General features: G+C 57.4%; 56 protein-coding genes, 1 tRNA gene and 1 pseudogene (1 of these 58 only partly in view). 36 read left to right on the forward strand and 22 right to left on the reverse strand.

The features are described 5' to 3' along the window. Both WG915_RS10290 and WG915_RS10295 read left to right on the forward strand, forming a co-directional pair. Positions 1-120: pseudogene (locus WG915_RS10290) on the forward strand (IS30 family transposase); the annotation flags it as partial. 109 nt (positions 121-229) lie between these two features. Beyond that, the gene (locus WG915_RS10295) at positions 230-400 is read left to right on the forward strand and encodes a DUF4236 domain-containing protein (protein ID WP_339565296.1); all 171 of its coding nucleotides are present in this window, start codon (positions 230-232) and stop codon (positions 398-400) included. Here WG915_RS10295 and WG915_RS10300 read toward each other — a convergent pair. Next, the gene (locus WG915_RS10300; RefSeq protein ID WP_339565297.1) at positions 379-1,245 is read right to left on the reverse strand and encodes an A/G-specific adenine glycosylase; all 867 of its coding nucleotides are present in this window, start codon (positions 1,243-1,245) and stop codon (positions 379-381) included. The two genes, WG915_RS10295 and WG915_RS10300, sit on opposite strands and share 22 nt — an antisense overlap. A gap of 56 nt (positions 1,246-1,301) precedes the next feature. Here WG915_RS10300 and WG915_RS10305 point away from each other — a divergent pair, with 56 nt between their 5' ends. Then, positions 1,302-1,919, forward strand: a complete 618-nt coding sequence (locus tag WG915_RS10305) for a carbonic anhydrase (RefSeq protein WP_339565298.1) — start codon at positions 1,302-1,304, stop codon at positions 1,917-1,919. A gap of 58 nt (positions 1,920-1,977) precedes the next feature. Further along, a complete protein-coding gene (locus tag WG915_RS10310) occupies positions 1,978-2,640 on the forward strand; it encodes a hypothetical protein (RefSeq protein ID WP_339565299.1) in 663 nt (220 codons plus the stop codon). A gap of 39 nt (positions 2,641-2,679) precedes the next feature. Here WG915_RS10310 and disA read toward each other — a convergent pair whose 3' ends face one another. The 3 genes from disA to WG915_RS10325 form a co-directional block, all read right to left on the reverse strand. Continuing rightward, complete coding sequence (disA, locus tag WG915_RS10315; RefSeq protein ID WP_339565300.1) at positions 2,680-3,747, reverse strand: DNA integrity scanning diadenylate cyclase DisA; 1,068 nt, start codon at positions 3,745-3,747, stop codon at positions 2,680-2,682. Positions 3,748-3,753: 6 nt separating this feature from the next. Further along, positions 3,754-5,115 (reverse strand): DNA repair protein RadA, encoded by a 1,362-nt coding sequence (gene radA, locus WG915_RS10320; RefSeq protein ID WP_339565301.1) that lies wholly within the window; start codon positions 5,113-5,115, stop codon positions 3,754-3,756. Between the two features lie 106 nt (positions 5,116-5,221). Continuing rightward, on the reverse strand, positions 5,222-5,770 hold the full coding sequence (locus WG915_RS10325; protein WP_339565302.1) for a hypothetical protein: 549 nt from the start codon (positions 5,768-5,770) through the stop codon (positions 5,222-5,224). Between the two features lie 229 nt (positions 5,771-5,999). On the opposite strand from WG915_RS10325, the gene WG915_RS10330 reads away from it, so the two are divergent. The 7 genes from WG915_RS10330 to WG915_RS10360 all read left to right on the forward strand — a co-directional run bounded on the left by WG915_RS10330 (position 6,000) and on the right by WG915_RS10360 (position 13,335). Next, positions 6,000-6,581: a CarD family transcriptional regulator gene (locus WG915_RS10330; RefSeq protein ID WP_339565303.1), complete on the forward strand. Its 582-nt coding sequence runs from the start codon at positions 6,000-6,002 to the stop codon at positions 6,579-6,581. Between the two features lie 16 nt (positions 6,582-6,597). Continuing rightward, the gene (gene ispD / locus WG915_RS10335; protein WP_339565304.1) at positions 6,598-7,329 is read left to right on the forward strand and encodes a 2-C-methyl-D-erythritol 4-phosphate cytidylyltransferase; all 732 of its coding nucleotides are present in this window, start codon (positions 6,598-6,600) and stop codon (positions 7,327-7,329) included. Then, positions 7,322-7,801, forward strand: coding sequence for a 2-C-methyl-D-erythritol 2,4-cyclodiphosphate synthase (gene ispF, locus WG915_RS10340; RefSeq protein ID WP_339565305.1), 480 nt, complete (start codon positions 7,322-7,324; stop codon positions 7,799-7,801). Before ispD ends, ispF begins: the two co-directional genes overlap by 8 nt. A gap of 10 nt (positions 7,802-7,811) precedes the next feature. Next, a complete protein-coding gene (cysS, locus tag WG915_RS10345) occupies positions 7,812-9,164 on the forward strand; it encodes a cysteine--tRNA ligase (RefSeq protein ID WP_339565306.1) in 1,353 nt (450 codons plus the stop codon). Positions 9,165-9,174: 10 nt separating this feature from the next. Further along, positions 9,175-10,113, forward strand: a complete 939-nt coding sequence (gene rlmB / locus WG915_RS10350; RefSeq protein ID WP_339565307.1) for a 23S rRNA (guanosine(2251)-2'-O)-methyltransferase RlmB — start codon at positions 9,175-9,177, stop codon at positions 10,111-10,113. A gap of 315 nt (positions 10,114-10,428) precedes the next feature. After that, complete coding sequence (locus tag WG915_RS10355; protein WP_339565308.1) at positions 10,429-12,474, forward strand: glucose PTS transporter subunit IIA; 2,046 nt, start codon at positions 10,429-10,431, stop codon at positions 12,472-12,474. Between the two features lie 21 nt (positions 12,475-12,495). Further along, complete coding sequence (locus tag WG915_RS10360) at positions 12,496-13,335, forward strand: PRD domain-containing protein (protein WP_339565309.1); 840 nt, start codon at positions 12,496-12,498, stop codon at positions 13,333-13,335. Between the two features lie 6 nt (positions 13,336-13,341). On the opposite strand, the gene WG915_RS10365 is transcribed toward WG915_RS10360, so the two are convergent. Genes WG915_RS10365 through WG915_RS10375 form a run of 3 tightly spaced genes read right to left on the reverse strand, consistent with a single transcriptional unit; the run spans position 13,342 to position 15,900 of the window. After that, positions 13,342-14,208, reverse strand: coding sequence for a metal ABC transporter permease (locus WG915_RS10365; protein ID WP_339565310.1), 867 nt, complete (start codon positions 14,206-14,208; stop codon positions 13,342-13,344). A 3-nt stretch (positions 14,209-14,211) separates the two neighbouring features. Beyond that, complete coding sequence (locus WG915_RS10370) at positions 14,212-14,913, reverse strand: metal ABC transporter ATP-binding protein (protein WP_339565311.1); 702 nt, start codon at positions 14,911-14,913, stop codon at positions 14,212-14,214. A gap of 18 nt (positions 14,914-14,931) precedes the next feature. Next, complete coding sequence (locus WG915_RS10375; RefSeq protein WP_339565312.1) at positions 14,932-15,900, reverse strand: metal ABC transporter solute-binding protein, Zn/Mn family; 969 nt, start codon at positions 15,898-15,900, stop codon at positions 14,932-14,934. Positions 15,901-15,980: 80 nt separating this feature from the next. Here WG915_RS10375 and WG915_RS10380 point away from each other — a divergent pair, with 80 nt between their 5' ends. Further along, positions 15,981-17,045, forward strand: coding sequence for a LacI family DNA-binding transcriptional regulator (locus WG915_RS10380; RefSeq protein ID WP_339565313.1), 1,065 nt, complete (start codon positions 15,981-15,983; stop codon positions 17,043-17,045). On the opposite strand, the gene otsB is transcribed toward WG915_RS10380, so the two are convergent. The 5 genes from otsB to thrE are packed head-to-tail and all read right to left on the reverse strand — an operon-like array spanning position 17,015 to position 21,458. After that, positions 17,015-17,770 (reverse strand): trehalose-phosphatase, encoded by a 756-nt coding sequence (gene otsB, locus WG915_RS10385; RefSeq protein WP_339565314.1) that lies wholly within the window; start codon positions 17,768-17,770, stop codon positions 17,015-17,017. The genes WG915_RS10380 and otsB overlap by 31 nt on opposite strands. Before the next feature lie 10 nt (positions 17,771-17,780). Then, on the reverse strand, positions 17,781-18,209 hold the full coding sequence (locus WG915_RS10390) for an META domain-containing protein (RefSeq protein ID WP_339565315.1): 429 nt from the start codon (positions 18,207-18,209) through the stop codon (positions 17,781-17,783). Then, positions 18,206-19,630, reverse strand: coding sequence for an alpha,alpha-trehalose-phosphate synthase (UDP-forming) (locus WG915_RS10395; RefSeq protein WP_339565316.1), 1,425 nt, complete (start codon positions 19,628-19,630; stop codon positions 18,206-18,208). The genes WG915_RS10390 and WG915_RS10395 overlap by 4 nt, the downstream gene beginning before the upstream one ends. 11 nt (positions 19,631-19,641) lie before the next feature. Further along, positions 19,642-19,980 (reverse strand): hypothetical protein, encoded by a 339-nt coding sequence (locus WG915_RS10400; protein WP_339565317.1) that lies wholly within the window; start codon positions 19,978-19,980, stop codon positions 19,642-19,644. Positions 19,981-20,039: 59 nt separating this feature from the next. Continuing rightward, positions 20,040-21,458 (reverse strand): threonine/serine exporter ThrE, encoded by a 1,419-nt coding sequence (gene thrE / locus WG915_RS10405; protein WP_339565318.1) that lies wholly within the window; start codon positions 21,456-21,458, stop codon positions 20,040-20,042. A 132-nt stretch (positions 21,459-21,590) separates the two neighbouring features. Between thrE and WG915_RS10410 the strand changes: the two genes are divergently transcribed. From WG915_RS10410 to WG915_RS10420, 3 genes are all read left to right on the forward strand, one after another. Beyond that, positions 21,591-21,663, forward strand: a tRNA-Thr gene (locus tag WG915_RS10410). 372 nt (positions 21,664-22,035) lie between these two features. Next, positions 22,036-23,775, forward strand: a complete 1,740-nt coding sequence (locus WG915_RS10415) for a pyruvate dehydrogenase (RefSeq protein WP_339565369.1) — start codon at positions 22,036-22,038, stop codon at positions 23,773-23,775. 111 nt (positions 23,776-23,886) lie between these two features. Continuing rightward, positions 23,887-24,852, forward strand: a complete 966-nt coding sequence (locus WG915_RS10420; RefSeq protein WP_339565319.1) for a diaminopimelate dehydrogenase — start codon at positions 23,887-23,889, stop codon at positions 24,850-24,852. On the opposite strand, the gene WG915_RS10425 is transcribed toward WG915_RS10420, so the two are convergent. After that, complete coding sequence (locus WG915_RS10425; RefSeq protein WP_339565320.1) at positions 24,833-26,158, reverse strand: MFS transporter; 1,326 nt, start codon at positions 26,156-26,158, stop codon at positions 24,833-24,835. The genes WG915_RS10420 and WG915_RS10425 overlap by 20 nt on opposite strands. A 97-nt stretch (positions 26,159-26,255) precedes the next feature. Between WG915_RS10425 and WG915_RS10430 the strand changes: the two genes are divergently transcribed. The 3 genes from WG915_RS10430 to WG915_RS10440 all read left to right on the forward strand — a co-directional run bounded on the left by WG915_RS10430 (position 26,256) and on the right by WG915_RS10440 (position 29,201). Then, entirely contained in the window at positions 26,256-27,008 is a 753-nt protein-coding gene (locus WG915_RS10430; RefSeq protein ID WP_339565321.1) for a MerR family transcriptional regulator, read from the forward strand. 102 nt (positions 27,009-27,110) lie between these two features. Continuing rightward, a complete protein-coding gene (locus WG915_RS10435; RefSeq protein WP_339565322.1) occupies positions 27,111-27,821 on the forward strand; it encodes a response regulator transcription factor in 711 nt (236 codons plus the stop codon). 9 nt (positions 27,822-27,830) lie between these two features. After that, positions 27,831-29,201 carry a sensor histidine kinase gene (locus WG915_RS10440; RefSeq protein ID WP_339565323.1) on the forward strand — a complete coding sequence of 457 codons (1,371 nt, stop codon included), beginning with the start codon at positions 27,831-27,833 and terminating at the stop codon, positions 29,199-29,201. Here the strand turns inward: WG915_RS10440 and WG915_RS10445 are convergent. Together WG915_RS10445 and WG915_RS10450 are read right to left on the reverse strand one after the other, a co-directional pair. Further along, complete coding sequence (locus WG915_RS10445) at positions 29,164-29,787, reverse strand: esterase/lipase family protein (protein ID WP_339565324.1); 624 nt, start codon at positions 29,785-29,787, stop codon at positions 29,164-29,166. The two genes, WG915_RS10440 and WG915_RS10445, sit on opposite strands and share 38 nt — an antisense overlap. Then, positions 29,747-30,154 carry an HIT family protein gene (locus WG915_RS10450; protein ID WP_339565325.1) on the reverse strand — a complete coding sequence of 136 codons (408 nt, stop codon included), beginning with the start codon at positions 30,152-30,154 and terminating at the stop codon, positions 29,747-29,749. The genes WG915_RS10445 and WG915_RS10450 overlap by 41 nt, the downstream gene beginning before the upstream one ends. 62 nt (positions 30,155-30,216) lie before the next feature. Between WG915_RS10450 and purD the strand changes: the two genes are divergently transcribed. The 13 genes from purD (at position 30,217) to trhA (ending at position 45,203) form a co-directional block, all read left to right on the forward strand. Continuing rightward, positions 30,217-31,479, forward strand: a complete 1,263-nt coding sequence (purD, locus tag WG915_RS10455; protein WP_339565326.1) for a phosphoribosylamine--glycine ligase — start codon at positions 30,217-30,219, stop codon at positions 31,477-31,479. A 28-nt stretch (positions 31,480-31,507) separates the two neighbouring features. After that, positions 31,508-32,863 carry a TrkH family potassium uptake protein gene (locus tag WG915_RS10460; RefSeq protein WP_339565327.1) on the forward strand — a complete coding sequence of 452 codons (1,356 nt, stop codon included), beginning with the start codon at positions 31,508-31,510 and terminating at the stop codon, positions 32,861-32,863. Then, positions 32,856-33,515, forward strand: coding sequence for a potassium channel family protein (locus WG915_RS10465; protein ID WP_445227829.1), 660 nt, complete (start codon positions 32,856-32,858; stop codon positions 33,513-33,515). Before WG915_RS10460 ends, WG915_RS10465 begins: the two co-directional genes overlap by 8 nt. Before the next feature lie 48 nt (positions 33,516-33,563). After that, positions 33,564-34,994, forward strand: a complete 1,431-nt coding sequence (gene purB / locus WG915_RS10470) for an adenylosuccinate lyase (protein ID WP_339565329.1) — start codon at positions 33,564-33,566, stop codon at positions 34,992-34,994. A gap of 82 nt (positions 34,995-35,076) precedes the next feature. After that, entirely contained in the window at positions 35,077-35,970 is an 894-nt protein-coding gene (locus WG915_RS10475) for a phosphoribosylaminoimidazolesuccinocarboxamide synthase (RefSeq protein ID WP_339565330.1), read from the forward strand. 243 nt (positions 35,971-36,213) lie between these two features. Then, a complete protein-coding gene (locus WG915_RS10480) occupies positions 36,214-37,371 on the forward strand; it encodes an ABC transporter substrate-binding protein (protein WP_339565331.1) in 1,158 nt (385 codons plus the stop codon). Further along, on the forward strand, positions 37,368-38,420 hold the full coding sequence (locus WG915_RS10485) for a FecCD family ABC transporter permease (protein WP_339565332.1): 1,053 nt from the start codon (positions 37,368-37,370) through the stop codon (positions 38,418-38,420). The genes WG915_RS10480 and WG915_RS10485 overlap by 4 nt, the downstream gene beginning before the upstream one ends. After that, a complete protein-coding gene (locus WG915_RS10490; protein ID WP_339565333.1) occupies positions 38,417-39,169 on the forward strand; it encodes an ABC transporter ATP-binding protein in 753 nt (250 codons plus the stop codon). Before WG915_RS10485 ends, WG915_RS10490 begins: the two co-directional genes overlap by 4 nt. Before the next feature lie 19 nt (positions 39,170-39,188). Further along, complete coding sequence (locus WG915_RS10495) at positions 39,189-41,285, forward strand: S9 family peptidase (protein WP_339565334.1); 2,097 nt, start codon at positions 39,189-39,191, stop codon at positions 41,283-41,285. A gap of 358 nt (positions 41,286-41,643) precedes the next feature. Beyond that, complete coding sequence (locus WG915_RS10500) at positions 41,644-43,092, forward strand: cation:dicarboxylate symporter family transporter (protein WP_339565335.1); 1,449 nt, start codon at positions 41,644-41,646, stop codon at positions 43,090-43,092. A 94-nt stretch (positions 43,093-43,186) separates the two neighbouring features. Beyond that, positions 43,187-43,864 carry a DUF2334 domain-containing protein gene (locus tag WG915_RS10505; RefSeq protein WP_339565336.1) on the forward strand — a complete coding sequence of 226 codons (678 nt, stop codon included), beginning with the start codon at positions 43,187-43,189 and terminating at the stop codon, positions 43,862-43,864. A 9-nt stretch (positions 43,865-43,873) separates the two neighbouring features. Next, the gene (locus WG915_RS10510; RefSeq protein WP_339565337.1) at positions 43,874-44,365 is read left to right on the forward strand and encodes a glutathione peroxidase; all 492 of its coding nucleotides are present in this window, start codon (positions 43,874-43,876) and stop codon (positions 44,363-44,365) included. A 151-nt stretch (positions 44,366-44,516) separates the two neighbouring features. After that, on the forward strand, positions 44,517-45,203 hold the full coding sequence (gene trhA, locus WG915_RS10515) for a PAQR family membrane homeostasis protein TrhA (RefSeq protein ID WP_339565338.1): 687 nt from the start codon (positions 44,517-44,519) through the stop codon (positions 45,201-45,203). A 32-nt stretch (positions 45,204-45,235) separates the two neighbouring features. Here the strand turns inward: trhA and WG915_RS10520 are convergent, their stop codons facing one another. The 4 genes from WG915_RS10520 to WG915_RS10535 all read right to left on the reverse strand — a co-directional run bounded on the left by WG915_RS10520 (position 45,236) and on the right by WG915_RS10535 (position 49,803). Beyond that, positions 45,236-45,913: an ATP-binding cassette domain-containing protein gene (locus WG915_RS10520; protein ID WP_339565339.1), complete on the reverse strand. Its 678-nt coding sequence runs from the start codon at positions 45,911-45,913 to the stop codon at positions 45,236-45,238. A gap of 28 nt (positions 45,914-45,941) precedes the next feature. Next, the gene (locus tag WG915_RS10525) at positions 45,942-47,924 is read right to left on the reverse strand and encodes a hypothetical protein (protein ID WP_339565340.1); all 1,983 of its coding nucleotides are present in this window, start codon (positions 47,922-47,924) and stop codon (positions 45,942-45,944) included. 102 nt (positions 47,925-48,026) lie between these two features. Then, positions 48,027-48,449, reverse strand: coding sequence for a lactococcin 972 family bacteriocin (locus WG915_RS10530; protein ID WP_339565341.1), 423 nt, complete (start codon positions 48,447-48,449; stop codon positions 48,027-48,029). Between the two features lie 403 nt (positions 48,450-48,852). Continuing rightward, complete coding sequence (locus WG915_RS10535; RefSeq protein ID WP_339565342.1) at positions 48,853-49,803, reverse strand: acyl-CoA thioesterase; 951 nt, start codon at positions 49,801-49,803, stop codon at positions 48,853-48,855. 149 nt (positions 49,804-49,952) lie between these two features. On the opposite strand from WG915_RS10535, the gene WG915_RS10540 reads away from it, so the two are divergent. From WG915_RS10540 to purM, 4 genes are all read left to right on the forward strand, one after another. Beyond that, a complete protein-coding gene (locus WG915_RS10540; RefSeq protein WP_445227830.1) occupies positions 49,953-50,336 on the forward strand; it encodes a sterol carrier family protein in 384 nt (127 codons plus the stop codon). An 83-nt stretch (positions 50,337-50,419) separates the two neighbouring features. Next, a complete protein-coding gene (locus WG915_RS10545; RefSeq protein ID WP_339565343.1) occupies positions 50,420-51,136 on the forward strand; it encodes a VIT1/CCC1 transporter family protein in 717 nt (238 codons plus the stop codon). A gap of 72 nt (positions 51,137-51,208) precedes the next feature. Further along, positions 51,209-52,708: an amidophosphoribosyltransferase gene (purF, locus tag WG915_RS10550; RefSeq protein WP_339565344.1), complete on the forward strand. Its 1,500-nt coding sequence runs from the start codon at positions 51,209-51,211 to the stop codon at positions 52,706-52,708. Positions 52,709-52,748: 40 nt separating this feature from the next. Further along, the gene (gene purM / locus WG915_RS10555; protein WP_339565345.1) at positions 52,749-53,819 is read left to right on the forward strand and encodes a phosphoribosylformylglycinamidine cyclo-ligase; all 1,071 of its coding nucleotides are present in this window, start codon (positions 52,749-52,751) and stop codon (positions 53,817-53,819) included. Between the two features lie 307 nt (positions 53,820-54,126). On the opposite strand, the gene WG915_RS10560 is transcribed toward purM, so the two are convergent. Both WG915_RS10560 and ygfZ read right to left on the reverse strand, forming a co-directional pair. Next, a complete protein-coding gene (locus WG915_RS10560; protein WP_339565346.1) occupies positions 54,127-54,339 on the reverse strand; it encodes a DUF3073 domain-containing protein in 213 nt (70 codons plus the stop codon). A 229-nt stretch (positions 54,340-54,568) separates the two neighbouring features. Then, positions 54,569-55,630: a CAF17-like 4Fe-4S cluster assembly/insertion protein YgfZ gene (gene ygfZ / locus WG915_RS10565; protein ID WP_445227831.1), complete on the reverse strand. Its 1,062-nt coding sequence runs from the start codon at positions 55,628-55,630 to the stop codon at positions 54,569-54,571. 44 nt (positions 55,631-55,674) lie between these two features. Here ygfZ and WG915_RS10570 point away from each other — a divergent pair, with 44 nt between their 5' ends. After that, on the forward strand, positions 55,675-56,556 hold the full coding sequence (locus tag WG915_RS10570) for an aminodeoxychorismate lyase (RefSeq protein WP_339565347.1): 882 nt from the start codon (positions 55,675-55,677) through the stop codon (positions 56,554-56,556). Here the strand turns inward: WG915_RS10570 and WG915_RS10575 are convergent, their stop codons facing one another. Further along, a protein-coding gene (locus WG915_RS10575; RefSeq protein ID WP_339565348.1) for an FABP family protein crosses the window boundary here: on the reverse strand, positions 56,557-56,910 show its 3' portion. Its footprint extends 279 nt past the window's final position; the window shows 354 of its 633 coding nt (coding positions 280-633); the start codon falls outside the window, past its right edge — the gene reads right to left on this strand; it ends in the stop codon at positions 56,557-56,559.

A 56,910-nucleotide genomic window follows, 5' to 3' on the forward strand; every position in this document is an offset into this window, starting at 1 on the left:
ACTGCCGAGCATGTCCAGTTTGTGCAAGATGAGCTCAATGACACTCCGCGAATCGTGCTGGGTGGGTGCACTCCTCGTGAGATACTGATGAAAACACTCAATGGTGCATTCACAGCTTGACACCGCCAAGGAATTACGTAGCACTTCTGAAGCGCTTTCCTGGGTTTTTCGAGTTCTTGAAGTAGTTGCCGCGGATTCGAAGGGCGGGAAACAGTTAGACTGTGGAGCTATGGGAATTCTGTTTCGCGAAAAGAAGAAGGTCGGTAAGAACAGCTGGATTAACGTTTCCGGCTCCGGCGCCTCCGCTTCTACCAAGATCGGCCCCGTCACCGTGAACAGTCGCGGTGGCGTGTGGGTGAAACTACCTGGTGGGATGACTTACCGCGGTAGGTGGAAATAACCCTGCTCATCCTGCTCGGCAAGGCCGTCTTCGACGAGGGAGAATAAGGCCCTTGAGCGCTGGTCGGCATCTGGCCATACGACGTCGATAGTCGTCATCGGCACTGGGAGGACGGCTTCTCGCAGCACTGCCATTATTAGCCCGCGCACTTGGCGGTCTGTGCCAGTGAACTTTTGGACGCGACGCTTTGCTTTAGCCAGCTCTGCTGCGGAGGGCTCAGGGCAGCCGGCTTGCTGCCAAGCGCAGAGGTCGCGCACGGGACAAATGTCGCATTTCGGGGTGGAAGTGCATATCAGAGCGCCGAGTTCCATGAGCGCCACGGAAAACTCGGGCGCATCCGTTGTTGGGAGGAGTGTAGCCACCTCAGCGAGTTCGGATTTCCGGGCAGTGCCGGGGAGGTACTGGGCGTCGATAAGCCGGCGGTACACGCGACGCACATTTGTGTCGACGACGGGCACGGACTGACCGTAGGCGAAGGCCGCAACCGCCCGGGCGGTGTAGTCCCCGATGCCAGGTAGCGCCAGCAGCTCAGGTACCGATTGGGGCACTTCGCCACGGTGCTTTTCGACGATCACCTGTGCGCACTCGAGTAGCCGTAGCGCGCGCCGCGGGTAGCCCAGCTTGCCCCAACCGCGCAATACCTCCGCAGGGGTAGCCTGTGCGAAAGCCGCGGGGGTAGGCCACCGGGAAATCCACTCTTGCCAAATCGGCTCGACGCGAGCCACTGGAGTTTGCTGACTCATCACCTCGGAAAGCAGAATTCCCCAGGCAGAGGTACGTGGATTGCGCCAGACGATTTCCCGACCATTGGCCCGGAACCACGCAATTAAGCGGTGTTGCAACATAATTTAAACACTCTAAGGACTTTCAAAATTTTCCTCAAAAGAGCACAATTATAACTATGCGTGATGTCACAGAAGTTAACCCGAAAAATATTTGGAATGCCCTAAAGAAGGGCAATGTACGATTCATGAACTTTGCGATGACGCATCAGAACTTGGATGCGACGCGTCGAGAAGAGCTGGTAACAGGGCAAAAGCCAATGGCTGCCGTTTTGGCTTGTTCTGACTCGCGGGTCCCGGTGGAACACATCTTTGACCAAGGTGCGGGCGATATTTTTGTTATCCGTACCGCCGGCGAAGTTCTGGACATGGGCGTATTTGCTTCGCTGGAATTCGCCGTCGAAGGGCTTGGGGTGAAGAACCTCATCATCATGGGGCACGAGTCTTGTGGTGCGGTGAAGGCCACTGAGGCGGCGCTGGAAGGCGGCGAAATTCCGCCGGGATTCCAGCGTGTCCTGATTGAGAAGGTTGCCCCGTCGATCCTGAACGCAAAGCGCAAGGGAATGGACACGACTGATGACTTCGAAATTGAGCACGTCCGGGAGACCGTTGAGATCGTCCTGGATCGTTGCCCAGTGATCAAGCAGGCCCTCGACGAAGGCGAGCTGGGCGTGGTCGGTGCGCGCTACCGACTCGGTGATGGTTCGGTTGAGTCCATCGTGGAGCACGGCGTCTGATAAAGACACACCCCAAGGGCTAGCAGCATTCCGGCTGCTAGCCCTTTAAGCTGGGTATGTGACCCAGAAGCAGCTACCAGAGATTATCTACATCCGACGCCGCATTGCGGCTGTCGTAGCTTTGCTGATTATCGTTGCCCTAGCAATCTGGCTGATGGTCAGTTGCGGTGGTGGCAACGAGCAGGATCCGGAGCCAACGACCTCTGCGTCCGCTTTTGATAAAACGACGTCGCCAACCGCATCTACTTCGGCATCGGCCACTGCTTCACCTTCGGCTTCTGCTACGGCAACTGCGTCGCCGTCCGCAACCCCGACTCCTGAGCCGAAGAAATCCTGCTCACTCGAGGACCTCGTGGTCACCGCTTCCGCTGACAAGCCGAACTATGGCCCGGACGAGCGTCCGAAGTTCTACCTAACGGTCAAGAATCCCACCGCAGCGGATTGTAAGATTGACCTGCGTAAAGACGGGCTCAAGTTCGAAGTTTATAATCTGGGTACCAACGAGCGACTCTGGGCTGATACGGATTGCAACCCGAGCGAAGACACCTCCGAGCGTACTTTCCCGGCTGGGGAAGAACGGCACTACGAGGCGGTCTGGTCTCGCACTACGTCGGCCCCCAACCAGTGCGATGCGCGCCAGCCGGCCCCTGCAGGCAGCTACTTCCTCCACACTTTGGTTGGTGCGAACAATTCTGAGGCGTTCACCTTCAACCTGGGTTAGTGCTGGCTACAGCTGCCGGCTGAAAGCCAGTGGTTTTTCCTAGGCTCGCAGTCGCACCAAACCGTCGCGAATATGCCGTGCCCACAAAGCTCCCACACTTTCGACGGTGGCGATGTCCTCGACGCTTGCCTCCATCAGTTTGTTGGAGTCTCCGAATGCAAGGATCAGTTTGTCCATGAGGAAGGGCTGTACGCGCGGCACACGGCCCAAGATTCGATAGCCACGTGGGACGATCCACTGGTGGAGGGCTTCCTCTGCAGTGGGGAAGCCGAGAATTCGGGCAATGTGCGAGGACTTGACGATGTCCTGGTCACTGAGCTGCTCTAACTCTTCGAGTGCCGTTTTCACGTCTGCGTCGCTAGGCACTCCGGCGGTGACCAAATAGTCCCGCAGGATGAGCTCGCGGTCTTTTTCATTGTCGCCGAAGAGTTCTTCCAACTGGACCGCCAGTTGCTTGCCGTCGGTGCCGAGCTCGATGACATCGCGATCGATGGTCTCCGCTGCTCTGCGCAGCATGTCCAGCCGCTGGATAACGGTGATGACGTCGGAAAGCGAGGCATAGTTATGTAGTTCGGCCACAAAGAGGCGCTCGTTGACTTGGTCGAGACGCGTGCGGTACCGCTCCATGGTGGCGATAGCCTGATTCGCGCGGGAAAGAATGTCCGAGGATCCTTCGAGGATGTGGCGCTTTTTATCCACGTACACGGTGATGATGTTCATGGACTGGCTGACGGATATCACCGGGTATCCGGTCTGCAAGGCGGTGCGTTCAGCAGAGCGGTGTCTGGTGCCGGACTCTTCGGTCGGGAACATTGGGTCTGGCATGAGCTGCACATTCGCGCGTCGAATGCGGGATCCATCGGTAGACAACACCACGGCACCGTCCATCTTGCACAGTTCCCGCAGACGGGTAGGGGCAAACGGGACATCGATTTCGAAGCCCCCGTCGCTGATCGCTTCCACGTGTTCGTCATAACCCAGCACAATCAGGGCTCCGGTACGTCCACGGAGAATGCGCTCCAATCCGTCTCGCAAGCCCGTGCCGGGAGCTAGGCGTTCGAGGGTGTCGCGGAGCGAATATGGTGTTGTGGTGGCGAACTCGGTCATGAGATCCTACTTTACTTGCGCGATTGCAGAGGCGATGTCGATAGCGTACGTGATGTGCATGCCCGGAATTTTCATCCGCTCGCCATCTGGCACGATAGCGCGGGTATAGCCGAGCCGCGCCGCCTCTTGGAGCCGGCGACGCACATTTGGCACGCGACGGATTTCACCAGCTAATCCTACTTCGCCGATGACAACGAGCTTCGGTGGCAGTGGGCGTTGTGACATAGCAGAAACCGTAGCGAGGGCGACCGCCAGATCAGAGGCCGGTTCCCCGATACGCATCCCGCCGACTGTTGCCACATAGGCATCTCTATCTGCAGTCTTGATGCCGGCCCGAGCCGCCAGCACCGCCAGCACCATAGGTACCCGTGTGGCATCGAGTCCAGTAACCGCTCGGCGGGGGTTCTTCGCGGAGGTTTCCACCAAGAGTGTCTGCACCTCTGCGAGGATAGGGCGGACGCCGTCCATAGCAACCATTACTGCGGTGCCGTCTGGTGTGGACTCGCGATGAGAGAGGAACAACCCCGAGGGGTCGGAGACCTCATGAATGCCGTCGGATTGCTGCTCAAAACACCCGACCTCATCCGTAGCGCCGAATCGGTTCTTAATGCCTCGCAACATCCGTAAGGAGGAGTGTCGGTCTCCCTCGAAGTTTAGGACCACGTCCACTAAGTGCTCGAGCGTGCGCGGGCCGGCTACGTTGCCGTCTTTGGTTACATGTCCTACCAACAGCACCGCTATGCCAGTTGTTTTGGCAAGCGAAGTCAGGGCTGCAGTGACAGCCTTAGATTGGGCGACTCCGCCTGCTACGCCTTCTACCCCCTGTGCATTCATCGTCTGTACGGAATCAACGATCAGAAGGGAAGGCTTGAGTTGTTCGACGTGCCCGAACACTACGTCTAGATTGGATTCGGCAGCCAGGTAAAGGGTGTCTATCAAAGCACCCGTCCGCTCTGCACGAAGACGGACCTGCCCAGCCGATTCTTCTGCGGTCACGTAGAGCGCGGTGCGACCTTGCTTGGCCCATTGTGCCGCCACTTCCAGCAACAAGGTGGACTTGCCTACGCCAGGTTCGCCCGCGAGGAGGACAACGGAACCTGGGACAATTCCTTGGCCCAGCACCCTGTCTAACTCGCCGATTCCCGTAGTCTTCGACGTGCTGTCGCTCGGGCTAATGTCCTTGATGGAGACAGCAGGTGAAGCCGGGGTGAGGGCGGTATTTGGGGAAAAGCTAGCAGTGCTAGAGGCAACACGCCTGCTCAGTTCTAGAGTTCCCCATGCGCCGCATTCAGGGCAGCGTCCGAGCCATTTTGGGCTGGAGTAACCACACTCGCTGCAGGTGTGAATGCTTCTTTCCTTTTTTGCCATGTCTGAAGATACTAGCCTATGGCCAGGACAATGCTAGAACAGTTGTTCTAAAATGGTGTTAAAGAAAACGAGCCAAGGAATCTTGGCTCGCATCTCCAGATAACGCCTAGTGGGCGTGGGTAGGCTCTACCCGGTTATCGGCACCCTCTTCGTGGTGGTTGGCGGCGATGGTCGCTTTCATCTCAACCTTGCCGGAATCGAACTCGAAGGTTACCGGCTTCTGGCCGCCGACCGCGAAGCCGTCGTTGGCCAACGTGGTGGTCAGGTAAGTGATGCAAGCATCTTCACTCTTTTTGATCTTCTCAATATTGGTCGCGGAGTCGGCGACTGCGCTGCAGTTGCGCTCGAGCTTAGGGCTCTCGGAGAGATGAACGTCCTTGCCATCAACTTTCACGGACTTCAGCTCGTGAGGCTTCATGGTGGTGTCCTGGTTGATCACTGTGAACTTCAGGGCAGCGGAGTTGTCCTCGCTGACGATGACGGTTACGTCACGAAGCGCCACGGACTTATCCTCGGTGGTTGCGCTTGCGCCGTCCACTGCTGCGACCTGGTCCGAGGTCTGGGAAATCTGGCCGGCGCTGCATGCGGAAAGCATGGCGACAGTTACGCCTGCTACGGCAAGGAGTGCGCCACGGCGGGCAGTCTTCAGGATCATCACTTGGTTTTGTCCTCCATCTGAGGCTTTTGGGCAAGACATTTGTCGAGTAGTCAGTCTAGCCGGGCTTTTCTCAGAACACCTAGTTGTTAGGCAGTCCCTTGACAGTTTTCTTTCCTTTTCACGCAAAATCACACCTGTATTGGGTGGGATTGGCTATGCAAAGGCGCAGGTAATTGGCGTGGTAGAATGATCGCCGTTGTTGCAATTACACCTGTCAGGAGTGGGTATGGAATTCAAGGTCGGGGACACTGTCGTTTATCCGCACCACGGGGCTGCGCAAATTGAGGCGATCGAGCAACGTGAACTTGGCGGACAAATGATGGAGTATCTGGTGCTCCAGATTCGTCAGTCTGACCTCGTGGTACGCGTGCCCGCTAAAAATGCTGAACTCGTTGGCGTTCGCGATGTAGTCGGTGAAGACGGCCTGCAAAAGGTGTTCTCCGTGCTTCGTGAAACCGACGTGGAGGAAGCTGGCAACTGGTCTCGACGCTACAAGGCTAACCAGGAGCGATTGGCTTCCGGCGACGTGAATAAGGTTGCAGAAGTCGTTCGTGATTTGTGGCGACGCGATCAGGATCGTGGGCTTTCCGCAGGTGAAAAGCGGATGCTTGTGAAGGCGCGGCAGGTTTTGGTTGGCGAGCTCGCCTTGGCGGAGACCGTCGACGAAGCGAAGGCTGACGATATTCTTGCGCAGATGGATGCCGCCGTCGAGAGGCACCGCGTAAGTGCTTCCGTACCGGAGACGCCGGCACTTGAGGAAGATGAAGACATCAACCTCGATGACCTCAACTTCGACGACGAAGACTAGTAAGTCCGGTCCCGCCATGGCTCGTCGTGTAACCGCCCTGATCGCCGCCGCGGGCAAGGGGACTCGACTCGGTGCCCCCGTCCCGAAGGCATTCGTTTCTCTCCGGGGAAAGACTCTGCTGGAACGTAGCATCCAAGCGATGATCCACTCGGCAGTTGTCGATGACATCATCGTCCTAGTTAGCCCGGACATGGAAGAATACTGTCGCACGCTGCTCAGCAAACGCGGGCTATTTGAGGCGGAAGTACCCATCCGCATCGTGCATGGCGGCGGCGAGCGGGCGGACAGTATTTGGTGTGGACTGCAGGCGCTTGACGACGCCGGTGTGGTCCTCATTCACGACGCCGCGCGCGCCCTAACCCCTCCCGGCATGATCGCCCGGGTTGCCCGGGAAGTCTTGGCCGGAAAGAACGCAGTGATTCCGGTGGTTGCGGTGGCAGATACGATCAAAAAGGTGGTCGAAGGTGCTGTCATCGACACGCCTGATCGCTCCTTGCTTCGGGCCGTCCAAACGCCTCAGGGATTTGACCTTTCTACCCTCAAGCGTGTGAACACGGAGTTCTTCGGCGGGGAACAGGACTTTGTGCCTACCGACGATGCCAGCCTGATGGAATGGGCGGGGGAGCCGGTGCATACCGTGCAGGGCGACCCGATGGCGTTTAAAGTGACCACGCCAATGGATATGGTCCTTGCCCAAGTGATTACCGATGATGCCGAACCAACGATCTTTGAGGTGCCCAGTGACTAACCTGATTCCACGCGTCGGTATCGCTACCGATGCCCACCAAATTGAAGCCGGAAAACCTTGTTGGATCGCATGCCTGCTGTTTGAAGACCAGGATGGATGCGAAGGCCATTCCGACGGCGATGTGGTGGCCCATGCCGTGGTGGATGCGCTGCTCTCAGCTTCGGGGCTGGGGGATTTAGGCAGCTTTGTTGGCGTCGGTCGCAAAGAATATGACGGCGTTTCCGGTGCGCAATTGTTGCGAGAAGTACGGGAGCTGTTGTCCGACAAGGGCTTTGTTATTGGAAACGCAGCCGTACAGCTGGTCGGCCAAACTCCGAAGATAGGGCCGCGCAGGGTGGAAGCAGAACAGGTGATGTCTGAGCTGATCGGTGCTCCCGTTTCTGTGTCCGCTACAACTACCGATCACATGGGCTTTACCGGCCGCGGTGAAGGTCGGGCAGCAGTGGCCACCGCCGTGGTGTGGAACGGCTAGACTAAAACGCGTGACTCTACGCATTTTTGACACCAACACCAGAACTCTCCGCGACTTCGTTCCTGTAAGAGAAGGGCACGCCTCGGTTTACTTGTGTGGTGCCACAGTGCAGTCAATCCCGCACATCGGGCACGTTCGCTCCGGTGTAGCCTTTGACGTCTTGCGTAACTGGCTGGAGGCGAAGGGCCTCGATGTCGCTTTCGTGCGGAACGTGACGGACATCGATGACAAGATTTTGCGAAAAGCCGAAGAGAACGGTCGCCCCTGGTGGGAGTGGGCAGCCACCCACGAACGTCACTTCCAGTGGGCGTACGATCAGCTCGGCGTAACACCACCCAGCATCGAACCACGTGCTACCGGCCACGTGACAGAGATGGTGGAGTACATGCAGCGCATCATCGATAACGGTCACGGCTATGCCTCCGACGGCAATGTCTACGCCACCCCAACCACCATCGATGGCTATGGGCAGCTCTCCGGTCAAAAGCTCGAGGAAATGGATCAGGGCGAATCGGCAGGCACCGGAAAGCGTGATCCGCGCGACTTCACCATGTGGAAGGCAGCTAAACCCGGGGAACCTGCATGGCCCACCCCATGGGGACGAGGACGCCCAGGATGGCACATCGAGTGCACCGCTATGGCGACTAAGTACCTGGGGGGCACTTTTGATATTCACTGCGGTGGGCTCGATCTGCAATTCCCACATCACGAGAATGAGATCGCCCAGGCGCATGCCGCCGGCGATGGCTTTGCTAACTACTGGATGCACAACGGCTGGGTCACCATGTCGGGTGAGAAGATGTCTAAGTCCCTCGGTAACGTGCTGTCGGTGCCGAACATCTTGGAGATCGTGCGGCCAGTGGAGCTGCGATACTACCTCGGGTCTGCGCACTACCGCAGCATGCTGGAGTATTCCGAGGAAGCGCTGAAGGAAGCCGCCGCAGGCTACCGCCGGATTGAGTCCTTCCTCGAGCGCCTCGGCCCGGTAGAAAAGACCACGTGGACTCCAGCTTTCGCAGCAGCAATGGACGACGATATCTCCGTGCCGAAAGCATTGGCAGAGATCCACAACACCGTCCGGGCGGCCAACTCTACGAAGGATAAAGCGGAGCAGATTAGGCTTGGCGGCCAAGTGCGTGCGATGATGGCGGTTCTTGGGGTTGACCCGCAGTCGGAAAAATGGGCGTCGAAACGCGATGGCGACCATGCACTTTCTGTGCTCGTCGAAGCCGAGCTGGCGCGACGCACTCAAGCTCGTGCTGAAAAGGACTGGCAGGCTGCGGACGAGGTGCGAGATCGTCTCGTCGAAGCCGGCATCGAGGTCACCGATACCCCCGACGGCCCGCAGTGGTCGCTAGTTTAAGGAATACATCATGGCTGGAAATGATCAGCGACGCGGCGCCGTCCGCAAGACCAACAAAAAGGGCGCAGTGAAGGGCTCAGGCGGCCAGATTCGCCGCGGTCTGAAAGGTAAAGGCCCGACGCCAAAGGCCGAGGACCGCGAATACCACGCTAAGTACCGCGCCAAGAAAACTGCGGAGCGCCGCAACCAAGGCCGGCACGAGAAGGAACAAGATGAGTTCGTCGTCGGCCGTAACCCGGTCGTCGAGTGCCTGCATGCCAAGGTTCCTGCTATCGCACTGTATGTGGCAGAAGGCACCGCTAACGACGACCGTCTGTCCGAAGCCGTATTGATTGCGCACAACCGAGGCATTCCGGTTATTGAAAAGGCGCGCTATGAGATGGATCGCCTGACCGGCAATGCCATGCACCAGGGAATTGGCCTGGTAGTGGAACCGTACAAGTACAAGGACGTGGAAGATCTACTGCAGTCCGTCCGCGATTCCGGTGAACCGGGCATGCTGGTGGTACTGGACAACATCACCGACCCTCGTAACCTCGGTGCGGTGATCCGCAGCGTTGCTGCTTTCGGTGGACACGGAGTGATCATTCCGGAGCGCCGTAGTGCCTCCGTCACTGCAGTGACCTGGCGAACTTCAGCTGGTACCGCGGCGCGCCTGCCAGTGGCTCGTGAAGTCAACCTTGTGCGAACCCTCAAGCGCCTGCAGCAGGCCGGTTACCAGGTTGTCGGTCTTGATGCTGGTGGCGACCACACCTTGGATACCTATGATGGCACTGATCCAGTAGTCATCGTGGTCGGCTCCGAGGGTAAAGGAATCTCCCGACTTGTGGGCGAAACCTGCGACACTATCATGTCTATCCCGATGTCAGGCTGGGTGGAATCCCTCAACGCCTCCGTGGCTGCGGGCGTGGTGCTCAGTGAGTTTGCGCGCCAGCGACGCCTGAAGTAACGCGGCAGGAACGGGTCGGTCTTTCGGTCGGCCCGTCTTTTTTGCTCTCGCAGGCAGTGGTGCCCGGCTGTTTTTGTAGCTGCGACTTTTGCCACATGGATATGGCTTTGTCGTTCCACATTCGTGTAGTAAAATTTTGGTTATTCCAACCAACAGGGTTGTTACTCACGAATTTCGGTGAGGCAAGACCTGGGACATGAGATACTGAGCGGTTTTCCGTTCGGTGTTTGATGTCCCAGGTCTTTTGTCATTTCTGCTGATCTTCGAAGGACAGCCCCGCGTTTACGCAAGTTCAATCTAAAAGGAGATCTGAACGTGTCATCACAACGAGAGCAAACCGCGCAAGCGATTCTCGACGCCATCGGTGGTGCCGAGAACATCGCTTCGTTTTCTCACTGTGCAACCCGCTTGCGCTTCGAGCTTAACGACGCATCAATGGCTGACAAGAAGGCTTTAGATGCGATTCCAAAGGTAATGGGAGCAGTACCTCAGGGTGGCAACCACTACCAAGTGGTAATCGGTGGCGACGTAGCCACCGTGTACGACGACATGAACTCCCTCCCGGCCATGAAGGGTGCCGGTTCGCGAGTGAAGTCTGATGCTGACGTCAAGGCTGAAGCACGCGCAAAGACCAAGGGCAAGCTTCCGTGGATGGATGCTTTCTTCGAGTACCTGTCCGATTCCTTCCGCCCAATTCTCGGCGTGCTGCTCGGTGCCTCCCTCATCATTGCATTCACTGCAGTTCTCGACGCACTGGAGATCGTCGATTTCCGTGCCACTGACAAGGCAATCAGTTGGATCTTCGTCGACGCTATGTGGCGCTCTGTTTTCTACTTCCTCCCAGTAATGGTTGCCTACAATGCTGGCAAGAAGCTGCGCATCGATCCATGGGTAACGGGCTCCATCATGTTCGCTCTGCTCACCCCAGAATTCCTCTCCCTGGCTGAGAACGCAGCCACCACCTGCGTGACCAACGACGCTCTGGGCACTGAAACCTGCAAGGCCACCATCTTCGGCCTGCCGATGCTGCTGCAGGGCTACGGCGGAAACGTATTCGTACCGCTGATCATGGCTGCGATTGCTGCGCTGTGTTACAAGTTCTTCCAGAAGATTATTCCTTCCGCAGTCCACATGGTCTTCGTGCCATTCCTGACCCTGGTGGTCATGATCCCACTCACCGCATTCCTCATCGGCCCATTTGGTGTCTGGCTCGGCAACGAAATTGGCATCGGCCTGTCCTGGATGAACTCCAATGCACCGTTCGTTTTCGCCATCCTGATCCCAATGCTGTACCCATTCCTCGTCCCACTGGGTCTGCACTGGCCACTCAACGCTCTGATGCTGGTGAACATTCAGACCCTCGGCTACGACTTCATCCAAGGCCCAATGGGTGCCTGGAACTTTGCTTGCTTCGGTGCTACTGCTGCCGTGCTCGTCCTTTCCCTCAAAGACCACGATCCGGAAATGCGCCAGACTTCGGCTTCCGCACTGGCTGCCGGCCTCCTTGGCGGCATCTCCGAGCCATCTCTGTACGGTATCCACCTCCGCTTCAAGCGCATCTACCCACGCATGCTCGTTGGTTGTTTCACCGGTGGTCTGACCATCGCCATCCTTGGTATGGCATCCGATGGTGTCAAGACCGGGGCATTCGTCTTCACCTCGCTGCTGACCATTCCAGTGTTTAGCCCAATGCTCACCTACGTCATCGCGATCGCAGTGGCCTTCTTCACCGCGTTCATCCTGATCCTTATCACGGACTACCGCACTCCTGAAGAAAAGGCAGAGGCTTTGGCCCGAGCCGCTGCAGCTCGCGACGCTGATGGTGAAAGCGAGCAGTTTGGTGAGGAAGCTCCAGTAGCAGCAGCTACCGCTGCAGGCGCCGCAGGCGGAGTCGCAACCCTGACCAAGACCCGCACCCTGGCCGCTCCAGTAGCTGGCGACATGGTCGCTGTAGCCGAAGTTTCTGATGCAGTGTTTGCCTCCGGCGCACTAGGTGAGGGCGTTGGTATCAAGCCAGCCGAATCAACCGTGGTATCTCCAATCGAAGGAACCGTAGTAACCGCCATGAAGACGGGGCATGCCTATGGCCTCAAGACCGAAGATGGCGTGGAAGTACTCGTCCACATCGGTATCGACACCGTAAAAATGAAGGGTGAAGGCTTCAAGCAGCTGGTACAAAAGGGTGATCGCGTCACCGTCGGACAGCCGCTCGCTGAGGTCGACTTCACGGCCGTCGATAAGGCTGGCTATGACCCAACCGTCATCATGACCGTCACCAACACCAAAAAGCTCGGTGCTGTGCAGCCCGCAGCCGCTGGCAAGGTGGCCGCTGGTGACACGGTAGTCACAGTGGAAAGCTAGTCAGTTAGTAGACTGCACAGTATGCAGATTCTGCGAATCTTTAACAACAACGTCGTCCTCGCCGCAACGGCCGAGGGCGGCGAAGTTGTTGTTACTGGGCGCGGCGTTGGTTTCCAAACCAAGCGCGGTGACGAAGTGGATGAGGAAAAGATCGCAAAGGTCTTTTATCCTGCAGACGGTAGGGATCCGGATCATCTCGGGGAGATGCTGTCCTTCATCCCCGCCGAGCACATCAAAATCGTGATCGAAGCGATGGTGGACGCGGGTTTCAACATGGACCTGCAAGACAAGCTCACCCTGGTCATCGCCCTTGCTGACCACGTCAGCGGTGCAATCAGCCGCGCAATGGGAGGCCAGCAACTGGCCTACCCACTGCAGGCCGAAGTGCAACAGCTCTACGCCGAGGAGTACGCACTAGCCCGACAGCTCGTGGCTGCAATTAACTCGCGGTTGCGCGTGGAAATCTCCCAGCAAGAAGCCGTGGCATTCACGATGCACATTGTGAATGCCAGCTTTACCAGCGGAGATCTGTCTTATACCTACAAGATGACCGGTTTGATCGAGCAGATGATCGAGGTCATTTCTCAAGACCCGAACAAGTCCTACGACGCCGAGCTGGACCAGATCAGCATCGCTCGCTTCATCACCCACCTGCGATACCTCTTTGTGCGCATTGCGCAGCACAAACAGCTTTCGGGCGAACCTTCGGCTGTCGCTGAAGCTGTGGCGCAGTCCTACCCGGATGCGAAGGACCGCGCCGAACAGCTCGCCGAACTCGTCGAACTGCGAATGGGTGAGGCCCTGACAGAGGACGAAGTGTCCTACCTAGCGTTGCATGTGGCCAGGCTCTGGCGGAAGTAGTTGCTGCTAGTCTGTGTGCGCGTGGCCGCAGCAATGCGCGTTGCGATTTTCCCGCGCCACCACGACCTTGCCGCGTCGCCAGCCGATTAGTCGGCAGATGAGGTAGATGGCGAAGGAGATCGTGGTTACAAAGACGCTCACGGGAAGTCCAGGGGCTAGGGACAGGAGTAGGCCACCTACCGCCGCGACTTCCGCGAACAGGATGGACCACGCTACGGCTGTGATTGGGCTTGAGGTAATCTGCACTGCCGCTGCGCCCGGAGTGATGAGCAACGCCATGACGAGCAAGGCGCCGACGATCTGAACTGACTGCGCGGTGGTCAGGCCCACGAGCACCGCAAACAGGATAGCTATCAAGCGGACGTTGATTCCGGCGGCGGCTGCCATGGCAGGGTCTGCGGAGGCAAACAGCAGCGGACGCCACAGCAAAGCGACTGCTCCGACAACCACTGCGACAATCACGGCCAGCAGTCCCAGTGAAGCCCCAGAGACGCCGACGATTTGCCCAGTTAACAGGGAAAAGGCCGTCGAGGACTTTCCGGGGTAGAGGTGGATAAACAGCACCGATAGGCCCATGCCAAAGCTCATCACTACGCCGACGGCACTGTCTTGCTGGCTCATTCCCAGCAGCGCCAGGATAATCGCTGCAACTATGGAACCTACTACGGCGCCCAGTCCCACGTTGAGGCCAAGAAGTAGTGCGGCGGAGGCACCCATCAACGCGAGCTCAGAAGTGCCGTGCACCGAAAAACTCATTTGACGCAGCACAATGAGTGGGGCCATAACTCCAGAAACAATGCCGAGCAGCGCGGCCGCCATTAGCGCGGTGCGGACGAAGTCTACGTCCAGTAGATACAGGGTTTGTTCAAGCACGGATTACACCACAATCATTCGGCCGTTGACATGCACCACATCGATGTGGGTGCGGTACAACTCGGACAGGACTTCGGAGCGCATGACCTCGCTGACATCGCCGAGCGTGTGACCGTAGGGGCCGATGTAGAGGACGCGATCCACCACGTTCAGGATGGGGTTGATGCCATGGGTGACAAAGACGACGGAGGTGCCGTGTGTGCGGCGACGGGCGTCGAGTTGCGCGACGGTGCGCTGTTGGACTCCGGGATCCAGGGAGAGCAGCGGCTCGTCGCATAGCAAGAGTTCCGGGTCGCGGGCATAGGCCTGGGCTTGACGCACGAGTTGCTGCTGACCGCCGGAGAGCTTGCCGACACGCCGGTCAGCCAGCTCCGCGGCGCCAACTTGGTGGAGCAGGTCGAGCACAGTGCTTTTCGACGGCCGTCGCCCGGCGAACACCCCGTGGGCTAGCGACAGAGAAACTAAGTCCTTGGCGCGCAGCGGCAGGTCCATTGGGAACATGCGTTGTTGCGGGATGAAACCGATCTTGGACGTGGCCGCAACGCTGCCGCGGCTGAGCTCGCGGGTCCCCAGAATTGTGTGGAGCATGGTGGATTTTCCGGCACCATTGGGACCTAGAACCGCGATGAATTCGCCGGGGCCGACCTCGAGGTTGAGGTTTTCCCAGAGCGGATCCACCGCGGCTTCAGTAAATTTCAAGAGCACGTTTTGAGAATATCCTAATTAGTGGTCATGTCCGATATTGCTGGCTGCTGATTCAAAGCTTTGCAGCGTGCGGTCGAAGAAGTCGAAGAAGTTGATGCCAGTGGCGGGGGTTTCCGCGACATCGATGATAGGGATGTGCTTGGCTTCGGCCGCCTCGCGAATCCGGGTCGAGTAAGGCGTTTGAGTCTGCGGGGAATCTATCAACAGTTCCACTTCGCCCGCGTCGATGAGTTGGAGCAATTCGTTGAGATCTGCGGCAGTTGGCTCAGATTCGCTTAGGGTAGTGGCCCGATATCCGGCAGGGGTCACATCCTTCATATGTGAGTGCGCGATGATGTGATCGGCGATTGGGTGGGTTTGGGCGATGCGGGCCTGGGGGAGTGCATGGATGCGCTGATCTAATGCTGCGATCGTCTGTTCGGCGCGCGCGGCATCTACCTGGATCTGGGGGTCGATTTTTCTGATGGCATCAGCAGTATCGGTTGCAACCTGGGATAGCGCTCCCGGGTTGTACCAGACGTGTTCGTTTTCTTCCGCACCGGCCGCGCCGCCTGCATGATCATGCCCGGCATGATCGTGTTCGGCATGGGGATCCTCGGCCTCATGGGCATGGTTATGGCCCTCGGTGAGCTCTAACGCGTGGATGACTTTGTCTTGGTCAACCGACTGGTAGAGCCAGGAGTCATAGCCGCCGCCACCTGCGATGATGAGATCGGCTTTCTCGGCGCGGGCCATGTCCATGGCAGAGGGTTCGAAGGAGTGTGGGTCGGCATCGTTGCCAGTGACGATTGCTGTGATCTCAACGCGCTCATCGTCCGTGATGCTATCGACGACGTCGGCCCAGATCTGTGTCGAGGCGACGATGTTGACTTTAGCGTCGGTTTCCGCTGGTCCTGCGTTGGAGCAGGAGGTTAAGCCTGCGCATCCTACGAGGAAAGCGAACGTTAGGGAGATGGGGCGACGATTGCTAGTGAAATCAATTTTCATATAACTCAGGAAACCCTTATTGAATAAGTTTGTCAAATGCACGGGGGTGGGTGGGGAAGATGAAGTGATAAGCTGCTGACATGGCGAAACGCACAAATGGCCGTGGGACGCTCGCCTCCTTAGCGGCCGAACTAGGGGTGTCTCGGACAACCGTCTCTAACGCTTACAATAGGCCCGACCAGCTCTCACCAGAGCTGCGGGACCGCATCATGTCCACTGCTGATCGTCTAGGTTACCCCGGTCCAGACCCAACGGCGCGTTCGCTGCGGACTCGGCGTACTGGAAATATCGGTGTGTTATTTACTGACCACCTGTCTTATGCCTTTGAAGACCTAGCGTCGGTTGACTTCTTGGCGGGAATGGCTGAAGCCTCCTCGGGGGCGCATACTTCAGTAACACTCATTCCTGCTGGCCCTAGTGAGGACATCAACCCGCAGGCACTGGTTGGGCAAACCGTGGTCGATGGTTTCGTGGTGTACTCTGTTTCGGCCGGAGACCCCTATCTGGCAGCGGCTGTCGCCCGCCGCGTGCCGGTAGTGGTGGTAGACCAGCCGACACACACTGATCTCCCCTTCGTCGGCATCGATGACTTTCTCGCTATCAGACCCGCGGCCACCGCTTTGCTCGAGGCTGGGCATCGGAAGATCGGTATTTTGTGCATTCGCCTGGATAGGGAGCGAAACGATGGTCCAGTCTCGCCAGAGCGATTGACAGCTGCAAGCTTGCATGTGCAGCGTTCCCGTGTGCAAGGGGCGCTGGCAGTGTTCGCAGAGGCCGGGATTGACCCGCGTTCGGTCCCTATCGTGGAGCGGCACATCAATGACCGCGAAAACAATATCGATGCCGCGCGCGAACTGATCGAGTCCAATCCAGATATCACCGCAGTACTGTGTACCACCGATTCTATGGCGCTCGGCGTGATGGATTACCAGCCCGGAATGTCCGTCACCGGTTTTGACGGCATCGCTACCGCACAGGCTCGGAACCTCACGACAGTTGTTCAGCCGAACAAACTCAAGGGGGCAACCGCGCGGCAGATGTTGTCGCTGCTTATCGACGCCCACATCAGCGACACCCCAATCGAGCCGCCACGCACGATCCTGCCCACCAGCTTCTACGCTGGTAGCACCGTCGCCCGCATCTGATGCAGCTCGGTTAATAGCTCCTCTACCGCTTGGAGATCGGGCACACGAATATGAGCCTGCGTCTCCCCGTCTCCCACCCGGACCCCGAGATCGCTTGGCTCGAGGGCGCGCATGCCGTTTTCGTCGGTGACATCATCGCCGAGGAACACCACGGCATCGGCTTCGAAGTCCTTGCGAGCCTGCGCGATCCAGGTACCCTTCGTCACTTCTAAGACAGAAAACTCTTCAATGCACTTACCTGGGGTGTGGTGAATCCCCTCGAAGGCACAGGCCCGTGCCGCCGCCACCAGTGGCCCCTGGGAGGCCTGGTCAACAGCGCGATAGTGCAGTACGCGGTGGAAGGGTTTGTGCTCTACGAAGGCCCCCGGCACGCCGTCGACAATCGCGGCAAGTTCAAGCGTGAAATCATCGAGGCGTTTTTGCTGCTCCGGGGTGAGGACGATACCGTCCGCACCATGGCTGCCTACCAGCGTGATTCCCCTCGTATCGCCAGCGACGTTTTCTAGTCCTTCGCGGTGACGACCAGACAAGATGACGGATGTGGTTGCTGGCAGAGCCCCTAGCTGTTGGAGCGCGGTGATTGAGCGTCGATTGACGGGGACTCGGTAGGCATCTGGGGCGAAGCCAGCCAAGGTGCCATCGAAATCTGAGACCACTAGCAACCGCGGGGCCGAAGCAACTCGAGAGAGGGCAGTGGTGATGTCTTGAGGCGAGGCGAAATCCATACACACCAATCTAGCGCGAGACCAGCAGACGCACCCCTTGGCGATCCACGTCACCCGGCTTGGAAAGCAGCAAATTATCCTTCTCCCGCTTGGCCTCGAACTCGCCGTCGAGTAGCGTCACCAGCTCATCATGGAAGTAGCGCTGCGTCCCGTCACAGGTAACATCCTGGAAATTCATGTCCCTAAAGGTCATCTTCTCTGGCTCTTCAGCGGAAGGCTCAAAGTGAACCCGTCCTTGGAATGAACCGCAGCCGGTGTATCCAGTAACCGTAGAGGAACCGAAGGCCATCTTTGCTTGTCCAGGTAGCTCAGACGGCATATTCGGATTGGAATACACGTTGACGATCTGCCACGTGGTGTCCCTAAACGATGCTTCGTTGGCACACGCAGTAGGCAGCAAGGCCACAACCCCAAGTAGAGCGCATAGCCGTTTTTTCATCGATGCACCTCCAGCGAGTTCAGGAAACTCTGGGCCCACAGATCCACATCGTGCTCCATCACCTGTGCGTGCAGACGTCGCATGCGTGCTTCGCATTCCTCCGGGTTGTGCTTCAGATCGGTATAGGCGGCCAGTAGTTGGCGCTTAATGGACTCAATGTCATGCGGATTGGTGAGATAAGCATCGCCGAGTTCGATGGCCGCCCCTGCGAACTCGCTCAGTACCAGGGCACCATCGTCTTCATGGCAAGCCACAAACTCCTTGGCCACCAAATTCATACCGTCCTTAAACGGTGTGACCAGCATGATGTCTGCGGCAGCGTAGTAACCCATGAGGATGTCTTTGGATACGCTTCGATGCACATAATGAACCACGGGCGCGCCCACTTCGCCGTAGAGGCCGTTGATCCGCCCGACTGCGGCTTCGACCTCGGTGCGCGTCTTTTGGTAATGCTCGATGCGCTCACGAGATGGCGTAGCGATTTGGACAAACACCACTTCGTGCGGCTCGATAGCGCCGCTAGCAAGTAGCTCTTCGAAGGCGAGCAAGCGCTGCAAAATGCCCTTGGTGTAGTCCAGGCGATCCACGCCCAAGATCAAGGTGCGATCGCCCAACTTTTCCCGCAAGTCTGAGGGCGACTTGGCAAGCTCAGCCACCCCCTGCGAGTCGATCGAGATGGGGTAGGCAGCCACACCTACCGAGCGCCCGTCAGGTGCCGTCACCGTTGCAGTGACGGTGCGTATCGACGGCGTTCCAGACGTCTCCAGAACATCAGGCTGGCCAATATGAGAACCAGCCGCGCCGGATACCTGCTGCGCGAGGGAGAGGAAGTTCTTTGCATTTTCTACGCTGTGGAACCCAATGAGATCCGCGCCTAGCAGCCCGCGCATAAGCTCTTCCCGCCACGGCAACTGCCGGAAAAGCTCCGCTCCCGGGAAAGGAATGTGGAGGAAGAAACCGACCTTCAGATCGGGGCGAATCTGGCGCAGGATTCCGGGGACCAGCTGCAGCTGATAATCCTGTACCCACACGGTGGCATTTTGATCTGCTACAGAGGAGACCGCCTGAGCAAACTTGAGGTTTACCTCGCGGTAAGTTTCCCACCAAGCCCGGTGAAAGACCGGGGGGACGATGAGATCGTGATACAGCGGCCACAGCGTGGCGTTGGAAAACCCCTCATAGAATTGTTCGTAGTCAGCCGCAGTGAGTGGGACTGGATGCAGCAGAATGCCGTCCTCGGTGCGAAAGGGCCGCGGGGCTTCATCGGGCACACCAGGCCAACCGACCCAGCATCCTTGGTGCTTCTTCAACACTGGGCTTAGGGCAGTGACGAGGCCCCCGGGGCTTGGCTGCCAGTTTCCCGCAGCATCCAGGTCAACTGGGAGGCGGTTGGCTACGACAACGAAGCTATTCCCACTCATGGTTCCTCAAGCTACGCCTTCTTTGTAGTCTTCTTGGTTGCTTTCTTAGTGGTCTTTTTGGTCGCCTTGGTGGCTGCCTTTTTAGTAGTCTTCTTTGTTGCCTTAGTAGCGGCCTTCTTGCGGGTGCGCTTGGCGGCTTTCTTCGGCGCAGCATCCTCGAACTCGGCGGCGACCTTGCGATGGATTAGGCCTTCCGGCTCAACACCCAACATGCAGGAAAGGGTGACAGCATCCAGAAAGTCGGTCGAATACGTGGCAACGATTCGACGGGCAGCTACTGCAGTTTCCTCTTCGAGGGCGAGCATAGACTCGTTGGCTGCGGCACGGGTGTCGGTGACCTTGGGTGGCAAGGATCCTCCTGGGAGTTAAAGCAGACTGGACACGTAGGTACACCATCTTACGCCACGACCTATTTCGCGGGTGGTGCAGCCTTGTGGAAGAAGCGACGACGACTGATGAAGGAACGGTATGGGTTGAACTTTGGCGGTCGACGCAGTTTGCGGGCAATCCACTCACCCAGGACCACGCCTGCACCCAACGAGGTGGCGATGGCCAACGCCAGCGCCATGTTGGCAAAGCCCACTAGGAGCTGCTCATTCAAAATCGCGTACATACCGCGATAGATGGAAAGACCAGGCAACAGTGGGGTAATGCCGGATACTGAAACGATCAGTGGCGGGATCAAATAGCGGCGGGCCAACAGGCCACCGGCTAAGCCGATGATGGTTGCCGATATGCCGATACCAACCACCGGCCCCACACCGTAGGGAATGAGCACCAAGTAATACACCCCTGAGCCCGCCAAAGCGGTGAGCCCGGCGATCCACATGGTCTTCCATTCCACGTAGCAAGCCACTGCAAAGGCGGCGGACGCAATTGCACCTGAGAACACCTTTGCAGTATCAGAAGCGAAGTTGGGGGCTGGCAGGGTCTGAATCGGGGGCAGGCTGATTCCTAGCGCTGCTGAGACCTGGATGCCGATGGCCACCCCAGCGACAATGGCGCCGGTCATCAACATTGTTTCAAAAAAGCGCGCACTCGCTGTCACGGGAGCACCAGTAATGCCGTCCTGAATGGCCTGCACCAAGGTTAAACCTGCCAGCAAGACCACCAGTCCGGAAGCAATGATCTGACTTGGGGTCAGCTCGACGCCATGCTGGCTTGCCCAGACGTAGGCTCCGGCGGCCGGCAAAGTGGCCACAAAACCGCCATAGATATTTTGGAAGAACGGTGGCACCAGTTTTGTATCCATCCACCACGTGCCAGCCATGATCACAGCTGCACTGAGAGAAGAGATAGCGGCGACGAGGAAACCACCCCCAAGTAGCACCGCAACTGCAGCGGCCATAATTGACCATCCAAAGAGGAAGCGAGCGAACTGGGCGCTGGGCTTCTTGGCGATGATGTCATCAAGGATTGTTTCGGCAACATCAGGGGAGGTAGCGCCAGCTTGGATAGAACGAATGAGACGGTCTACTTCCGAAAGCTGACCGAAGTTCGTGCCCAAGCGGTTGGCCACCCGAAACACGCTCACGGGGGTCTTATAGGTGCCCATGTGTGTGAACAAAGTGATGGTGTTCATCGTGATGTCCACGTGGGCGTAGTGCAGACCGTACGCAGAAGTCACTGCCCTGATCTGGGCCTTGGTGTCGTTATTGCCAGTGCCGGAAGACAACAAGATGTCGCCGACGCGGGCGGCAATATGCATGACGCCCGCAACTTGACCAGGATCTGTGAGATCAATCGGTGCGAGAGGCGAAGGTGGGGGTGCGGCTTTCGCCGCGTCAATGGTGGCGATTCGGCCTCTGCCTAACCACTTCTCCAGCATCCCGCTCACCCTTTCCAGTCAGTTAGCAGTCAGACAACGAACATTACCGATTTGAGAGTGGGGCTGCATCTCTCTTTCTTGGATTAGAAATCAGCTTTCGGGTAGCATGACTTTTCGTGTCCAAAGACACGTGCTGGAGTGGCGCAATCGGTAGCGCAACGCACTTGTAATGCGTAGGTTGCGAGTTCAAGTCTCGTCTCCAGCTCAACTGATGCAGGCAGGGAGCTTTTCTCTCGGCCTGCATTTTGTATTAGCAGGTCAGGACAGGCTGTGGCGCTCGAATTTCTCCAGGCCTCGCTAGCCCGGTCGCCGTCCGCCTAGATTCGGAGTCAGCGAAGAGATGCTCGGACGCGCCTCAAAACCGTAGCGGGTAGCGTAGCCAAACCTCGATTCTATGAAGTGACATCATTATCCGGGCCTTGATGTGTTTTGAGGCGAGAGAAATAACGAATGATCAAAGGTGTTGCTGCAGCTCAAGGGTAGCTAATTCTTCATTTTTAGTGCTTGCGCTGTGGCGAAGTGTTCTGCGAGCTATCACACTGGTGGGCACAACTAGTGCTAACAGGAGATGAGTGAATTGGCTAAGACTTTTGCAGAACAGATCGTCGAAGCGCTAGAAGGCTACGGCGTGGAAAGAATATTCGGGTTGGTTGGCGATAGCCTGAATCCGATTTCGGATGCGGTCCGCAACTCTTCGATTGAGTGGGTGCATGTGCGCAATGAGGAGGCAGCAGCCTTTGCTGCCGGCGCAGAATCCTTGGTGACCGGCAAACTGGCGGTGTGCGCCGCCTCCTGCGGCCCCGGCAATACCCACCTGATTCAGGGGCTATATGATGCGCACCGTAACGGTGCCAAGGTGCTTGCCCTCGCCAGCCACATTCCGAGTCCGCAGATTGGCTCGCATTTCTTCCAAGAAACCCATCCCGAGCAGGTGTTCGCCGAGTGTTCCGGCTACTGCGAAATGGTGAATTCTCCGAGCCAGGGTGCGCGCATTTTGCATCATGCGGTGCAGTCGACCATGGGCGGAAACGGAGTCTCGGTTCTCGTGTTGCCTGGCAACATCTCGATGGAGGATGCGGGCGATGCTACGTATTTGGACTCGGCAATTGCCGTCGATAAGCCGGTGAGCTATCCGCACCCCACTCAGGCGGCCGCGCTTGTCGACGCCATCAATAAAGCAGACACGGTGGCACTGTTTTGTGGCGCGGGATGTAAGGACGCCCGTGATCAGGTGCTTGCCCTGGCTGAGAAGATCAAATCCCCGGTCGGGCATGCTTTGGGCGGGAAGATGTACATCCAGCACGACAACCCTTTTGATGTTGGTATGTCAGGCTTGCTTGGCTATGGTGCCTGCCATGACGCCACGAATGATGCTGACCTGCTGATTTTGCTCGGCACTGACTTTCCTTACTCCGAGTTCTTGCCAAAGGACAATGTCGCTCAGGTGGATATCAATGCCGCCGCGATTGGCCGGCGCACCACTGTGAAGTATCCGGTAGTGGGTGATGTCGCGGCGACGATCGAGAATATTCTCCCGCATGTAGCGGAAAAGCAGGAGAGAAAGTTCCTCGATTCCATGCTGCATGAGCATCACCGCAAATTGGAGAAAGTGGTGGAAGCCTACACCGCCAAGAACCAAACGCTCACCCCGATTCACCCCGAGCTGGTGGCTGATGTTTTGGACGAGATCGCGGCTGATGATGCTGTGTTTACCGTGGATACCGGCATGTGCAATGTGTGGGCTGCGCGCTATATCAACAACTTCTCTGGCCAGCGCGAACTGCTGGGTTCTTTCCGTCATGGCACGATGGCAAATGCCTTGCCGCAGGCTATCGGCGCGCAAGCGGCGGATCCGAAACGTCAGGTGATTTCCATGTCGGGCGATGGCGGCCTCGGGATGCTCCTCGGGGAGCTGCTCACTGTTAGTTTGCATCAGTTGCCGGTGAAGATCATTGCCTTTAATAATTCTTCGCTGGGCATGGTGAAACTCGAGATGTTGGTGCAGGGCTACCCAGAGTTTGAAACCGACCATTCGGCAGTGAACTATGCGGCTATCGCTCAAGCCGCTGGGATCACTTCCTTCCGTGTGGAAGATCCGGGTCAGCTGCGAGAAACCTTGGAGAAGGCTCTGAACCATGACGGGCCGGTGCTGGTTGATGTTGTCACGGACCCGAATGCCTTGTCCATCCCGCCGAACATCACTTTCGAGCAGATCCTTGGGTTTTCCAAGGCAGCGAGCCGAACTGTGTTTGGTGGCGGTGTCGGAAGGATGTACCAACTGGCAACCTCCAACATTAGGAATATTCCGCGGCCTTAAGGAACTTTTAAGGCCGAGTGGGTGGGGCATGAATTTAATCCGGTGTCCTGCGGGAAGCTCGGTAGGATGAGAACTCTAAAACGCAGGGCTCGAACGTGGAAAGGAACACACATGAGCAACATTCGTGCCGCTATCATTGGCTACGGAAACCTGGGCAAGAGCGTAGAAAAGGTCATCGCTGCGCAGCCTGATATCGACCTTGTTGGCGTGTTCTCTCGCCGCGAGAACTTGGACACCAACGCGAAGGTGATTCCAGTAGTGGAAGCGGACAAGCATGTCGCCGACATCGACGTCCTCTACATGTGTCTCGGTTCCGCTACCGATATGCCAGAGCAAGCAGCAAGCCTGGCAAAGTTGTACAACACCGTGGACACCTACGATAACCACAACGAAGTCCCACGCCACCGCGCGGAGATGGACGCCGCAGCCAAGGAATCTGGCCATGTTGCCGTCATCTCCACCGGCTGGGATCCGGGCATGTTCTCTCTCAACCGCACCTACGCCTCCGCTGTAGTGCCTGAGTATGATCAGCACACCTTCTGGGGCCCAGGCCTGTCGCAGGGGCACTCCGACGCACTGCGCCGTATCGACGGCGTGAAGAAGGCCGTCCAGTACACCATCCCCGCAGATGACGCACTGGAAAAGGCTCGCAACGGCGCAGGCGAAGACATCACCGGTAAGAATGCTCACCTGCGTCAATGCTGGATTGTTGTCGAAGAGGGTGCGGATACCGCAGCCATCGAAAACACCATTCGCACCATGCCGGACTACTTCGTCGGTTATGAAGTTGAAGTCAATTTCATTGATGAGGCCACCTTCGACGCAGAACACACCGGCATGCCACATGGTGGACACGTTGTCACCGCCGGCAAGATTGGTGAGACCAAGCACCTGATCGAATACACCCTCAAGCTGGATAAGAACCCAGACTTCACCGCCGGCGTCATGGTGGCCTATGGGCGAGCGGCGCACCGACTGGCACAGCAGGGCCAGACCGGTGCCTTCACCGTGCTAGAGGTTGCCCCTTACCTGATTTCTCCACTGGAACTAGAGGAACTTATTTCTCGCGACGTCTAGGACTTTGCTGCGGTGCCTTAACCGGCACGAGCAATAGAAAACCGACCGCCAGGATCACGGCAATGCCGATGATTCCTGCGCGGTCGGTTCCCATTTGCGAGACAAAAATGCCGAATGCTGCCGGCGCAAGCCAGCTAACCGCCCGTCCCGTGGTGGCATACAGTCCGAACATTTGGCCCTCCCGGCCGAGCGGGGAAACGCGGGAGAGAAAAGTTCGCGCAGCAGACTGGGCTGGGCCGACAAACAGGCAGAGGATAAGTCCGAAGATCCAGAAATTTCGGGGACCCGACACAAAGTACAGGATCACGGCATCGAGGATCATACAAGCGAGTGAGACCAAAATGACCGGCTTGGGGCCAATTGCGTCATCAAGAAAGCCCGCCGCCAAGGCGCCGAGTGCGCTCACCACGTTCGCGGCCACCCCGAAGAGCAGTACCGCGCCGGGACTGATTTCGTAAACCTTCACCGCCAAGATCGCGCCGAAGGTAAACACTCCCGCCAGGCCATCGCGGAAAACGGCTGCGGCAATGAGAAAACGGACCGCGCGTCGATCCGCATGCCAGAGTTCCTTGACCTCCGCGAACAGTTGCCGATAAGCGCCCAACAACCCCGCGGGCGCCGTGGAAAGATCAGGCTGGATCTCAGGTACGCGAAACATTACCGGCAATCCGAAGGTGAGGAACCATACGGCTGCCAGCACTGCAACCAGCCGGATATTGAGCCCACCTGCAGTAGCTATGCCGAGGGCACCACGAGTCTCGCCTTCTCCAGCGATGAACCCCAAGTAGCAGATCAAAAGCAACACAATGCCGCCGAAATAGCCGGCAGCCCAGCCGAAACCGGAGACCCTTCCCACGCTGTCCGCAGCTGATACCTGGCGCAGCATCGCGAAGTAGGGGACCTCCGCAAACTGAAAAGTCAGCGAGGCGATCGCCATGATGGCCACACCGATCCAAAAATAGTGGTTCGCATCGTTGCGGACGAAGAATAGGCTGGTCATGAGCAGAAATGTGACACAGGTCCACACGCGCACGCTGCGGCGACGCGTGCCTTTGATGTCGCTCATTCTTCCCTGAATCGGAGCGAAGAGCGCGATGGCCACACCTGCAGCTGCCATTGCGAAACTGAATTTACCGGTCGCGTTAGTGATGTTCTTGCCCACCGAATCCGTCAGATAGACGGAAAACACGAAGGTCAACAAGACGGCGTTAAAGGCCGCGGATCCCCAGTCCCATGCGGACCATGCCAGAACAGTGACTTTGTCGGTGCGCTGAGAGTCCGCGTGCGCGGTGGCGTCGATAGGCATAGCAAAACCTTAGCCCCGCCACGGGTGGGCTGCAGCGGGGCGGGAAACGTAGGCTGAATTTGACCTTGACGCAGCGGAAAGGTGGAGGGTGACTCTTGTGAGCGAATTGACCATTGGACAGGCAGCGCAGCTGCTGGGAATTTCTAAGCGAACGCTGCGGCACTGGGACGAGATCGGCCTACTGCAGCCGAGCTTTCGTAGCTGGGGTGATTACCGGTTGTATACCGAGGATGACCTAGACGTAGCGCTTGAAATCCTGGTGTATCGGGAAACGGGAATGCCGCTGAAGGAGATCGCAGAGATCGTCAACGGCGGAGAATCGAGTCTCGTGCGGCTTCGGAACCAGCAGCAGCACCTGAAACAACAGCTCGCTCGCCTGCGTCAGATGCATGACGCAGTCACCACCATCCTAGAAAGGGATCTGACCATGACTGAGAAAATACAGGCGATGGGCACTTCGTGGGCTGAGTACGCCGAAGAAGCCGAGGCTCGTTGGGGAGACACCCCGGAATGGGAGCAATCCCAGGAAAAACAACAGGCCATGACAGCAGGAGACTGGGCGAAAGCAAAGGAGGAAATGGAGTCCTTTGCAATCGCGCTGGCCGCAGCAGAAGATGCTGGCGTTGCTCCGGGGACTGCGGAAGCAAAGAAGCTGGTCTATCGGCATCGCACGCAGGTTGCGCAATGGTATGAGTGCACCGCAGAAAAGCAAGTCTGCTTGGCCAGAATGTTCCTCGCTGACGAGCGCTTCCATGCGGCCTATGCGGGGCGACAGGAATTCCTGCTTCGGATCGTCGAGAAGCAGGCGGAGCTCGAAGGCGTGGACCTCAGCGCGGTTGAGTGGCGCTAGACAGCGCGAAAATGCTCACAGCAAACGTTCAGCGACTGTGCAGACAGTGTCGAGGCCGATAGCCTTTACTGGGAAGCTAGACACTAAACAAAGGAAACAGTCATGAGTGAGCCAAGCGTGAAAGTCCTCGTCGTCGACGACGAGCCAAATATTGTTGAACTGCTAACGGTTAGCCTGAAGTTCCAAGGATTCGATGTGGCATCGGCAACCTCTGGTACCGATGCCCTCCGGGTGGCACGGGAATTTCAACCGGAAGCCTTCATCCTCGACGTCATGCTGCCGGGCATCGACGGCTTTGAGCTTCTGTCAAAGCTACGCGCGGAAGGTTTCGACGGCCCCGTGCTGTACCTGACAGCTAAGGACGCGGTAGAAAATCGCATCCATGGCCTGACGATCGGTGCGGACGATTACGTCACCAAGCCGTTTTCCCTTGAAGAGGTCATTACCCGCCTGCGCGTAATCCTGCGCCGGGGTTCCGTAGTGTCTGAAGACGCCGAATCCAGCTCCGTGTTGAGCTACGCAGACCTCGTTCTCAACGATGACACTCACGAAGTGACCAAGGCGGGCGAGATCGTGGAGCTTTCGCCAACCGAGTTCAATTTGTTGCGTTACCTCATGCTCAACGCCGAAGTGGTGCTGTCGAAGGCAAAGATTTTAGACAACGTGTGGCACTACGATTTCGGTGGCGATGGCAATGTGGTGGAATCCTACATTTCTTATTTGCGTCGCAAGATCGATACCGGTGATACGCCGCTGATCCAGACTGTTCGCGGCGTCGGCTATGTGCTGCGCAAACCACGCCAAGCTTCCTAAGCCTTAGTAATGAAACGCTTGTCCCGCCACATCTCGCTGCGAACGTGGCTCGTACTCATTGTGGTGGTGATCTCCGGGTGTGGTCTCAGCGCCAGCGCCGTGGTGGTCAGCAGCATCATGCGAGATTTCACTGTCGGACGCGTCGACCAGGACCTGCAGAAGGCTTCCGACGGTTGGGCCGCGCGCAACGATTTCCTGCGGCCAGACCCCTCGAGCGCCCGGCCCCCGAGCGACTTCTACGTCCAGAAGATGTATTCAGACGGCTCGCGCATCATTGTTAATGATTCCGAAAGCGCCCCGGATCTATCCGCGGTGCATTTGAACTCGGGTCCGGTCACCGTCGGCCCTGCTGCCGATTCCGAGGGGGAGGCGCGTTGGCGGGTGATGGCGACCTACCGCGACGGCGTATCGACGGTAGTAGCCCTGAATCTGAACCGCGAAGACCGTATCATCGAGCAGCTCATCTTTACCCAACTCACCATTGGTGTCCTGGTCTTGGTGATCCTCGCACTCATTGCCTACTTTGTGGTGCGCGCTGCGCTCAGACCGTTGCGCGATGTGGAAAAGACCGCAGTTGCCATCGCAGGCGGTGACCTGGATCGACGTATCCCGCCGCTACCTCCCACCACGGAAGTGGGGCGACTGTCGCGTGCGCTCAACGCGATGCTCGGCCGTCTCCAAAACTCCGTGGAAGAAGCGCAATCCCAGGAGCAGCAAATGCGCCGCTTTGTCGGTGATGCCTCGCATGAGCTGCGCACCCCTTTGACCTCCGTCCGCGGGTATACCGAGCTGTACCGCTCTGGAGCCATGCCGGATGCGGACAAGGTGATCACCAAAATCTCCGATGAAGCGAGCCGCATGAGCTACCTGGTGGAGGATCTGCTTTCGCTCACACGCGCGGAGGGTTCGCCGATGGAGATGCGCAAGGTGGATATCTTCGAACTCTCCGTGAGTGTTGTCGCGTCGATGCGGGCAGCTCATCCTGGCCGCAAAGTGGCGGTGTTCAACCAATCAGTGGACGAGCCGCTGGTATGGGGAGATCCGCAGAAGTTGCATCGTGTGGCGCTTAATTTGGCAAACAATGCGCTAGTGCATGGTGGCGCGGATGCCGCGATTGAGATCACGAGCGATGAAAAAGTTGTGTGCCTCAACGTTCGTGACAATGGAATCGGCATGAGCCCAGAGGTAGCCGAGCACGTCTTTGAGCGGTTCTATCGTTCTGACTCCTCGCGGTCTCGTGCTACTGGTGGCTCGGGTTTGGGGCTGGCGATTGTTAAGTCTCTCGTCGAGGCCCATAACGGCACCGTTGAGGTGGAGTCCACGCTGGGGGAGGGCACCGTGTTTAAGGTGTGTCTGCCTCGGTTAGTTGAAGAGCGCTAAAAATCGCGGGAATTTGTTTCGGGATGTGGGCATGATGGACACCGTGGACTCGGATGACTTCGCCGAGTTCACTGGAAGTTCGTGGCACCACGGTATCTGCGTCGGAGACGATGGATACCACCCGTGCCTGCGGTGGCAACACGGCAGGAAAATTCCCCATGATCTGCCCCAAAGCTGGACCTGCGACCCATTCCAAGATTCGCTTGTACCGAGTTCTGGGCACGCCACGCCATGCCGCCCCGAGGCCCACCAAGTGACGAATGCTGTTCTGGGCGTCCCCGTGCGCTGCCTTGAGAGCCAAGAAACCGCCCAATGAGTGCGCGAGTACGTCGACGCGCTCGAACTCGGCGAGGAAATCGCTGACTTCGCGGGCACACCGCCCTAGATCGGCGGTGCCACGATCGCCGTATTCGAGGCCTACGACCCGTCGGCCACGTGCTTGTAGTGCTTCCGCTGCGCGTTGGAAGTTGCCGGGGGAGCTGAGCGTGCCATGCAATACGGCGATGGGGACATCGTCTGATTCGATGGGGGTTGGGAGTACGCCACTACGAGGCAGCCAGAGCAGCTTTGATCTTCTCGGCGGCATCGTCCATCTTTTCTGGGTCAGTTTCGTCCATGTGCAGGGCGCGTTTGAAATCGTACTCGTTCATGTGGTTGGTGGGGAAGACGTGGATGTGAGTATGCGGAACATCGAAGCCGGCGATGATGAAGCCGGCGCGTTCACAGTCAAAAGCCGCGATGATGGCTTGCCCGATCTTCTGGGCGACTTCAGAAAGGTGCGACCACGTAGCTGGGTCTAAGTCGGTCCATTTGTCTACTTCTTCGATAGGAACCACCAGCGTGTGGCCATAATTGAGTGGCTCAATGGTTAGAAATGCAACGACCTTGTCGTCTCGGTAAACAAAGCGGCCCGGCAGTTCGCCGTTGATGATTTTGGTGAATACGCTAGTCATATCCCCCACAGTAGCTTCGGGGATAACTAACCGCTGGGAGTTACTTAAGTAGACTGTGGTACATGCGCATTCTGGTAATCGGCTCGGGCGCCCGAGAGCACGCCCTCCTCCTTGGATTGTCTAAAGATCAATCCGTCACCGACCTGCACGTCGTACCTGGTAACGCGGGCATGGCGGCCCTAGCAACTGTCCACGAGGGGAAGGCTGATTCTCCCGCAGAGATGACTCAGCTGGCCACGAAACTCGCGGTGGATTTGGCTGTGATCGGGCCGGAAATCCCGTTGGTTGCTGGCGTCGCAGACGCCTTGCGTGAAGCCGGCATCGCGGTGTTCGGCCCCTCAGCTGCTGCTGCACAGATCGAAGGCTCCAAAGCATTTGCTAAGGCGGTTATGGCCGACGCGGGCGTAAAGACTGCCCATGCAGAAAGTCTTGCACCAGGCGCTGCGGAGTCCGAGATTGACGCTGCCTTGGATCGTTTTGGTCCGATCTGGGTAGTCAAAGATGATGGTCTAGCCGGAGGCAAAGGCGTGGTTGTTACCGAGGATCGTGCCGCAGCACGCGAGCACGTCCTGGCAGTGCACCACGGTGGTAACCCAGTCTTGCTGGAAAGCTACCTGGATGGTCCCGAGGTATCCCTGTTCTGCCTCGTTGATGGGGAAACCGTTGTCCCTCTCCTGCCCGCACAGGACCACAAACGGGCCCTGGATAATGACGAAGGGCCGAACACGGGCGGCATGGGTGCCTACACCCCGTTGCCATGGTTGCCAGAGGATGGCGTACAGCGGATTGTCGACGAAGTCTGCATCCCAGTTGCCGCCGAAATGGTGAAACGTGGCACGCCGTATTCTGGCCTGCTCTATGCAGGACTCGCATGGGGCCGCGACGGCATCTCCGTGGTGGAATTCAACTGTCGCTTCGGAGACCCGGAGACGCAGGCAGTGCTCGCTCTGCTCAAGACCCCGCTCGGGCAGCTCCTGAACTCGGTTGCCACTGGCACGCTTGCGGAGCAGCCGCCTCTAGAGTGGGAGGACGGTTACGCCTTGACTATTGTCTTGGCAGCTAACGGTTACCCAGAGGATCCTCGTACGGGCGATGCTATCCACAACGCTGATTCGCCACAGGTTTTGCATGCCGGCACGGCTCGAAATGAGGCCGGTGAACTAGTTTCATCCGGTGGCCGAGTGCTCAACGTGATTGGCACCGGCGCTACGCTTGCCGACGCCCGTGACAGTGCATATGCCGTGATCAAGGATATCGAGCTCGCAGGAAGCCACTACCGCAGTGACATTGCGTTGCCTGCCGTGGAAGGGCGCATCACTATCTAATCAGGGGTGACTGGAATACACTGTGCCGGTGCAATTCTCACACTCTGATTCTCGCAAGAAGGGGTTTAGCCCGGCGCAGCTCGTGTCGGGTAGCTTCTTGTTGCTGATCTTCCTGGGCACAGCCTTGTTGCTGCTGCCGTTTTCCCGTAGCGGGCCACAGAGCCCAGACGCTGTCACCGCGCTGTTTACCGCTACGTCGGCGGTGTGCCTGACGGGGCTTACCGTGGTGGATACGGCCACCTACTGGTCGCATTTCGGCCAAGCCGTCATCATTAGCTTGATCCAAATCGGCGGACTCGGAATTATGACCCTAGCGACGGTCGCGAGCTACCTGCTCGTTGGTCGGCTCGGGGTCCGCGGGCGGTTGAATGCCGCAGCAGAAATGCGCGGCAGGGACTTGGGTGAGGTTAAGTCAATCATCCTCGGAACTATCGGTTTCTCACTGTTTATTGAAGCAGTGATCACTATATTCCTGACCTTGCGCTTCTATTTCGCGTATGACCTGAGCCCAGCAGCCAGTCTGTGGGAAGGCTCTTTCCACGCGGTGTCCGCATTTAACAACGCTGGATTTGGTCTGGCCAGCTCTAATCTCATGCCCTATGTCGGGGATTTTGGCATCATTGTGCCGATTGCCCTCGGCGTGATTATCGGTGGCCTGGGCTTTCCAGTGCTGTTGGAGATCCGGCAGCGCTTTCGGACCAAATCCCGCCTCCCAATTTCCTTAACTATGAGCTTCACGCTGTGGGGAACCGCGATCTTGTTGATCACGGGAACTCTCGGCACAGTGGTGTTTGAGTGGAATGGCGCGCTCAAAGATCTGGATGTTGCTACTTCTTGGCTAGCGGCGTTCTTCCATAGCGTGTCCACTCGTACCGCAGGATTTAATTCCATTGATCTAGCCCACCTCCACGATTCCACGATGATGATGACGGACATCCTGATGCTGATCGGAGGTGGCTCCGGCGGCACCGCCGGCGGAGTGAAGGTAACCACCACGGCGGTGTTGGTGGCCGTCATGGTGGCGGAAATCCGCGGCGATGACCAAGTATTGGTTTCGGGGCGTCGCCTGCCAGGCCGCATCGTGCGACAAGCAATGGCGGTTTTCACGATGACTGTTCTAGCGTTGTTGGTCTCCGTATTGACATTGCAGATCCTCATGCCGCAATACACGTCACACCAGATTGTCTTTGAATGCATCAGCGCTTTCGCTACCGTGGGTCTTACCACAGGCATCACCCCGAGCCTGCCGGAGTTCGCCCAATTGTGGCTGGTAATGCTCATGTATGCGGGTCGTGTTGGCCCGATCACCCTCGTCGCCGCGCTGGCGGCCCGACATAGCAAACGGTTGTACACCTATCCGACTGAGAGGCCGTTCATTGGTTAAGCTATTTTCCCGGCAGACTGTCCCACCCGTGGTAATTATTGGGCTCGGACGATTCGGCATTGCCCTAGGCGATGAGCTTGTTCGCGCCGGGGTGGAAGTCCTGGGCATCGATGTGGATGAGGCCACCGTGGTTAAAGCGTCCTCTGTGCTCACGCACGCAGTGATTGCCGAGACCACCGATGCGGACACACTGCGTCAGCTGGGCGTGGATGATGCCGAGCGAGTGGTGATCGGAATCGGATCAGATCTCGGTGCCTCGCTGCTGACCGCCTCCGCAGTGATGGACTTGGGTGTGAAGAATGTGTGGGCTAAGGCTGACAATGATCAACACGCTAAAATCCTGACTCAGATCGGGGTGCACCATGTGGTGCGCCCGGAGCGTGACACAGGGCGTCGAGTAGCGCACCTGATTGCCGGGCACCTGCAGGATTACGTCGAGTTTGACCCTGACTTTGCTATCGCCAAGCTCGCCCCACCAGTGACTATGCACGGCCGAATGGTCAGTGAGGTCCCGCCAGGCATCACCATTGTGGGCGTGCGTCCGGCTGAAGGCCGGTTCACAGTCCCCGAGTCGGGCTATGTCATCCGCTCCGGTGATTTGGTTATTGCGGCAGGTACGGCGAAGGAATTGGACCGGTTCTGCCTTAGTTAACAGCGAGCAGGCTATCCCTTCGCGCTAAGCGTGGAATAATCTAGAGGCGTGGCTGACAAAAAGAAGATTTCAAACGTCCTTTCCAACCGATACGCGTCCGCAGAGCTGTCCAACCTCTGGAGCGCCGAAACCAAGATTGTTCTGGAGCGCGAGCTTTGGATTGCAGTGATGAAGGCACAAAAGGACCTCGGCGTAGACATCCCGGCCGAGGCCATCACTGCGTATGAAGCCGTGATCGAGCAAGTGGACTTGGCTTCCATCGCGGAGCGGGAGAAAGTTACTCGCCACGACGTGAAAGCGCGCATCGAAGAGTTCAACGCGCTGGCTGGATACGAACATATCCACAAAGGCATGACCAGCCGTGACCTCACGGAGAACGTTGAGCAACTGCAGATCCACCGTTCCCTCGAACTTATCTTGGGTAAGTCTGTGGCAGTGTTGACGCGAATTGGTCAGCGGGCCGCAGAATTTCAAAACCTGGTGATGGCAGGCCGCTCCCATAACGTTGCGGCGCAGGCCACCACCCTGGGCAAGCGATTTGCTTCCGCTGCCGACGAACTCCTGGTCGCCATTGAGCGTGCGGAGTCAATGATTGCGCACTACCCATTGCGTGGCATCAAGGGGCCAATGGGTACTGCTCAGGACATGTTGGACCTCATGGGCGGCAACGAGACAAAGCTGGCTTCCCTGGAGACTCGTATCGCGGACCACCTCGGCTTCCACCGGGTGTTTGATTCAGTGGGGCAGGTATATCCGCGCTCCCTCGACTTCGACGCGGTTTCGACCTTGGTCCAACTCGGCGCCGGTCCCTCTTCATTGGCGCACACCATTCGTCTGATGGCCGGCAACGAAACCGTCACGGAGGGTTTCAAGGAAGGCCAGGTTGGATCTTCCGCAATGCCGCACAAAATGAATGCTCGGTCTTGTGAGCGCGTTGGCGGTATGCAAGTGATTTTGCGCGGCTACCTGACGATGGTGGCAGACCTTTCCGGTCAGCAGTGGAACGAAGGCGATGTATTCTGTTCTGTCGTGCGCCGCGTTGCCCTGCCGGATGCCTTCTTCACTATCGACGGCATGTTTGAGACATTTCTCACGGTGCTCGACGAGTTTGGGGCGTTCCCAGCAATGCTCGATCGCGAACTCGAGCGTTACCTGCCGTTCCTGGCCACCACACGCATCCTCATGGCTGCGGTGCGTTCCGGAATGGGACGTGAGACCGCGCACGAAGTGATCAAGGAAAATGCGGTGGCAGTTGCACTGAACATGCGTGAAAACGGTGGTGATCAAGACCTCATTGAGCGCCTGGCAGCAGACCCACGCATGACGCTGTCAGCAGCTGATTTGGAAGCGGCGCTCGCAGACCGTCACGCATTCATCGGAGCAGCGGAATCCCAGGTCGGGCGAGTCTTGGCTCGGATTCAGGACGTCGTTGGGCGTTATCCAGAAGCTGCTAGCTACCAGCCTGGAGAGATTCTCTAACCCTAGGGAATTGTTCGTAGCCCTGTCTGCGCCACCATGGCCGCATGGAAATTCGGTGGGGGCAGGGCTACACTGCTTCACTATGCGTCCTGAACTTTCCTCGTACAATCACCTCTCTGCAGGCAAAGTACGCGAAATCTACGAAATTGATGACGAGAGCCTCCTCATGGTGGTGTCCGATCGAATTTCGGCTTATGATTACATCCTCGACACGGAGATCCCTGACAAGGGCCGTGTGCTGACCGCAATGACGGTTCACTTCTTTGACAACATCGATTTTCCGAACCATCTCGCCGGCCCAGTAGATGATCCGCGGATTCCCGAAGAAGTGTTGGGCCGTGCACTCGTTTGCAAGAAGCTGGAGATGCTGCCATTCGAGTGTGTCGCCCGTGGTTACCTGACTGGCTCCGGTTTGGCCGAGTACCAGGAAAGCGGCACCGTGTGTGGCGTAGAGCTACCAGAAGGCCTCCGTGAGGCCTCCAAGCTTCCAGAGCCGATTTTCACCCCTGCTACGAAGGCTGACCTGGGGGATCACGATGAAAACGTGAGCTTTGACGTGGTCGTCGAAAAGCTGGGGCAGGCTCGTGCAGAAGAGCTGCGGGATGCGACGCTGTCGATCTACCGTCAGGCCGCTGAGATGGCACTGGAGAAGGGTGTCATCCTCGCGGATACGAAGTTCGAGTTCGGTCTGGATTCCGAGGGCCGACTGGTGTTGGCGGATGAGGTTTTGACGCCGGATTCCTCCCGCTACTGGCCCGCAGATGGCTATGAAGAGGGTCGAGTGCAGCCTTCTTTTGATAAGCAGTACGTGCGTAACTGGTTGACTGGGCCAAAGTCTGGTTGGAATAAGGCATCCCAGACGCCGCCGCCAGCATTGCCTGGTTCCGTGGTCGAAGCCACTCGTGAGCGCTACATCGAGGCCTATGAGAAGATCTCCGGGAAGAAGTTCTCGGAGTGGATTGGTTGTTGCGTGTAACCAAGGTTGCAGGCTGTTGATTCAGCTCGGATAGTAGTTTCCCGTCTCCGCCATTGGTGGGGGCGGGTTTTCGCGGTTTGGGGATTGGTGGCATAGCCAAAATCGGCTGGGGGAGCCATTTCGGGATTGTGGGAGTGCCACTTCCCAGCCCCGCAATAAGGCCAGTCTTGCCTAAGTAAGCATAGCCTAACTAGAGTTCAGGATCGGTTTGTCTTTTCATTTTCCGATCCAAGGAGTCTCTCCATGAAACCATTTCGTGCCGTAGTAGCATCACTCGGCGCATTCGCTACTCTAGGCATTCTCGCTGCGTGCGCGGGGCCCGATGCCGCGACGCAGCAGGCGGAAGCCCCGCTAAGCGTCACTGACATCAAGGGGCGCACCGTCACGCTGGACAAGATGCCAGGACGAATCATCTTGGGCGAAGGTCGCGGAGTCTTCGCTACTTCGATCCTGAACAAGGACCAGCCAGTAGATAAGGTTGTCGCGATGGGAGAGGACCTCAAAACTGCGGCACCGTCCTACTTTGATGCCCTGGTCAAGGCTCGACCGGAGGTACAGTCCGTGCCGACCATCGGTAGCCTTTCTAAAGGCGACGTGTCGGTGGAGAACCTGCTGAGCTACCAGCCGGACCTCATGGTGCTGTCTGCTGACAACTACGACGCTCTGCAGGCGATCGGAATGCCAGAAAAGATGGATCAAGCCGGCATTAAATATGTGGTCACCGACTTCCGGCAGCACCCGCTCACCAACACCACGGCCTCGATGGATATCCTCGGAACGGTCTTTGGCAAACAGGAGCAAGCCACCAAGTTCAATACGGAATGGACTCAGACTGTTGATTCTGTGAAGGAGCGTGCCGGCAAGATCGAAAAGAAGCCGAGCGTCTTCTTGTGGCGTGCAGCCGGCCTGAAGGACTGCTGCTCCACAGTGAAGGACTCCAACCTTGGCGAATTTGTCAACGTTGCAGGCGGAGATAACATCGGCGATCACATTCTCAGCACGGAATCGGGCGACGTGACCGCGGAAAAGCTTATCGCTGAGCAGCCAGACATGATCATTGCAACCGGCGGATCCTGGGCCAAGGATCCGAAGAAGCCGGCAGCGATCCCACATGCAAACTTGGGCTACGCCACTGATGAAGCCACCGCTAAGGATACCCTCAACGGTTTGACTAAAACGCCAGGCTTTGAGCAGGTCACGGCTGCGAATGAAGGGCGACTCTACGGCGTCTGGCACCAGTACTATGACTCACCGCTGAACTTCCTTGCAGTCGAGCAGTTTGCTAAGTGGCAGCATCCAGAAGAGTTCGCGGATGTGGACGTCGATAAGCACCTGCAGAGCGTCCACGAGGAGTACCTGCCCTTCGCGGCCAGCGGTACCTTCTTCTCGGAGCAGCGGTGACAGCAACCGTAACGGAGCATATTCTCGCTGAGCACCGGGGCGTGGTGCGCAAGCGGCGCAGGATCATCCTCGCACTCAGTGTGGGCGCCTTCATCGCGTTTGTGATCAGCGCGATGGTTGGTCCGGTTATTCTCAGTCCCGGCGAAGTATTGCGGGGGCTAATTGCACCGAACAACCTCGATGACACAGCGCGGACTGTTCTGTGGCGACTCCGGTTGCCGATGTCCGTGATGGCGGTGCTTGTGGGCATGAGCTTGGCTGCTGCGGGTGCGCAGATGCAAACGATTCTGAACAATCCGCTTGCTGAGCCCTTCACTTTGGGGATCTCGGCCGCGGCGGCTTTCGGTGGTGCGTCTGCGATCGTGATGGGCTGGGCCGCAACAAGTAACGCTCAGACGAACCTGGCTGCGATGGCTTGGCTGTCTGCGATGCTGGCCACCGGTGTGATTTTGGTGGCAGCAGTGGTGCGAGGCGCGAGCGCGGAAACGATGATTCTGCTGGGCATCGGAATGGTGTTCTTGTTTCAGGCATTGCTTGCGCTGATGCAATATCGTGCCACCACTGAATCACTGCAGCAGATTGTGTTCTGGTCTATGGGGTCTATGACGCGCGCGACGTGGGGCGGTAATGCCATGATTGGGCTGGCACTGTTGTTGTCTCTGCCCATCATGATTGCAGCATCCTGGCAGCTCACCGCATTGCGGCTTGGCGACGCCCGGGCTCAAGCCATGGGCGTGAACGTCAATAGGCTCCGCATGGTCATGCTCATTGTGGTGGCATTGCTCTCTGCCACGGCGGTGGCTTTCGCTGGAGTCATCGGTTTTGTAGGCCTCGTCGGCCCGCATGTGGCGCGCATCTTCGTTGGCGAAGACCAGCGCTATTTCCTGCCAGCGTCTATGGCCGCCGGTGCGCTCATCATGAGCGGCGCCCATGCTGCCAGCTTGCTCATCATTCCGGGCATCGCAATCCCCATTGGCATCATCACCGCGCTGTTGGGCGTTCCATGTTTCATGCTCATCATCTTGAGCAGAAAGCGAGTGATTTGGTGAGTATCTCTTTAGAGATCAATAACCTGCGCGCCGGGTACGGAAAGCGCGCCATCCTCGATGGGCTGAGCACCATGCCTATCGACGGCGGGCACCTCACCGGCGTGCTCGGCCCCAACGCCTCAGGCAAATCAACCTTGATTAAGACTTTGGCAGGCATCAATCGGGTGCGAGGTGGCTCGGTCGAGCTCAGCGTCGATGGGCAGGGCGTGCAGGGAACAGAACTGCGTGCGCACATGGGGTACGTGCCTCAAGAGCTGCCGAGTTCAGCGAGTATTACGGCGTTTGAAGCAGTGCTGATTGCCGCTCGTCGCACGCGGGCCACCAGTCCGGAGCATGTAGCTGCGGATACGATGGGTGCGATGGGAATTGGAGGGTTTGCCGGAACCAATCTCGCAGAGCTCTCCGGAGGGCAGCGGCAACTAGTGGCGGTGGCCCAAATGCTGGTCGGGGATCCTTCCGTCATGCTGCTCGATGAGCCAACTTCGGCGCTCGATCTCAACCGACAGATCTTCCTGCTCGACTTGGTCCGGGAACGGGTGCGCTTCAGTGGTGCGGTCGCCTTGGTGGCGATTCATGACATCAACCTAGCCACTCGCTTCTGCGAGGAGCTGGTAGTGATGAAGCAGGGCAGAGTGATCGCGCAAGGAACCCCCAGAGAGGTTATCTGCCCCGAGCTTTTGGATAGTGTGTACGGAATCAATGCGCGCATTCTAGAAGATGACGGGGTCCCGGTAGTCTTGCCGTGCTAAATGGGTACCATCGGTACCCATGTATCCCATCGCCGACAAACGTCCCAGCACTCGCACCCACCACGGCATCAATTTCGTGGATAACTACGAGTGGTTACGGGACAAAGGCTCCGCCGACACGATCGCCTACCTAGAAGCTGAAAACGCGTACACGGCGGAGCAGACCGCGCATCTGGGCACACTCGAAGACAACCTGTTCCAAGAGCTCAAGGGTCGAATCAAAGAGACGGACATGTCCGTTCCCGTGCGCCAAGGCGACTACTGGTATTTCGGCAGAACCGAAGAAGGCAAGAGCTACGGTCGGTCCTGCCGTGTCCCCGTCGTCGCGGGGCAAGATGCCTGGTTGCCACCAACCATCGCGGAGGAACCTCCGGTAGAAGAGCAAGTACTGCTCGATTTCAATGAACTCGCTGCAGGCCATGACTTTTTCTCCGTGGGTGCCTCCACGGTGACGCTGTCGGGCAATTTCGTTGCCTACTCCGTGGACGTGACCGGAGACGAACGTTATGACCTGTACATCAAAGACTTGCGCACCGGCGAACTGTTGGAAGATCGCATCGAGGGTATCTTTGCAGGTGCTACCTGGGCGGGGGAAGAGTACCTGTTCTACCAGCGCGTCGATGATGCGTGGCGCCCAGATTCGGTGTGGCGGCACCGGGTAGGTACCCCAGCTTCCGAAGACGTGCTGGTGTTCCAAGAACCCGATGAGAAGTTCTGGGTGGGCGTGGGCACCACTCGTTCGGATAAATTCCTGCTCATCGAGGCAAGCTCCAAGCTGACCTCCGAGATCTGGGTCTTGGAACTAGACAACCCTACCGGCGAGTTTCGCTGCCAGCTCCCGCGTCAGGAAGGGCTGGAATACGGCATCGACCACGCGGTTATCGACGGCGAAGACCGCTGGCTGGTCATCCACAATGCCGCTGGTCCAAACTTTGAGATCGGTGAGTGCCCGGCGACTGCCTTTGTGATCGAAGATCTCAACGTCCTCGTCCCGCATCGCTCCGATGTCAGGCTGGAAGGTATCGATCCTTTCGCGGGGCACCTGGTGCTGGGCTATCGCCGCGACGCAATCGGGCGGGTTGCCTTGATGAAACTGGACCCGGGGTACACCAATTTCACAGAGATGAGTTTTGAGGAAGAGCTCTACTCCGTGGGCTCCGGCGGGAACCCAGAGTGGGACACCCCAGTGTTCCGGTACACCTATGTGAGTTTCACCCAGCCTGCGAGTGTGAGCTTGTTGGACGTCGCCACGCAACAGCGCACGCTGTTGAAACAACAGGAGGTGTTGGGCGGCTACAACCCGGCGGACTACGTTGCCACACGCCGATGGGTAACTGCCCGCGATGGTGCGAAGGTGCCGGTGTCGCTCGTTCATCGTGCGGACCTAGACATGAGCAAGCCGAATCCGACGATTCTGTACGGCTACGGCTCCTACGAGCACTCCATCGATCCGGACTTTTCAAATTTGCAGATTTCGGTATATGACCGTGAGGTCATCTTTGCGGTGGCTCACGTACGTGGCGGCGGCGAAATGGGGCGACGCTGGTACGACGACGGCAAGATGCTCGCCAAGAAGAACACCTTCACCGACTTCATCGATGTCGCAGATGATCTCATCGCTGCGGGGATTACAGCGCCCGAGATGCTAGGCGCTGAGGGAGGCTCGGCTGGCGGCCTGCTCATGGGGGCCGTTGCCAACATGGCTCCGGATCGGTTCGCGGCGATATCTGCCAAGGTGCCCTTCGTCGATCCTTTAACCTCAATTCTTATGCCTGAGCTGCCGTTGACGGTGATGGAGTGGGAAGAATGGGGCGACCCATTGCACAACAAAGAGGTGTACGACTACATGGCCTCTTACGCGCCTTACGAGAATGTCGCGGCGCTGCAATATCCGAACATCATGGCGGTCACCTCACTCAATGACACCCGTGTGCTGTACGTAGAGCCGGCAAAGTGGATCGCGAAGCTGCGAGACACCGCTGTTGGGGGAGAGTTCTTGCTGAAAACAGAAATGGCGGCGGGGCATGGTGGCGTATCTGGGCGCTATGAACGGTGGCATCAGGCTGCATTTGAATTGGCGTGGTTACTTAACCAAATTGCAGGGCACACAGAATAGGGAGTGTGACTTATTTCACAAAGTGGCAAACTGCATGCCGAAAGGGTGGAATGGGGCAAGAATATCGTCCCTGTGCTGCAGAAACATGCAGGCGGAAAAATGTGACATTTTTGAAAATATCCCCTCCGGTTGTGGGGAGGGGATTGTTGAGCAGAAACGACGTTGCTTTAAAGAAAGTATGGCAACTACAGTTCCGCTAAGGACTGATGTGCGTCAGACTACATTTCGCGAAGTATAGTTCGGCTTTCACAAAATTGGGCTGCGGTGCGTCAACCTCCATGCGAAACACTCATTAGTGACTACTGGAATTTTGTAACGGAAGTTTCGGCGGTCGTTCGTAGAAGGATCCAACACAACCATGTCTGATCAAGACAAGATCGCGCAGCCGGTAGTAACCGGTACCGGTGCCACAGCACTGCCAAAGATCGCGGAACCAAACAAGCCGCGCAAAGACCGTACTCACTGGCTGTACATCATGGTGGTTGTTGCCATTATTGCCGGAATCACCTTTGGTCTCGTTGCTCCCGAACGGGCTGAGTCCTGGCGAATCGTCGGCAAGATGTTTATCCAACTGATTACGATGATCATTCCTCCCGTGATCTTTTGCACTATCGTGTTGGGCATTGGTTCGGTTCGCTCCGCTGCAACCGTTGGAAAAGCTGGTGGTATTGCGCTGGCTTATTTCGTTACGATGTCCACCTTTGCTTTGGCAGTGGGGCTTTTGGTCGGTAATTACATTGAGCCGGGCTCAAATCTGAATATCGCCCCAACGGATAACCCCAAGTCCGTACCGGACCCTGAAAAGGCAACCGGAATGGTCGGCTTCATTCAGTCGATTATTCCGAAAACCATGTTCTCCGCATTCACGGAGGGCTCTGTTCTCCAAGTATTGTTCATCGCCCTGCTGTTCGGTTTTGCAGTGCAGTCCATGGGCCGCGCGGGTGAGCCGATTTTGGGATTTGTCGCGCATCTGCAAAAGGTTGTGTTCAAGATTCTGAACATGATTCTGTGGTTGGCACCGATTGGTGCGTTCGGTGCAATGGCGGGCGTTGTTGGCGGCTCAGGTATGGCAGCTGTGAAAGAACTTGCAGTATTGATGTTGGCCTTCTACATCACCTGTTTCCTGTTTGTGTTCGTGGTTCTTGGCCTGGTGCTCAAGGTGTTTGGTGGCTTCAACATCTTCAAATTGTGCAAGTACCTCGGCCGTGAGTTTCTCCTCATCGTGGCGACTTCTTCCTCAGAATCTGCGCTGCCCAACCTCATGCGTAAGATGGAGCATGCAGGTGTGGACAAGTCTACCGTCGGTATCGTCGTTCCCACTGGCTATTCCTTCAACTTGGACGGCACCGCGATTTACCTGACGATGTCTGCCATCTTCATCGCGGATGCGATGCATATGCCGATGAGTCTTGGCGAGCAAATCGGACTGCTGGTGTTCATGATCATTGCATCTAAGGGTGCCGCTGGCGTTTCTGGTGCGGGTATCGCTACCTTGGCTGCCGGTTTGCAGTCACACTCTCCCGCATTGTTGGGTGGTGTGGACGTCATCATGGGCATCGACAAATTCATGTCCGAGGCCCGTGCACTGACCAACTTCGCTGGTAACTCTGTAGCCACCTTGCTGGTCGGCACCTGGACCAAGACCATCGATAAACAGCGTGTCCACGATGTTCTTGACGGAAAAGTTCCTTACATGGCTGCGCCGGACGATACCCACGTTGACCTTCGCAACCCAGAGGTAGAGAACTCTCCGAACCTGAACCTGCAGCCGACTCCTCAGGTGGACTTGGACGCATACAAGCACTAGTGACTTTCCCCGACCTAAAGCGCTCTCTTCGGAGGGCGCTTTTCGCTTTCTACTTGCCGAGACAAACTGATAAAGCCGTGGGATAATATCCTGCATGCGTGGCACACTGTTGGTTTCAATCTCGAGTATCTTTGATGCCACATGTGGAGACGCAAAATCGCTGATCGATCACCTTGATGACCGTTGTGTCCCCGTGTCCTTGCTGGTGGCGCCGCATATCGACGGCAATTGGCACCTTGCAAAAGATGAAGGCACCCGCTCCTGGCTCATAGCGCAACAACAGCAGGACCGCGCTCTGATTCTCAATGGATTTGATCAGGCAGTTCAGGGCCGACGCGCGGAATTCGCAAACCTCGAGTCTCACGAAGCTCGTCTGCGGCTGGCTGGCGCTACTCGGCAAATGTCGAAGATGGGTTTTGACCTCGATTTGTTTGCACCACCGCGCTGGCGCCTGTCAGAAGGTACCCTGCAGGTCTTGCCGGAATTCGGCTTCACGTTGGTGTCATCGACACGCGGCATTCATCACCTGGAGACCGGAGACTTTACCCAAACGCGAAATCTATCCTTCGGTGAGGGCTACGGCGCTGCTAAATGGTGGCGCCGCAACATCATCCGCGCCGTGGAACGCAACGCAGCCAAAGGGCGGACCGTGCGTCTGTCGATTTCCGCGCGCAACCTGTCGGACAAGAAGACGGTAAAGGACTTCAAAGTCGCCGTGGATCGAGCTCTCGAGCTGGACATAGCGCCGCGGGACTACCGCGACTTCCGCTAGCGTAGGGGCATGACTTCGATCTATGACACGCCAGTAACGCTTATCGACGGCCGCACCACCACTCTCCAGGACTGGGCAGGTCACCTCATCATGGTGGTCAATACCGCCAGCGAATGTGGACTCACCGGCCAGTACGAGGGGCTACAGCAGCTCTTTGACGAATACGCAATGCGAGGCTTCTTCGTCCTCGGAATGCCATGCAACCAGTTCGGTGAACAAGAACCCGGCAAGAACGAGGAAATCGCAACCTTCTGCTCCCGCAACTATGGCGTGACGTTCCCGATGCTGACAAAGGCCGACGTCAACGGTGACAATACGCATCCGCTCTATCAAATCCTGAAGCAAACCTCAGACGCTGAGGGAGAAGCCGGAGATGTGCAGTGGAACTTTGAGAAGTTCCTCATTTCGCCGTCCGGGGAAGTAATCGGCAGGTTTCGTCCTCGCACCGAACCGGAAGATGATGCAATCGTGGAGATGATTGAGGAAAACTTGCCGGTTTAGGTGTACATGCCGATTTTGTCACTTCGGAGAGTTCAAAATCGTGCGGATCCTTCCTCGCGGGGTGAGAAAATCGGCGCTAGTCCCTGCTAGGGCGGTATCGGCTAGAAACAAATAGGGCACAGAAATTTACCGAAACGTAAGATAGGCCAGTATGTCCTTAACTGAAACGGTTCGCCAGCGACTTGATCGCGGCCCGCGACCGAAAACTAGAGGATGGTTTCATTTCATAGCGAGCGTGCTCAGCTTGGTCTCGGGTACGGTGCTTGCCACCTATGCGTGGCTCATGCTTCCTCACCTCGAGGCTGTGGGCGTGACGGTCTACGCCGTCGGATGTTTTCTGCTCTTTGGGATTTCGGCCGCTTATCATCTAGGCCCGTGGCAAAGCAGTCACACGGTGCAGTGGTGGCGCCGTGCCGATCATGCAACAATCGCCATTTTCATTGCAGCTACCTACACACCACTATGTCTATTGTCCTTTGATCGGGTTACTGCCTCATGGATTTTGGGCATCGCCTGGCTGGGGGCCTTGGCTGGAGTGATACTCAATGTGGTGTGGATCAGGCATCCCCGCTGGCTAGATGTGGTGGTTTACCTCACCCTTGGTTGGATTATCGTGCCACTTGTTCCGCAACTATGGAGAAGTGCCGGGCCAGCGGTAGTTTGGTTGATATTCGTTGGTGGGGTTGTTTACTCGCTTGGGGCGCTGGTTTATGGCTTTAAGTGGCCTGGCCGCAACGCGCGCATTATCGGCTATCACGAGCACTTCCACGCCGCCACCATCATTGCAGCGGTGGTTCACCTTGTGGCTATCTGGATGATAGTTGTGGTGGCTGCGTAGCTGAGGAAGTGGTAGCCCTTCTATGCTGCCGGCTAGCCTAGATGGATAAGTTGGTCGGATGCTCGCGCAGTGTCTGGATTGTGGGTGCTGATTACAACTATGGCGCCGTTGTCGGCGAACCTGCGGAGTAGCTCGGTCACGTTGGTGGCGTTGTCAGTATCCAGCGCGGAAGTAGGCTCATCTGCAAAAACCACTTGTGGTCGATGGAGTAAGAGGCGCGCGATAGCTACCCGTTGTTGCTCACCACCGCTGAGAGTGTAAACCGGGGTGTCCAAGCCGCATGTGAGATTGACTGCGGACAACGCAGAGTCGAGAGATTGCGGGCGATCCCGTCGAGGTGTGCCAGAGGACGCTAGCGCAAGGTTGAGGTTCTTCTCGATGCTCCAGTTTTCCACCAGTGCGAAGTTCTGGAAAAGGAAGCCTACGGTGTTGCGATAGAGCTTTCGGACTCGGCTTCGGGAGAAGTCGCTCCACGTTTGGTCTCCATAAACAACGGTTCCGGAGGTGAGTGGCTCAAGCAATCCGAGCGTGTTCAACAAGGTGGTCTTGCCAGCGCCACTGCGACCCGTGATGGCAGTAATCGTTCCGGGTTGCATGGTGAGGTCGAGATCGTGCCAAAGTGCTCTCTTGCCGATGTCTTTGCAAAGCGAACGTCCATGCAGTGGAGCAGAAGCGGGCCGAAGATCCGCGAATAGGTCTGAGTTATGCATAATGAGTTTTGAATACCTTTGTCAGTTGCTAGGGGTGCTTGATCATTTCGAGGCTGAGAGTTTGTTCTCGCCTTCTAAGGGCAAGGCCTCCCGCAGCAAGAGATAGGCAAAGCACCACGATTCGTGCACACCAACCGATGAGTGTGGATGCCGGCCCCAGCGTGAAAGCGATAGCTGTAAGGGGCAGAGTCAATAGGAAGAAGGATCCGTATCGTCGCCATAATGGGGCACCATGTATGTGTTGGACGAATAGTGGCTGACGTCGTCGTTCTGCATAGACTGCAGCGAGCAGCGCCCCAATGCTCGCAGTGATAAGCGTGAGAATACTGGTAGAAATTGCATGATGCACAATTCTTTGTTGAGCTTCGACTAATTGTGCACGAGCGGAATCTTGAGGTTGTTCGAACCATGCCACTAAGCTGTGAGCAGCGTTTTCTCTCAATTTATGTAGAAGTTCTTCCTTCTCAAACGCAAAGAGTTCGGCACCACTAGAGGTTAATGAAATGTGGGAGTAGGAGGAAAGAGCTCCTGTGGGAATGATCAGAATTATGGGGTCGAATACCGGTCCGGGTGGGAGAGTGCGGTTTCCGGTGGCAAATATCGAAATAGGTGAGTCAGCGTCATATTCTTGAGCTTCAACGTCTGCCAGCGGGATTGTCGTCGAGATGCCGTGGCGTGAGTCTAGCTGCCGCTCAAACTGAAGTCTGTCTCGTACCTCGGATTTCAATGTCTCAGTTTGATCTTTTTGAGATGGTGGCACGAGAATGCGAGCACTGTTCGATGGGAGCGGGGTATCGAGCAGCCCCAGGTGCTGAGCAGACGTGGGGTTAAGAACGATGCATGGTCGTGGTGCGGTGATGTAAGGAGACCGGCCTGGTAGGTCTAGTGCGCTCAGAAATAGGCGGTTATCGCTGTCGGCTGCATCAACGAACGAGCGCCATGCAGGTAGTGCGGTGCGCACCTCTGACTCTTTGGTGCCCCAAAGCGCAATCTCAAAAGCGTCGGGCCCCTCGTTCGTATAGGCGGCCGCCTGTTTCGCAGAGTGGGCCTGACGCAACGCTGACTCAGAGTAGCCGAGTCCGATGAAGGCACTGCTGAGTACTAGCGCAAGTGTGATTGTGGATGCCAGGAACACGATTCCCAACGGACGCTTGCCTTTAACCTGGTCCAGAACACGCGGCACTGCGGTAACAACAATCCCCACTGCTGCTGAAGTTGCACAACCTGCGAGTGCTCCGACGATTGCCACTATCAAAGCGAACACTAGGCCGGGGAAAGCGAAAAGCTGGGTGCCTCCCCACCCAAGGAGTCCGACGATAGCCCACGCTCCCCAACCTAGGAGGACTGTCAATAGCCCAAACAGCAGGTAGCGGGCAGATTCGGTTGCTGTAATTGTGAGTGGCTGTGCCCCGTGTAGAGACTTGACGGCTCTGACGCGGGAGGTTGTCGAAGCCGACACTAGTGCAGCAACAAACACGGCAAGCACGCCGCCGACCTGTAGAAACCAGAGCGGATCGGAAAAATATTCCTTGGAAAGCAATGATGCAGCTACGGTTGAGCTGTCCGCACTTACTGAGAAGTATTCTTCTGCAGTCGTGATGAATGTACTGACGTCACTGCTGGCCCCGTACAACGTCCATTTTCCTAAGGGGGAGGCATATTCGGCGGGCATGTGTTGTACGTCGGTGGTGGAAAAGCCATACTCAGCATATGCGGAATCTGGGGATGGTGCAGTCTCTCCGGCCGGTAGGCGGGTCTTAGGATTCAGCACCGCGATCACGCGATGTGGGGCACCTGTTTCGTTCGTGTAGGACACCTTTGCCAGCTGCACCTGATGCTGGTTGGCAAGGCTTACTAGCGTTTCGATATCTGAAGTACCAGAATCCATCACGGACATTTGCCCATCGGCCCCAAAGGGATGATTCTCTTCAACTTTTAGGGAAAACTGGCCGGCAAGTGTCACAGCAATTGCGATGTTGAAAAGAAGTGCTAAGCGTAACAACCAGTGCATTTCGGCTTTCAGAGTATGTTTGTGCAGGCGAGAAAAACTGTTTCCTGTTTGGGACGCTCTTCTCGCCTGCAGTAGTTTCAGATGAACAATCTTTGGGACTAACTAGTCAGCAAACCAGTAAAAAGATTGATCAACTTCGTTTTCAACGGCTGGTAGTTCTGCGTGAGACCAAGCGCCACCCGTGAATACGGCGCTTCGATCTGTTTCGCCGTGTGCGTTGGTGACTGATGAGCCGTGTGGTCGAGAGTCATGGAGAAAATCTGAGTACACGACTCCACCGCCATTAGGGCCGGTAGTGCCGTAGTTCCACGTTCCTCCTTCCGGATGGTCTGTTGCACGTGGTTGCACAATGCCTGCGTTGTCATCTGCGACTTCGCTTCCCCATTCGGTTGTGTTCTCGGGTAGTGCTTGGTCTCCTGTGGCGCCAGCAAAGCCTGCACTTCCGAGCGCTGTCATGGCGCTGATTGTGGCGATGGCGGCGCCAATAGTGAGTTTTCTCAGCTGCGAGTTGAGTCGTACGGTCATGGGAAACTCTCCTTCTGGTGTGTGGTGGGAGATTGGCGGAGTGTCAATGTGAAACCGTGCATCGAGACCACATTCCCAAGGTCTCGATCGTTGCGACTGTTCTCCCTAAATCGATCAGAGGATTGAGTCGCACAATTTGGGATGATTTATCTGACACGCCTAGGGGGATGCAATCTGCCCATTATTGAACATTAAGTTCTTTTGATAGGGCAGTGACTGTAGGTTAACCTTGCCTAACTATGTGGGCAAGGATTCTGGAGAAATTAATTAACGCCCCCCCAACTGGGTGTAATTTTGGTTGGCTGGGAAATCTGATGTATATGCAATGGTGGAAGAGGATCTTGTTCTAGCCAGAAAAAAATTTGCCCCGCCTTGACTAGGGCGGGGCAAATTTTGGTGCACACTAATCCACGTGAAGCACTGACTTCTGTTCAGTAAGCGGCTTAGGCGAGTATTCGCCCCGCAACGCGCGTAGCTTGGCTGCATGCTCGTAGAGGCGAAGATCCTCCTCTGTTTTTGGTACAAACTGGCGAGCGGGCAGCGGCACACCATCGATATCCACGCCCACGTAGGACACGGTTGCGTGGATCGCGGTCTGTAGGGCGGAGCGACCACCACGAGGGGCGCCGGAGCGTACGTGAATCGACATTTGCATGCCGCGGGAATCAGTTCGCATCAGGCGGGCATCGACTTCAATGAGGTCACCGATCTGGATGGGGCGGTAGAAGCGGATGCCACCGGCGTAAACAGCAACGGTGTGCTCGCCGGACCATTCCATCGTGCAGGCAGCTCCTGCTTCGTCGATCCACTCCATGGCGGTGCCGCCATGCACTTTTCCGCCCCAATTGACGTCGGTAGGCTTAGCCAGGAAACGGGTGATCAGGCGAGGCGCGTCGGAAGGTCCGTCGTAGGTCTGCTTTTCCATCTCCTCCTCAATCGCTTTGCGCAACTCGATTCGAGAGAGGGCCGCCTCGTAGACGCGCTGTTCTTCCTCGGTTTGTGGTTCGTACTTTGGCACCTCGACAGCTTTGCCGGTCTCGGTGTCTTTGGCGACGAAGATGACGAGGCAATCACAAGCACGGGTGTAGATGCCTTCGCGTGGATCGGCGGAGTAGACCTCGTTGACAATGTGCATGGAGGATCGGCCGGTCATGGAGATGCGGGATCGAACTTCTACCATGTGGCCAGAGGGGATCGGGCGGAAGAAGTGAATGTGGCCCACGTAGGCAGTGACACAGTAGGTGCCGGCCCAGGAGGTGGCGCAGGCATAGGCAGCCTTGTCGATCCATTCCAGCACGCGACCACCATTGACTCCGTGGTTTCCGGCCATGAGGACGTCGGTTGGCGCTGCCATGAATCGAAGGGTGACGGCTGGATTTCTATTTGACAATGTTGTGGGCTTCCTGTGGGGACGTGGCGGTTGTGTACTGCGCAATTGAACATAAACATGTTAACTCTAGGTACCCTCGCTGGGATGAGTGGGTACAAGTTTAAGGGAAGAAATTGTTGAAGCGATCGGCCCCAGAGCCAGGGGGAACTAGGGAAGCGGTCCAGAGGGTGCGTGCCTGGATTGACGATCCAGACATGCAGCCGTTACCCAGTCGCGCAGAACTTGCGCTAGCTGTGCGCCTGACTGCACGCACCCTGGAGCATCTGGCCCCTGGGCATAGCGTCGAAGTCCGGGTGCCACCGTTCGTCGCTGTCCAATGCATAGCGGGCCCGCGGCACACAAGGGGCACTCCGCCCAACGTTGTTGAGATGCGGCCAGAGATTTGGCTGCGCCTGGCTGCTGGTGCAGTGACCTTTGAGCAGGCGCTTAGCGACGGCCATATCGAGGCCTCCGGTACCCGCGCGAATGAGATTTCGCACTGGCTACCCTTAGTTTGAGTAGCCTAAACTTCGTTGTGACCTGCGGAAATACCATCTATCCTTTGTGTAGTTGACAAATTCACAAAAGGGTAGGGATAGCGATGCTAGATCAGACGGTCGAGTATTTCGAACCACACGCGACAAACGTCAATTCCAAGTTGAATTGGCTGCGCGCCGGGGTGCTCGGCGCCAACGACGGCATCGTCTCTGTGGCCGGGTTGCTGATGGGTGTGGCTGCGGCCGGAGCGGGCTCTAAGGAGCTGATGACGGCTGGCATGGCGGCGGTTGTCTCCGGTGCTGTTTCGATGGCGTTGGGCGAATACGTCTCTGTTTCCGCGCAGCGAGACACCGAGCAGCAATTGGTGGCAAAGGAGCGCTGGGAGTTGAGTAGATTCCCGGCGCAAGAGCACGCAGAGTTGGTTGGGATTCTCGAGGAAAAGGGTATGTCCTACCAGACCGCTGAGGCGGCGGCCACTGAAATGGAAGAACACGATGCGCTGGCTGCTCATCTGGATATGGAACTTGGCATGGATGCCGAGGACTTTACTGATCCGTGGGTGGCCGCCGGTTCCAGTGCGATTAGCTTTGTGGTCGGCGCGTTGATCCCATTCCTGTGCGCGATGTTTGCTCCGGCTGGCGTGAAGGTGTGGGTGATTTTGGTTGGCACGCTTTTGGCGTTGTCCATCACCGGTGGTCTATCTGCGAAGGTCTCTGAATCCAGCAAGTCTCGTTCAATTACCAGGCTGCTCGTCGGCGGCGCATTGGCGCTGGTAATTACCTATGTGATCGGCTGGCTATTCGGCGTTTCGGTGGCCTAGCGGCGCTCAACGCGGAGCCTGTTTTCGGGGGTCGGCTGGGCGTTATGGTAGTTGAGGGCTAGACAGGCTACGATGAACACCGTGGTAGACAACGGTACTTTTATCCGTCCGGATCTTGATGACCACGGTGAGAACGCCCCTCGTGAAGAGTGTGGCGTATTCGGCGTGTGGGCTCCGGGCGAAGATGTCGCAAAACTCACCTATTACGGCCTATACGCTTTGCAACACCGCGGTCAGGAAGCGGCGGGCATTGCGGTAGGTGACGGCGACTCCATTGTCGTATTCAAAGATCTTGGTTTAGTTTCGCAGGTCTTTGACGAGCAGTCTCTCAGCGCCCTCAAGGGAAATCTGGCAGTGGGGCACACCCGCTACTCAACTGCCGGCGGTGTGTCCTGGGAGAATTCCCAGCCGATGTACCGCGTCACCCCGAACGACGTTGACGTAGCCCTGGGGCACAACGGCAACTTGGTGAACTACCTTGAGCTATTGGATGAGGCTGCCGAACTTGGCCTGGTTAAGAAGGCGACGCAGCCTTCTGATTCGGACATCATGACCGCCCTGCTGGCGCACAATGCGCGCGACGGCAAAACCATCTTTGAGTCAGCTAAAGAATTGCTTCCGCGTATCGAGGGTGCATTCTGCCTGACCTTCATGGATGGCAACAGCCTCTACGCAGCCCGGGATCCGCACGGCGTCCGCCCGCTGTCCATCGGGCGCCTCGACTCTGGCTGGGTCGTGGCTTCCGAAACCTGCGCACTCGACATTGTCGGAGCTTCCTTCGTGCGCGATGTTGAGCCAGGTGAGCTGCTGCGTATCGACGCCGCCGGCATCCATTCAGTCCGCTTCGCAGAACCCAAGCGCAAGCTGTGCGTTTTTGAACACGTCTATCTGGCCCGTCCAGACTCGGTGATTGCGGGACGCTCCGTCCATGCGAGTCGCGTTGAGATTGGCCGTCGATTAGCGGCGGAATGGCCGGCAGAGGCCGACATGGTCATGCCGACACCGGACTCCGGTACCCCGGCAGCTGTCGGATACGCGCAAGCTTCGGGGATCCCTTTTGGCCTCGGATTGGTGAAGAACGCCTACGTGGGCCGTACCTTCATCCAGCCAACCCAGACGATTCGTCAGTTGGGTATCCGGTTGAAGCTGAACCCGCTTAAAGCAGAAATTGCTGGTAAGAAGCTCGTTGTTGTGGATGATTCCATCGTGCGCGGCAATACCCAGCGCGCCCTGATCCGGATGCTTCGTGAAGCTGGCGCTGCCGAGGTGCATGTTCGCATTGCGTCGCCACCTGTGAAGTGGCCATGCTTCTACGGCATCGACTTCGCCTCGCCGGGCGAGCTCATTGCGAATAACGTAGATAGCAATGACGAGGCCGCCATGGTTGATTCCGTGCGCGTTGCCCTCGGAGCTGATTCGCTCGGCTACGTTTCCGTCGAAGGCATGGTGGGAGCGACCGAACAAGAGCGCAGCAATCTGTGCTGCGCTTGCTTCGATGGCAATTACCCGCTGGGCTTGCCGGAAGGCAACGCAAATGCGGAGCTCGTCAAGACCATGCAGGCTGACAACTAATACTCTTTACCCACCACATCCAGGAGAAGTGAACTTCCCAATGACCGAATCCAACGAACAAGTAACCTCGTACGCTGCGGCTGGCGTCGACATCGAAGCTGGCGACCGCGCAGTCGAGCTGTTCGCGCCATTGGCTAAGCGAGCCACCCGCCCTGAGGTTCGGGGAAGCCTAGGTGGGTTTGCCGGGTTGTTCGCGCTGGGCAAATACAAGGAGCCATTGCTCGCAGCAGGCTCCGACGGTGTGGGCACCAAGCTCGCAGTCGCTCAGGCCATGGACAAACACGACACCATCGGCATCGACCTGGTAGCAATGTGCGTGGATGACCTGGTGGTCTGTGGCGCCGAGCCACTATTCCTGCAGGACTACATTGCCATCGGCAAAGTTGTGCCAGAGCATGTTGCGCAAATCGTTTCCGGAATCGCAGAAGGCTGCGTGCAGGCAGGTTGTGCTCTCCTCGGCGGTGAAACTGCAGAGCATCCTGGCGTAATGGAACCTTCACATTACGATGTCTCCGCAACCGCAGTCGGCGTCGTCGAGGCGGAAGATGTACTCGGCCCAGACCGTGTCCGTGCCGGCGACGTTTTGATCGCAATGAAGTCCTCTGGCCTGCACTCTAATGGTTACTCCTTGGCTCGCCACGTGCTGCTAGAAAAGGCCGCCCTGCCTCTCGACGGGCACATGGAAGAACTCGGACGCACGCTCGGCGAAGAGCTGCTCGAGCCAACCAAGATCTACGCCTTGGACTGCCTAGCACTGGCTGCCGAATGCGAAGTGCACACTTTCTGCCACGTCACGGGTGGCGGACTCGAAGGAAATATGGTTCGCATCATTCCCGAAGGCATGGTTGCAGAAATGTCCCGCAGCACCTGGACCCCGGGCCCAATTTTCCGCACCATCGAAAAGCTCGGGCAGGTGCCTCGGGAAGAGATGGAAAAGACCTTCAACATGGGTGTCGGTATGGTCGCAGTAGTCGCAGCAGCCGATCGTGATCGCGCCTTGGCGATGCTCACAGCTCGCCACATCGATGCCTGGGAGCTAGGCACCGTGCGTGCGGCCGCCGAAGGTGAGACCAAGCGGGCGATCCTGAAGGATTCCCACCCAGACGCCTAAGCACTCTTTTTTGAGAACCCACCTTTTGCTTCCTGATCCAAGCTGCGAAGGGTGGGTTTGATGCTTTTCGGGGGTTTGGGCGCGCTATGTGGAATTTGTCATTCGGTGTGGAGGTTTTTCGCTGATTTGCGACCTTCCGGTGTGAGAAATTCGACGTCGGCGCACGAACCCTCGAAAGCCCTCCGATCGGCATTCCAAAGCACAACTGGGACGCGTGTGTAGGCAGAACAGGCGCAGTGAACACGAGAAAACGAGGTAAGAGAGTTTTTCTCTTACCTCGTTACACGCTTTGAGAGTTATTGAGCGCTTATTTGCGCCCAGATTCAGGAGTATCTTCCCATTCGTCTTCTACCCACTCGGAGTATGGATCCTCGTAGTCATCGGGCTGGCTGTAGGAGGTATCCTGGCTAGCCTTTCCCGACAACTCGCGTTGCAGCGAGTCCAAATCCATATCCGGCGTGTTGTACTTTAGCTGACGAGCAACCTTGGCTTGCTTAGCCTTGGCACGGCCGCGACCCATGGCCTGACCCCCTTGGAGTAAACGGGGCAGACGAAATTCGTCTCCCCAGGGCTTAATATCTATATGTGTGTATTCCTGTAAGACACAATAGCGGGTAGTGACGAAAAATGCTCAAACGGGGCTATGACCGGCCGGGATGTTGGGCATTTTCCTGGGTCCTGTTCTGGTCATGACTGCTTTTTTGTTAAAACAGGCCTCGAAAGCGTTGCTACCCCCACGGCGGGAGTAATTAGGACTGGCCTCGTAGTCGGTTGATGGCTGCGCGTCCGGGTCTTTCCGTGGTGTCATCGGTAGGCAGCGAAGCTGAATCGACGGCAGCGGAGACGTCACCAATCAGTAGCTCGCTGCTTAGGGCGGAGCGCTTAATTAATGCAAGGGCGATGGGCCCGAGGTCGCAGTCATCGATCACAGTTCCCAGTCTGCCTACCTTGCGGCCACCCGCAGTGATCTCAGCGCCAGTGGTTGGCAGGGTTGGGGCGGAGCCATCGAGATGGACGAGCACGAGTACCCGGGGGGAGCGCCCGAGGTTATGGACGCGGCTGACGGTTTCTTGTCCTCGGTAGCAGCCTTTGGCCAGGTGTACCGCTGCAGGATTGCTTTCTGAGCCGATGAAGTTGGGGACTTCGTGGGGGATTGACTTGTCGTCGAGGTCAGCGGCTAGCTCAGGTTCCAGCGCTTTCACGCGTTCCGCGGTGAAGGCCATCAGGCCGATAAGAGTGGCGCCTGCTGCCTCGAGTTGGGAAACAGTGGCGTCGATAAGCGTGTGGTCGACGGCGAGATCAACACGGCGTGGGCCCGCCCAATTCACCTCGCGGGAGAATGCGCAGTCGGGTAGCGGGATGGGGGCGCCGAGGAGCGTCAGCAGTGCGAGGTTCGTCTCGCTGATCGTCACCTCGGACCAAAACACCATTTTCTGCAGGTAGCTCATCAGTGAGGCTGCTTGCGCCCGAGGAACATCGAGGTAAAAGGTGTCCTCGGTACGCGTGATGTCCGCATGATGCAGAATGCGCCCCTGACCGTCCAAGTCGAGTGCCTGCGCGGAGAAGCCCGGCAGGACATCGTCGAGCTTCTGGGAGAGCAAGTTGTTGAGGAAAGTCGGAGCGTCTGGGCCGGCAACAGAAATGATGCTGCGCTGGGAACGATCTACCACGCCTGTTCCGGTTTCGATCACGCGCTGTTCCACCAGCGGGGCACCGTAGTGCCACGCGACCCCCTCGTGATCCACTGGCGATGGCTCCTGCAGCGCTGCGGCGTGCGGACGGGACAACAATTGCGAGTTTAGGTTAGCCACACAAACGATGTTAGCGCGAGTCAAAGCAGCGTAGCCTAGGAGGCATGAGCACACATGCTGTTGCCCCTCTGATCTACATTCTGGAGCCCTTCGGCGGGTCAACCCGCGAACACAGCTTGGCCCTGCCGATGATTTTTTGGGATGACGCTGCTGTCACTCGTGGCGATGGCGTTTTTGAGTCCATCCGCATTATCGATGGAAAAGCAAAGAACTTGCACAAGCATGCGGAGAGGTTCGCTAGGTCAGCGGCCATTTTGGGGCTCCCTGTGCCTGATAGCCAGCACTGGATCCATGCGACCGAGGAAGCTGCAGCACAGTGGGCAGAAAAGAACGGCCCTCTCGAGGGCGCCTGTACCTGGACCATGTCACGAGGGCGCGCGAGCCGGCCGGATCTTCCTACGACTTGGCTAGTGGTTAAACCGCTGTCAGATGAAATCTATCGACAGCGTAAGGAAGGGGTGAAAGTACTCACCGGGCCACGAGGCTACCAACTCACCGAATCCGCGCCATGGAGTGTCGCGGGAGCCAAAACCCTGGGGTACGTGGAGAACATGGCCGCGTTGCGGTACGCCCGCCAGCAGGGCTTTGATGACGTCATCTTTCGGGATGGGGACCGCGTCCTAGAAGGTGCCACCTCCACCATCATCAGCGTGCGAGGTACAAAACTGCGCACCCCGACCCCGGGTGGAGAGATCCTCGCGGGCACTACCCAGGCAGGGATCTTTGAGTACGCGGTCAAGAAAGGGTGGACTGCGAAGACCAAAGATCTAGAGGTTTCGGACTTGCTCAAGTCTGAGAGTGTGTGGCTGGTGTCGTCAACACGCGGTGCAGTCCTTGTGACGCAGTTAGACGAACACAAACTCAAGCCGGCGGGTGACCTCGAAGCTGCGCGCCGGATGCTGCAGCGCGCGCTCGAGAAGTGCTAGCTAGCCGATCACACGCTTGAGCTGTGCAGACATCCGAGGGCGCAGCTCCCCAGCGACCATGCGCTCGTCGACCCAGCCCAGCTCGTTGGTAGGCAGCAGCCCATAAAGACGCTTACCCGGACCAAGCGAAGACGGTCCCGACGCCGTCACCATGGTGGAGGCGCTCTCCAGCTGCCACGCGCGCTCGTTGAGTGGATTGCCATAGAAGATCTCTACTACGCCGGTGGAATGGCACACGATGTACTCAATCTCATCGTTGAGATCAATACGCAAGAAACCCGTCTCACGCATATCTGGTCCGGCGGCATTGCCGTCCTCGTCCAGCTTCCACTGCCGAGAATTGTAGGCAATGTA

Source organism: Corynebacterium sp. H128 (assembly GCF_037482625.1).
In the GTDB taxonomy this organism is placed as follows: domain Bacteria; phylum Actinomycetota; class Actinomycetes; order Mycobacteriales; family Mycobacteriaceae; genus Corynebacterium.

Coding starts and splice junctions, on each gene's coding strand:
- WG915_RS10295 (WP_339565296.1), top strand. CDS start 230: ATGGGAATTCTGTTTCGCGAAAAGAAGAAGGTCGGTAAGAACAGCTGG.
- WG915_RS10300 (WP_339565297.1), bottom strand. CDS start 1,245: ATGTTGCAACACCGCTTAATTGCGTGGTTCCGGGCCAATGGTCGGGAA.
- WG915_RS10305 (WP_339565298.1), top strand. CDS start 1,302: ATGCGTGATGTCACAGAAGTTAACCCGAAAAATATTTGGAATGCCCTA.
- disA (WP_339565300.1), bottom strand. CDS start 3,747: ATGACCGAGTTCGCCACCACAACACCATATTCGCTCCGCGACACCCTC.
- radA (WP_339565301.1), bottom strand. CDS start 5,115: ATGGCAAAAAAGGAAAGAAGCATTCACACCTGCAGCGAGTGTGGTTAC.
- WG915_RS10325 (WP_339565302.1), bottom strand. CDS start 5,770: ATGATCCTGAAGACTGCCCGCCGTGGCGCACTCCTTGCCGTAGCAGGC.
- WG915_RS10330 (WP_339565303.1), top strand. CDS start 6,000: ATGGAATTCAAGGTCGGGGACACTGTCGTTTATCCGCACCACGGGGCT.
- ispD (WP_339565304.1), top strand. CDS start 6,598: ATGGCTCGTCGTGTAACCGCCCTGATCGCCGCCGCGGGCAAGGGGACT.
- rlmB (WP_339565307.1), top strand. CDS start 9,175: ATGGCTGGAAATGATCAGCGACGCGGCGCCGTCCGCAAGACCAACAAA.
- WG915_RS10360 (WP_339565309.1), top strand. CDS start 12,496: ATGCAGATTCTGCGAATCTTTAACAACAACGTCGTCCTCGCCGCAACG.
- WG915_RS10375 (WP_339565312.1), bottom strand. CDS start 15,900: ATGAAAATTGATTTCACTAGCAATCGTCGCCCCATCTCCCTAACGTTC.
- WG915_RS10380 (WP_339565313.1), top strand. CDS start 15,981: ATGGCGAAACGCACAAATGGCCGTGGGACGCTCGCCTCCTTAGCGGCC.
- otsB (WP_339565314.1), bottom strand. CDS start 17,770: ATGGATTTCGCCTCGCCTCAAGACATCACCACTGCCCTCTCTCGAGTT.
- WG915_RS10390 (WP_339565315.1), bottom strand. CDS start 18,209: ATGAAAAAACGGCTATGCGCTCTACTTGGGGTTGTGGCCTTGCTGCCT.
- WG915_RS10395 (WP_339565316.1), bottom strand. CDS start 19,630: ATGAGTGGGAATAGCTTCGTTGTCGTAGCCAACCGCCTCCCAGTTGAC.
- thrE (WP_339565318.1), bottom strand. CDS start 21,458: ATGCTGGAGAAGTGGTTAGGCAGAGGCCGAATCGCCACCATTGACGCG.
- WG915_RS10420 (WP_339565319.1), top strand. CDS start 23,887: ATGAGCAACATTCGTGCCGCTATCATTGGCTACGGAAACCTGGGCAAG.
- WG915_RS10425 (WP_339565320.1), bottom strand. CDS start 26,158: ATGCCTATCGACGCCACCGCGCACGCGGACTCTCAGCGCACCGACAAA.
- WG915_RS10435 (WP_339565322.1), top strand. CDS start 27,111: ATGAGTGAGCCAAGCGTGAAAGTCCTCGTCGTCGACGACGAGCCAAAT.
- WG915_RS10440 (WP_339565323.1), top strand. CDS start 27,831: ATGAAACGCTTGTCCCGCCACATCTCGCTGCGAACGTGGCTCGTACTC.
- WG915_RS10445 (WP_339565324.1), bottom strand. CDS start 29,787: ATGCCGCCGAGAAGATCAAAGCTGCTCTGGCTGCCTCGTAGTGGCGTA.
- WG915_RS10450 (WP_339565325.1), bottom strand. CDS start 30,154: ATGACTAGCGTATTCACCAAAATCATCAACGGCGAACTGCCGGGCCGC.
- purD (WP_339565326.1), top strand. CDS start 30,217: ATGCGCATTCTGGTAATCGGCTCGGGCGCCCGAGAGCACGCCCTCCTC.
- WG915_RS10475 (WP_339565330.1), top strand. CDS start 35,077: ATGCGTCCTGAACTTTCCTCGTACAATCACCTCTCTGCAGGCAAAGTA.
- WG915_RS10480 (WP_339565331.1), top strand. CDS start 36,214: ATGAAACCATTTCGTGCCGTAGTAGCATCACTCGGCGCATTCGCTACT.
- WG915_RS10495 (WP_339565334.1), top strand. CDS start 39,189: ATGTATCCCATCGCCGACAAACGTCCCAGCACTCGCACCCACCACGGC.
- WG915_RS10500 (WP_339565335.1), top strand. CDS start 41,644: ATGTCTGATCAAGACAAGATCGCGCAGCCGGTAGTAACCGGTACCGGT.
- WG915_RS10505 (WP_339565336.1), top strand. CDS start 43,187: ATGCGTGGCACACTGTTGGTTTCAATCTCGAGTATCTTTGATGCCACA.
- WG915_RS10510 (WP_339565337.1), top strand. CDS start 43,874: ATGACTTCGATCTATGACACGCCAGTAACGCTTATCGACGGCCGCACC.
- trhA (WP_339565338.1), top strand. CDS start 44,517: ATGTCCTTAACTGAAACGGTTCGCCAGCGACTTGATCGCGGCCCGCGA.
- WG915_RS10520 (WP_339565339.1), bottom strand. CDS start 45,913: ATGCATAACTCAGACCTATTCGCGGATCTTCGGCCCGCTTCTGCTCCA.
- WG915_RS10525 (WP_339565340.1), bottom strand. CDS start 47,924: ATGCACTGGTTGTTACGCTTAGCACTTCTTTTCAACATCGCAATTGCT.
- WG915_RS10530 (WP_339565341.1), bottom strand. CDS start 48,449: ATGACCGTACGACTCAACTCGCAGCTGAGAAAACTCACTATTGGCGCC.
- WG915_RS10535 (WP_339565342.1), bottom strand. CDS start 49,803: ATGGCAGCGCCAACCGACGTCCTCATGGCCGGAAACCACGGAGTCAAT.
- WG915_RS10545 (WP_339565343.1), top strand. CDS start 50,420: ATGCTAGATCAGACGGTCGAGTATTTCGAACCACACGCGACAAACGTC.
- purF (WP_339565344.1), top strand. CDS start 51,209: ATGAACACCGTGGTAGACAACGGTACTTTTATCCGTCCGGATCTTGAT.
- purM (WP_339565345.1), top strand. CDS start 52,749: ATGACCGAATCCAACGAACAAGTAACCTCGTACGCTGCGGCTGGCGTC.
- WG915_RS10560 (WP_339565346.1), bottom strand. CDS start 54,339: ATGGGTCGCGGCCGTGCCAAGGCTAAGCAAGCCAAGGTTGCTCGTCAG.
- WG915_RS10570 (WP_339565347.1), top strand. CDS start 55,675: ATGAGCACACATGCTGTTGCCCCTCTGATCTACATTCTGGAGCCCTTC.